Annotated in this window: 56 protein-coding genes (1 of these 56 cut by a window edge); 25 read left to right on the plus strand and 31 right to left on the minus strand. The window is 58.3% G+C overall.

Annotated features, from left to right (window positions below; translation table 11 throughout):
- The coding region (locus ACR0J7_RS12320; protein WP_480488341.1) for an EF-Tu C-terminal domain-related protein at positions 1-191 on the plus strand (191 nt) is incomplete at its 5' end.
- 250 nt (positions 192-441) lie between these two features.
- Here the strand turns inward: ACR0J7_RS12320 and rpe are convergent.
- Positions 442-1,131: a ribulose-phosphate 3-epimerase gene (gene rpe / locus ACR0J7_RS12325; protein ID WP_209598264.1), complete on the minus strand. Its 690-nt coding sequence runs from the start codon at positions 1,129-1,131 to the stop codon at positions 442-444.
- Between the two features lie 163 nt (positions 1,132-1,294).
- Between rpe and phnC the strand changes: the two genes are divergently transcribed.
- The 4 genes from phnC (at position 1,295) to phnE (ACR0J7_RS12345) (ending at position 5,397) form a co-directional block, all read left to right on the plus strand.
- Entirely contained in the window at positions 1,295-2,116 is an 822-nt protein-coding gene (phnC, locus tag ACR0J7_RS12330) for a phosphonate ABC transporter ATP-binding protein (RefSeq protein ID WP_267365713.1), read from the plus strand.
- 67 nt (positions 2,117-2,183) lie between these two features.
- Positions 2,184-3,086, plus strand: a complete 903-nt coding sequence (gene phnD / locus ACR0J7_RS12335) for a phosphonate ABC transporter substrate-binding protein (RefSeq protein ID WP_480538665.1) — start codon at positions 2,184-2,186, stop codon at positions 3,084-3,086.
- Between the two features lie 65 nt (positions 3,087-3,151).
- On the plus strand, positions 3,152-4,033 hold the full coding sequence (gene phnE / locus ACR0J7_RS12340) for a phosphonate ABC transporter, permease protein PhnE (protein WP_480559835.1): 882 nt from the start codon (positions 3,152-3,154) through the stop codon (positions 4,031-4,033).
- Positions 4,030-5,397 carry a phosphonate ABC transporter, permease protein PhnE gene (gene phnE / locus ACR0J7_RS12345; RefSeq protein WP_480914428.1) on the plus strand — a complete coding sequence of 456 codons (1,368 nt, stop codon included), beginning with the start codon at positions 4,030-4,032 and terminating at the stop codon, positions 5,395-5,397. Before phnE (ACR0J7_RS12340) ends, phnE (ACR0J7_RS12345) begins: the two co-directional genes overlap by 4 nt.
- Positions 5,398-5,596: 199 nt before the next feature.
- On the opposite strand, the gene phnF is transcribed toward phnE (ACR0J7_RS12345), so the two are convergent.
- Entirely contained in the window at positions 5,597-6,307 is a 711-nt protein-coding gene (gene phnF / locus ACR0J7_RS12350) for a phosphonate metabolism transcriptional regulator PhnF (RefSeq protein WP_480484067.1), read from the minus strand.
- Positions 6,308-6,410: 103 nt separating this feature from the next.
- Between phnF and phnG the strand changes: the two genes are divergently transcribed.
- Genes phnG through phnN form a run of 8 tightly spaced genes read left to right on the plus strand, consistent with a single transcriptional unit; the run spans position 6,411 to position 12,007 of the window.
- Positions 6,411-6,869, plus strand: coding sequence for a phosphonate C-P lyase system protein PhnG (gene phnG, locus ACR0J7_RS12355; RefSeq protein WP_267365721.1), 459 nt, complete (start codon positions 6,411-6,413; stop codon positions 6,867-6,869).
- Positions 6,869-7,444, plus strand: a complete 576-nt coding sequence (gene phnH, locus ACR0J7_RS12360) for a phosphonate C-P lyase system protein PhnH (protein ID WP_480914430.1) — start codon at positions 6,869-6,871, stop codon at positions 7,442-7,444. The genes phnG and phnH overlap by 1 nt, the downstream gene beginning before the upstream one ends.
- A gap of 3 nt (positions 7,445-7,447) precedes the next feature.
- The gene (locus tag ACR0J7_RS12365; protein WP_480538658.1) at positions 7,448-8,539 is read left to right on the plus strand and encodes a carbon-phosphorus lyase complex subunit; all 1,092 of its coding nucleotides are present in this window, start codon (positions 7,448-7,450) and stop codon (positions 8,537-8,539) included.
- Complete coding sequence (locus ACR0J7_RS12370) at positions 8,536-9,132, plus strand: HAD family hydrolase (RefSeq protein ID WP_480484063.1); 597 nt, start codon at positions 8,536-8,538, stop codon at positions 9,130-9,132. Before ACR0J7_RS12365 ends, ACR0J7_RS12370 begins: the two co-directional genes overlap by 4 nt.
- Positions 9,129-9,989 (plus strand): alpha-D-ribose 1-methylphosphonate 5-phosphate C-P-lyase PhnJ, encoded by an 861-nt coding sequence (locus ACR0J7_RS12375; protein ID WP_480914432.1) that lies wholly within the window; start codon positions 9,129-9,131, stop codon positions 9,987-9,989. Before ACR0J7_RS12370 ends, ACR0J7_RS12375 begins: the two co-directional genes overlap by 4 nt.
- Positions 9,986-10,756, plus strand: a complete 771-nt coding sequence (gene phnK / locus ACR0J7_RS12380; RefSeq protein ID WP_480914434.1) for a phosphonate C-P lyase system protein PhnK — start codon at positions 9,986-9,988, stop codon at positions 10,754-10,756. The genes ACR0J7_RS12375 and phnK overlap by 4 nt, the downstream gene beginning before the upstream one ends.
- A 22-nt stretch (positions 10,757-10,778) precedes the next feature.
- Positions 10,779-11,462 carry a phosphonate C-P lyase system protein PhnL gene (gene phnL / locus ACR0J7_RS12385; protein WP_480585888.1) on the plus strand — a complete coding sequence of 228 codons (684 nt, stop codon included), beginning with the start codon at positions 10,779-10,781 and terminating at the stop codon, positions 11,460-11,462.
- On the plus strand, positions 11,459-12,007 hold the full coding sequence (phnN, locus tag ACR0J7_RS12390; protein ID WP_480900193.1) for a phosphonate metabolism protein/1,5-bisphosphokinase (PRPP-forming) PhnN: 549 nt from the start codon (positions 11,459-11,461) through the stop codon (positions 12,005-12,007). Before phnL ends, phnN begins: the two co-directional genes overlap by 4 nt.
- Here phnN and ACR0J7_RS12395 read toward each other — a convergent pair.
- The gene (locus ACR0J7_RS12395; protein WP_209505313.1) at positions 11,989-12,672 is read right to left on the minus strand and encodes a DUF1045 domain-containing protein; all 684 of its coding nucleotides are present in this window, start codon (positions 12,670-12,672) and stop codon (positions 11,989-11,991) included. The genes phnN and ACR0J7_RS12395 overlap by 19 nt on opposite strands.
- A gap of 52 nt (positions 12,673-12,724) precedes the next feature.
- On the opposite strand from ACR0J7_RS12395, the gene ACR0J7_RS12400 reads away from it, so the two are divergent.
- Complete coding sequence (locus ACR0J7_RS12400) at positions 12,725-13,867, plus strand: alpha-D-ribose 1-methylphosphonate 5-triphosphate diphosphatase (RefSeq protein WP_480488320.1); 1,143 nt, start codon at positions 12,725-12,727, stop codon at positions 13,865-13,867.
- Here ACR0J7_RS12400 and ACR0J7_RS12405 read toward each other — a convergent pair whose 3' ends face one another.
- From ACR0J7_RS12405 to ACR0J7_RS12435, 7 genes are read right to left on the minus strand one after another with little or no spacing between them, the layout of a single operon-like run.
- Complete coding sequence (locus ACR0J7_RS12405) at positions 13,868-14,344, minus strand: class I SAM-dependent methyltransferase (RefSeq protein WP_480488318.1); 477 nt, start codon at positions 14,342-14,344, stop codon at positions 13,868-13,870.
- A gap of 10 nt (positions 14,345-14,354) precedes the next feature.
- The gene (locus ACR0J7_RS12410) at positions 14,355-15,110 is read right to left on the minus strand and encodes a polysaccharide deacetylase family protein (protein WP_480914436.1); all 756 of its coding nucleotides are present in this window, start codon (positions 15,108-15,110) and stop codon (positions 14,355-14,357) included.
- Positions 15,107-16,249: a glycosyltransferase family protein gene (locus ACR0J7_RS12415; RefSeq protein ID WP_480914438.1), complete on the minus strand. Its 1,143-nt coding sequence runs from the start codon at positions 16,247-16,249 to the stop codon at positions 15,107-15,109. The genes ACR0J7_RS12410 and ACR0J7_RS12415 overlap by 4 nt, the downstream gene beginning before the upstream one ends.
- Complete coding sequence (locus ACR0J7_RS12420) at positions 16,246-16,830, minus strand: histidine phosphatase family protein (protein WP_480914440.1); 585 nt, start codon at positions 16,828-16,830, stop codon at positions 16,246-16,248. Before ACR0J7_RS12420 ends, ACR0J7_RS12415 begins: the two co-directional genes overlap by 4 nt.
- Positions 16,827-17,903, minus strand: a complete 1,077-nt coding sequence (locus ACR0J7_RS12425) for a glycosyltransferase family 4 protein (protein WP_480832673.1) — start codon at positions 17,901-17,903, stop codon at positions 16,827-16,829. Before ACR0J7_RS12425 ends, ACR0J7_RS12420 begins: the two co-directional genes overlap by 4 nt.
- Entirely contained in the window at positions 17,903-19,150 is a 1,248-nt protein-coding gene (locus ACR0J7_RS12430; RefSeq protein WP_480914443.1) for a glycosyltransferase family 4 protein, read from the minus strand. Before ACR0J7_RS12430 ends, ACR0J7_RS12425 begins: the two co-directional genes overlap by 1 nt.
- Positions 19,147-20,361 carry a glycosyltransferase family protein gene (locus ACR0J7_RS12435; protein ID WP_480870821.1) on the minus strand — a complete coding sequence of 405 codons (1,215 nt, stop codon included), beginning with the start codon at positions 20,359-20,361 and terminating at the stop codon, positions 19,147-19,149. The genes ACR0J7_RS12430 and ACR0J7_RS12435 overlap by 4 nt, the downstream gene beginning before the upstream one ends.
- A gap of 391 nt (positions 20,362-20,752) precedes the next feature.
- Here ACR0J7_RS12435 and ACR0J7_RS12440 point away from each other — a divergent pair, with 391 nt between their 5' ends.
- Complete coding sequence (locus ACR0J7_RS12440) at positions 20,753-23,134, plus strand: mechanosensitive ion channel domain-containing protein (protein ID WP_480911185.1); 2,382 nt, start codon at positions 20,753-20,755, stop codon at positions 23,132-23,134.
- 58 nt (positions 23,135-23,192) lie between these two features.
- Here the strand turns inward: ACR0J7_RS12440 and ACR0J7_RS12445 are convergent, their stop codons facing one another.
- From ACR0J7_RS12445 to ACR0J7_RS12465, 5 genes are read right to left on the minus strand one after another with little or no spacing between them, the layout of a single operon-like run.
- Positions 23,193-24,548 (minus strand): CoA transferase, encoded by a 1,356-nt coding sequence (locus ACR0J7_RS12445; RefSeq protein ID WP_480914445.1) that lies wholly within the window; start codon positions 24,546-24,548, stop codon positions 23,193-23,195.
- The gene (locus tag ACR0J7_RS12450) at positions 24,545-25,699 is read right to left on the minus strand and encodes an ABC transporter permease (protein WP_480484049.1); all 1,155 of its coding nucleotides are present in this window, start codon (positions 25,697-25,699) and stop codon (positions 24,545-24,547) included. The genes ACR0J7_RS12445 and ACR0J7_RS12450 overlap by 4 nt, the downstream gene beginning before the upstream one ends.
- Positions 25,696-26,724, minus strand: coding sequence for an ABC transporter permease (locus ACR0J7_RS12455; RefSeq protein WP_267363792.1), 1,029 nt, complete (start codon positions 26,722-26,724; stop codon positions 25,696-25,698). Before ACR0J7_RS12455 ends, ACR0J7_RS12450 begins: the two co-directional genes overlap by 4 nt.
- A gap of 14 nt (positions 26,725-26,738) precedes the next feature.
- Positions 26,739-28,652 carry an ABC transporter substrate-binding protein gene (locus ACR0J7_RS12460; RefSeq protein WP_480914447.1) on the minus strand — a complete coding sequence of 638 codons (1,914 nt, stop codon included), beginning with the start codon at positions 28,650-28,652 and terminating at the stop codon, positions 26,739-26,741.
- Positions 28,645-30,417: an ABC transporter ATP-binding protein gene (locus ACR0J7_RS12465; RefSeq protein WP_480488302.1), complete on the minus strand. Its 1,773-nt coding sequence runs from the start codon at positions 30,415-30,417 to the stop codon at positions 28,645-28,647. Before ACR0J7_RS12465 ends, ACR0J7_RS12460 begins: the two co-directional genes overlap by 8 nt.
- Positions 30,418-30,650: 233 nt before the next feature.
- On the opposite strand from ACR0J7_RS12465, the gene ACR0J7_RS12470 reads away from it, so the two are divergent.
- The 6 genes from ACR0J7_RS12470 to ACR0J7_RS12495 all read left to right on the plus strand — a co-directional run bounded on the left by ACR0J7_RS12470 (position 30,651) and on the right by ACR0J7_RS12495 (position 37,827).
- Positions 30,651-31,148 carry a class I SAM-dependent methyltransferase gene (locus tag ACR0J7_RS12470; RefSeq protein ID WP_480538644.1) on the plus strand — a complete coding sequence of 166 codons (498 nt, stop codon included), beginning with the start codon at positions 30,651-30,653 and terminating at the stop codon, positions 31,146-31,148.
- Positions 31,149-31,167: 19 nt separating this feature from the next.
- A complete protein-coding gene (locus ACR0J7_RS12475) occupies positions 31,168-31,797 on the plus strand; it encodes a glutathione S-transferase family protein (protein ID WP_480538642.1) in 630 nt (209 codons plus the stop codon).
- Between the two features lie 110 nt (positions 31,798-31,907).
- Positions 31,908-34,310 carry a GcvT family protein gene (locus ACR0J7_RS12480; RefSeq protein WP_480914449.1) on the plus strand — a complete coding sequence of 801 codons (2,403 nt, stop codon included), beginning with the start codon at positions 31,908-31,910 and terminating at the stop codon, positions 34,308-34,310.
- A 2-nt stretch (positions 34,311-34,312) separates the two neighbouring features.
- Positions 34,313-35,851 (plus strand): trimethylamine methyltransferase family protein, encoded by a 1,539-nt coding sequence (locus ACR0J7_RS12485; RefSeq protein WP_480914451.1) that lies wholly within the window; start codon positions 34,313-34,315, stop codon positions 35,849-35,851.
- Positions 35,852-36,526 (plus strand): TetR/AcrR family transcriptional regulator, encoded by a 675-nt coding sequence (locus tag ACR0J7_RS12490; protein ID WP_480488296.1) that lies wholly within the window; start codon positions 35,852-35,854, stop codon positions 36,524-36,526.
- Complete coding sequence (locus tag ACR0J7_RS12495; protein WP_480914453.1) at positions 36,523-37,827, plus strand: NAD(P)/FAD-dependent oxidoreductase; 1,305 nt, start codon at positions 36,523-36,525, stop codon at positions 37,825-37,827. The genes ACR0J7_RS12490 and ACR0J7_RS12495 overlap by 4 nt, the downstream gene beginning before the upstream one ends.
- Positions 37,828-37,948: 121 nt before the next feature.
- Here ACR0J7_RS12495 and ACR0J7_RS12500 read toward each other — a convergent pair whose 3' ends face one another.
- Complete coding sequence (locus ACR0J7_RS12500) at positions 37,949-38,311, minus strand: DUF3307 domain-containing protein (RefSeq protein WP_480488349.1); 363 nt, start codon at positions 38,309-38,311, stop codon at positions 37,949-37,951.
- A 244-nt stretch (positions 38,312-38,555) separates the two neighbouring features.
- On the opposite strand from ACR0J7_RS12500, the gene ACR0J7_RS12505 reads away from it, so the two are divergent.
- Entirely contained in the window at positions 38,556-41,552 is a 2,997-nt protein-coding gene (locus tag ACR0J7_RS12505; protein WP_480914517.1) for a cyclic nucleotide-binding domain-containing protein, read from the plus strand.
- Positions 41,553-41,558: 6 nt separating this feature from the next.
- Here the strand turns inward: ACR0J7_RS12505 and ACR0J7_RS12510 are convergent, their stop codons facing one another.
- The 9 genes from ACR0J7_RS12510 to ACR0J7_RS12550 form a co-directional block, all read right to left on the minus strand.
- Positions 41,559-41,846, minus strand: a complete 288-nt coding sequence (locus tag ACR0J7_RS12510; protein ID WP_480488347.1) for an ArsR/SmtB family transcription factor — start codon at positions 41,844-41,846, stop codon at positions 41,559-41,561.
- A 111-nt stretch (positions 41,847-41,957) separates the two neighbouring features.
- Positions 41,958-43,190: a mandelate racemase/muconate lactonizing enzyme family protein gene (locus ACR0J7_RS12515; RefSeq protein WP_480832685.1), complete on the minus strand. Its 1,233-nt coding sequence runs from the start codon at positions 43,188-43,190 to the stop codon at positions 41,958-41,960.
- A 23-nt stretch (positions 43,191-43,213) separates the two neighbouring features.
- Positions 43,214-44,308: a Zn-dependent alcohol dehydrogenase gene (locus tag ACR0J7_RS12520; protein ID WP_480914455.1), complete on the minus strand. Its 1,095-nt coding sequence runs from the start codon at positions 44,306-44,308 to the stop codon at positions 43,214-43,216.
- Between the two features lie 82 nt (positions 44,309-44,390).
- Positions 44,391-45,590 carry a TCR/Tet family MFS transporter gene (locus ACR0J7_RS12525; protein WP_480914457.1) on the minus strand — a complete coding sequence of 400 codons (1,200 nt, stop codon included), beginning with the start codon at positions 45,588-45,590 and terminating at the stop codon, positions 44,391-44,393.
- A gap of 86 nt (positions 45,591-45,676) precedes the next feature.
- Complete coding sequence (locus tag ACR0J7_RS12530; RefSeq protein WP_480900167.1) at positions 45,677-46,393, minus strand: alpha/beta fold hydrolase; 717 nt, start codon at positions 46,391-46,393, stop codon at positions 45,677-45,679.
- A gap of 12 nt (positions 46,394-46,405) precedes the next feature.
- Positions 46,406-47,194, minus strand: a complete 789-nt coding sequence (gene pcaD, locus ACR0J7_RS12535; RefSeq protein ID WP_480900165.1) for a 3-oxoadipate enol-lactonase — start codon at positions 47,192-47,194, stop codon at positions 46,406-46,408.
- Between the two features lie 60 nt (positions 47,195-47,254).
- Positions 47,255-48,229, minus strand: a complete 975-nt coding sequence (locus ACR0J7_RS12540) for a threonine ammonia-lyase (protein ID WP_480900163.1) — start codon at positions 48,227-48,229, stop codon at positions 47,255-47,257.
- A complete protein-coding gene (locus tag ACR0J7_RS12545; protein WP_480900161.1) occupies positions 48,226-49,056 on the minus strand; it encodes an alpha/beta fold hydrolase in 831 nt (276 codons plus the stop codon). Before ACR0J7_RS12545 ends, ACR0J7_RS12540 begins: the two co-directional genes overlap by 4 nt.
- On the minus strand, positions 49,056-49,742 hold the full coding sequence (locus ACR0J7_RS12550; RefSeq protein ID WP_480900160.1) for a haloacid dehalogenase type II: 687 nt from the start codon (positions 49,740-49,742) through the stop codon (positions 49,056-49,058). Before ACR0J7_RS12550 ends, ACR0J7_RS12545 begins: the two co-directional genes overlap by 1 nt.
- Positions 49,743-49,868: 126 nt before the next feature.
- Here ACR0J7_RS12550 and ACR0J7_RS12555 point away from each other — a divergent pair, with 126 nt between their 5' ends.
- Complete coding sequence (locus ACR0J7_RS12555) at positions 49,869-50,297, plus strand: FKBP-type peptidyl-prolyl cis-trans isomerase (RefSeq protein ID WP_209505363.1); 429 nt, start codon at positions 49,869-49,871, stop codon at positions 50,295-50,297.
- Positions 50,298-50,330: 33 nt separating this feature from the next.
- Here the strand turns inward: ACR0J7_RS12555 and ACR0J7_RS12560 are convergent, their stop codons facing one another.
- Genes ACR0J7_RS12560 through fabA form a run of 4 tightly spaced genes read right to left on the minus strand, consistent with a single transcriptional unit; the run spans position 50,331 to position 53,136 of the window.
- Positions 50,331-50,615: a hypothetical protein gene (locus ACR0J7_RS12560; RefSeq protein WP_480914519.1), complete on the minus strand. Its 285-nt coding sequence runs from the start codon at positions 50,613-50,615 to the stop codon at positions 50,331-50,333.
- Positions 50,569-51,360 (minus strand): enoyl-ACP reductase FabI, encoded by a 792-nt coding sequence (locus ACR0J7_RS12565; protein WP_267366101.1) that lies wholly within the window; start codon positions 51,358-51,360, stop codon positions 50,569-50,571. The genes ACR0J7_RS12560 and ACR0J7_RS12565 overlap by 47 nt, the downstream gene beginning before the upstream one ends.
- A gap of 5 nt (positions 51,361-51,365) precedes the next feature.
- The gene (gene fabB / locus ACR0J7_RS12570; protein ID WP_480914460.1) at positions 51,366-52,595 is read right to left on the minus strand and encodes a beta-ketoacyl-ACP synthase I; all 1,230 of its coding nucleotides are present in this window, start codon (positions 52,593-52,595) and stop codon (positions 51,366-51,368) included.
- 31 nt (positions 52,596-52,626) lie between these two features.
- Positions 52,627-53,136: a bifunctional 3-hydroxydecanoyl-ACP dehydratase/trans-2-decenoyl-ACP isomerase gene (fabA, locus tag ACR0J7_RS12575; protein WP_209505371.1), complete on the minus strand. Its 510-nt coding sequence runs from the start codon at positions 53,134-53,136 to the stop codon at positions 52,627-52,629.
- 188 nt (positions 53,137-53,324) lie between these two features.
- Between fabA and irrA the strand changes: the two genes are divergently transcribed.
- The gene (gene irrA, locus ACR0J7_RS12580; protein ID WP_267366106.1) at positions 53,325-53,741 is read left to right on the plus strand and encodes an iron response transcriptional regulator IrrA; all 417 of its coding nucleotides are present in this window, start codon (positions 53,325-53,327) and stop codon (positions 53,739-53,741) included.
- Here the strand turns inward: irrA and ACR0J7_RS12585 are convergent.
- Positions 53,719-54,642, minus strand: a complete 924-nt coding sequence (locus tag ACR0J7_RS12585) for a LysR family transcriptional regulator (protein WP_480914462.1) — start codon at positions 54,640-54,642, stop codon at positions 53,719-53,721. The genes irrA and ACR0J7_RS12585 overlap by 23 nt on opposite strands.
- 83 nt (positions 54,643-54,725) lie before the next feature.
- Between ACR0J7_RS12585 and ACR0J7_RS12590 the strand changes: the two genes are divergently transcribed.
- On the plus strand, positions 54,726-55,523 hold the full coding sequence (locus tag ACR0J7_RS12590; RefSeq protein ID WP_480914464.1) for a phytanoyl-CoA dioxygenase family protein: 798 nt from the start codon (positions 54,726-54,728) through the stop codon (positions 55,521-55,523).
- 6 nt (positions 55,524-55,529) lie between these two features.
- On the opposite strand, the gene ACR0J7_RS12595 is transcribed toward ACR0J7_RS12590, so the two are convergent.
- Positions 55,530-56,209: the 3' portion of a hypothetical protein gene (locus ACR0J7_RS12595; protein ID WP_480914466.1), read on the minus strand. 184 nt of this gene lie beyond the right edge of the window; the window shows 680 of its 864 coding nt (coding positions 185-864); its start codon lies off the right edge, out of view — the gene reads right to left on this strand; it ends in the stop codon at positions 55,530-55,532.

A 56,209-nucleotide genomic window follows, 5' to 3' on the forward strand; every position in this document is an offset into this window, starting at 1 on the left:
ACTTCCGGACCACTGACGTGACCGGCACCGTGACCCTGGCGGAAGGCACCGAGATGGTCATGCCCGGCGACAACGTGTCGTTCGGCGTTGAGCTGATCGCCCCGATCGCGATGGAAAACGGCCTGCGTTTCGCCATCCGCGAAGGCGGCCGCACCGTCGGCGCCGGCGTCGTGTCGAAGATCGTAGAATAATCCGTAGGCCAGGCTTCAGCCCGGCACATCGGTGAACAAACGAAGGCCGCTCCATAAAGGGGCGGCCTTTTTTGTAAGTTATTGTATCGAAGGCCTTCGACCGACTCGTAGGCCGGGCTTCAGCCCGGCGCGTCTGTGACCCTAATGAAGGCCGCAACAAGAACATCAAGGCGGGGTGTGTCCCGCCCGATGAGTTCAACGAAATTCAGTTTTGCGGATAAAGCCAACTATGCAGTCGCGAGTTGGCAGATCAGCCCAACCCGCCTTCAGCTGCGGCCCGTACGGCCCGAATATTCTCACCGTAAACCTCGGGCCGATCAACTGATCCGCCTTTGAACACGGCAGACCCGGCCACCAGCACATCAGCCCCCGCTGCGGCAACAAGGGGCGCTGTCTGGGGATCAACACCGCCGTCGATCTCGATATGCACGGGGCGGTCACCAATCATCTGGCGCAATTTGCGGATCTTGCCAGTCATGTCGATGAACTTCTGGCCGCCAAAGCCGGGGTTCACGGTCATGACGCAGACCAGATCGGTGAGGTCCAGCAGATGTTCGACCGCCTCAGCCGGGGTGCCCGGGTTCAGGGCCACGCCTGCCTTCATGCCCGCGGCGCGGATCGCCTGCAGCGTGCGGTGGGTGTGGGCCCCTGCCTCGACATGCGCGGTCAGAATGTCGGCGCCTGCATCAGCGTAGGCCTGGATGTATGGATCGACCGGCGTGATCATCAGGTGCACGTCCATGACCGTCTTTACATGCGGGCGGAACGCTTTGACGGCTGGCGGGCCAAAGGTCAGGTTCGGGACGAAATGGCCATCCATTACGTCAACATGGACCCAATCCGCGCCCTGCGCTTCGATGGCCTGAATTTCTTGCCCGAAATTGGCAAAGTCGGCGGACAGAATGGACGGCGCGATCTTGATGGTGCGGTCAAAGCTCATATTGGCCTCGTATCAGCTGAAGAGTCGCGGATGCGTATACCCGTGAGGCGGGGCGATGGATACCCCCCGCACGTGTCGTGCCGTTACAAAACTTTCACTACGCTGACACATATCCGTTGAACGGCATCTGTAGCAGTCCGCCAACATGAATTGGGGGTGGCACGTGCTGCGTATCAAGAAACTGACCAAACGCTTTGGTGACAATGTTGCCGTGAATGCCGCGACGCTGGATGTGGACAAGCCATGCATGATCGGGATCATCGGACGGTCGGGCGCGGGCAAGTCCACCCTGCTGCGGATGATTAACCGCCTGACGGATGCCAGCGAAGGTGAAATCCTGTTTGAAGGCCGGGACATCACCCAACTGAAAGGCCGTGACAAACGCGCCTGGCAGGCCGATTGTGCGATGATTTTCCAACAGTTCAACCTGGTGCCGCGCATGGATGTGGTTTCGAACGTGCTGCATGGCACGCTCAACCGTCATTCGACGCTGGCCGCTATGTTCAACCTGTTCCCGATGGATGAAATTCACCGTGCCATCGACATCCTGGACCGGTTGGGGATTGCGGAACACGCTCCGAAACGGGCCGAGGCCTTGTCGGGCGGCCAGCAACAGCGCGTGGCGATTGCGCGGGCTCTGATGCAGGACCCGAGGATTATTCTGGCGGATGAACCAATTGCCTCGCTGGACCCGATGAACGCACAGGTGGTGATGCAGGCGCTGCGCCGCATCCACGAAGAAGATGGCCGTACCGTTATCGCCAACCTGCACACACTGGACACTGCACGTCGCTATTGCGACCGCGTGGTTGGGATGCGCGACGGGCGTATCGTGTTCGACGGGCTGCCCGAGCAACTGACCACGGGCGTTGCCCGCGAAATCTATGGTGCCGATGCCAGCTTTTCGGAAGAAGCGACATCAACGGAAATCGAAACGCTCGACGCCACGCGAAAGGCGCTGATGGAAGCAGAAGCAACCATCTGAGCCGTCCCAACCCCTTTCATCGCCCGGCCCGATGAGAGGCCGGGGTTATCAAACTGGAGAGAGAGAGATGAAAAAACTGATTGCTGCCTTGGTCGCAACCACAACACTGGCCGCACCGGTCATGGCTGAAGAAATCAGCGAGTTTCGTATCGGCATTCTGGGTGGAGAGAACGCTCAGGACCGGATGAGCAAAAACGAGTGTCTGCGCGAATACACCGAGGAACTGTTGGGCGTTCCGACCAAACTTTTTGCCCCTGCCGACTATAACGGAGTGATTCAGGGGCTGCTGGGCGGCACGATTGATGTCGCCTGGCTGGGTGCGTCGGGCTATGCCAAAACCTATCTGAGCGACCCCGAAGCGGTTGAGCCGGTACTGGTCAAGGTGAACACCGATGGCGGCTACGGCTATTACTCGGTTGGATTTGCACGCAAGGACAGCGGTATTACCTCGCTTGAGGACATGAAGGGCAAGGTTTTTGGCTTTGGTGACCCGAATTCGACCTCGGGTTATCTGATCCCGTCGATCGAGATTCCCCAGGCCACCGGAGCAACCATGGAATCGGGTGACTATTTTGCTGAGGTGAAATTCACCGGCGGTCACGAGCAGACCATCGTTGCGGTGAACAACGGTGACGTTGATGGCGGTGTGACCTGGGCTGATGGTCTCGGCGAGTGGGAAGACGGCTATCAGTCGGGCGCGCTGCGCCGCGCTGTGGATGCTGGTCTGGTCGACATGAACGATCTGGTCGAGATCTGGAAATCGGCACCGATCCCGGAAGGCCCGGTTGTACTGCGCAAGGCTCTGCCCGAGGATGTCAAAGTTCAGGTTACCGAATTGTGGAACACGCTGGATGAAAAAGACCGCGAATGCTTCTATGGTGTGGCTGCGGGTGAAGCCAAGAGCTTTGATCCTATCACGCATGAGGCCTACGAGGTCATCATCGAAGCGCGCAAGCTGAAGTCCAACTAAAACTGAATATCCAATGATCGGGGTCTGGTGATGTACCGGACCCCGTTTTTCTTCAGGAGCATTCCATGACAGACCTTACCGCAGGGTCCTTATCCGTCGATCAGATCCGCAACGACTATACAGCGATGACACGACGCAAGCGGGTCTATGGCGGCATCCTCCTGATCCTGTTCCTGTCGTTGATGGCGGCAGGGTTTCGCACAGCTGACAACCGGAATGCCGGCAGCTTTGTCGATGGTTGGCACCGTATTCTTGATTACCCCACAGAGGTTCTGTCCGAGGCGTGGGAAAAGATTGCTGAAATGCCAGCCAATTTGGTCTCGTTCTTCCCGGCTCTGGTCGAGACAATCAACATCGCGGCGGCGGCGACGCTTGTTGGCACAATTGTCGGGACGTTTCTCGCCCTGATGTCGACACGCGGCATGGCGCTGTGGCCGTCATTTATCCCGCTGTTTCGCCGAATATCAGACATCTGCCGCGCCATTCCCGAGATCGTGATTGCGTTGGTTCTGATCTTCATTCTGGGCGGTGGCCCGGTTCCCGCGATGATCGCTATTGCGATTCACACAGCTGGCGCATTGGGCAAACTGTTTTCCGAAGTGAACGAGAATGCCTCGCTGAAACCGGTGGAAGGGCTGCATTCTGTCGGTGCCAACTGGTCACAGCGGATGTATCTGGGGGTGATCCCGCAGGTCGGGCCGAACTATGTCAGCTATGCGCTGCTACGGTTCGAGATCAATATCCGTGCCTCGGCCATTCTTGGATTTGTCGGGGCGGGCGGTCTGGGTTACGAGCTGCGCAATGCCATGTCCTGGGGGCAAGGGCGTTATGACGAAGCCGCGGCCATCTTCATTCTTCTGTTCGTTACAATCGTGGTCGTCGACCAGCTGTCTGGCTACCTTCGCGACCGTCTGACCCACGGCTCGGAAAAAGGAGCTTTGGCATGAGCACTTTCGCAACCAATTTGACTGTTGATGACCTCAAAGCCGAAGCAGATCGCTTGTTCAACCGCAAAAGGTTGATGAATTTCGGGTTGCCTGCTCTGGTTTTCGTCTATCTGGTCTATGTCTTCTTTGCTTTTGACGTGTCGGGCCTTGTGGGGCGCGCAAACTGGGCAAATGGCAAGACGCTGGTGGCAGACAGCTATAGCTACAAAACGCATGTCGCGCGGGATAATCGCACCGGTGAAGTGTCTGTCGCCATCGAGGGTGAGCGCAAGGGCGCTTACCCTGAGGGTCAGGCGCCGGAGTGGGTGGCACTGGGCGAGACGACCGTGATCGACCTTGAAAAGGGCCATGTGGTGCGTTTCGGTGCGCAGACGGTGGAATATGACATTCCCGGCTATGGCACCATTCGCGCGACGCCCACGCGTTCGGCCGGTGTGCAGGCCGAGTTGCCGGAGGGCGAGATTCCGGAGTGGATCAATGTCTCTAAAAACCGGCTGTCTGTGACCACGGACGCAGGTCGTTTGACTGTCACCCGCAACCGGTCTGAGGTATTTCGCTATTTCACGGGGTGGGAACTGTTCTGGTTCACGCTGGACAGTCCTTATTTCGGCAAGTCCCTCCCGGAACTGGCCGGACGCGCGGTATCGGGCGAGGCGGGTGCGATCTTTAATGATTTCTGGACCAACAAGATGTGGCGCCATCAGGATGTGGCGTGGGCCATCTTCGAGACGATGCTGATGGCATTTCTGGGCACGTTTGGCGCGGCGATTGTGGCCCTGCCATTGGCCTTCCTTGCGACGCGCAATTTCAACCGGATGACATCCATCCGCTTTGCGATACGGCGTGTATTCGATTTTGTGCGCGGCGTAGACGCGTTGATCTGGACTGTGGTTCTGGCCCGCGCCTTTGGCCCCGGCCCGTTGACCGGTGGGCTTGCCATTCTGGTGACGGACACCGGGACATTCGGCAAGATATTCTCGGAAGCGTTGGAAAACGTGGATCAGAAGCAGATCGAAGGTGTGCAGTCCACGGGTGCGAACGCCCCGCAACGGTATCGGTTCGGCGTTATCCCTCAGGTCACGCCTGTTTTGCTGAGCCAGCTTTTGTACTTTCTCGAATCCAACACCCGCAGTGCGACGGTGATCGGTGCAATCACGGGGGGCGGTATTGGCTTGCTGCTGACGCAAGCAATCATCACGCAGAAAGACTGGGAAGAGGTCGCCTACTACATCATCCTGATCATTCTGATGGTGATGCTGATGGATTGGTTTTCGGGCTGGCTGCGCCGCCGTCTGATCCAGGGCGAGTCGGGTAAAAAGCACAGGCCGCGCACACCCGATCCCAAACCGTTCCTGTTGCCCTGAACCGGGATTGGAAGGACAAGAAAACAGCGCGGTTCAGTGCGGCGCAACCGTTTGAAAAAGTGTCACAGAGCTTTTGCACGACCGTTCATCCGATTGCCGGATAACGTCGGCCCAAAGGCAGTTTATCCGGATTTCGCGCCACGCCCAACGGGATGAGACCTCCGGCAGGAGGTCGAGATCGAGCGGCAGGGATAGTGGTTTACTCTTCGTTCAGCGTCAGCGTGACACGCTCACCAGCAAAGACGGTTCGGCCATATTCGACGGGTGCGCCGTCCGGGTCCGCGTTGACACCGACCGAAAACAGCACCGGAGCACCTTCGGTCAGTTGCAGATGAAGGGCTTGCGTTGCTGTCGCGCCGCGCGCGGTCAATCGGGTCGAGATGCGGGTGTAATCCGCGATGCCGCAACGTTGCAGGGCTTTTGTTACTGACTGGGTCTCGGTCAGCGCCTGTAACAGGTTTGGAAAGCGTTCTGCCGGGAAGACACTTTGAAAAACGGCTATGGGCTGCCCATCCGCCAGCGATAACCCGTCATAGACATGCACCGGGTTCCCTTTGCTCAGACCCAGTGCTTCGGCCTCGGCTTCATCTGCCGCCCGTGTGGTCAGGGCCAGGATTTTCTTTCCCGGTATCTTGCCGCTGGCCGAGACGTTCTTGTGATATCGAACCCTTTTGCCAATCGGATAGTCGGTTGGCCGCGCCGCCACAAAAACGCCCGCACCGCGCCGGGCATGAACCAGACCTTGTTCCGACATGTCAGCCAACGCGCGCCGCACTGTGTGGCGGTTGACACCGTATTTGGCGGCCAGCTGCGCTTCGGTCGGCAGGCGGTCACTGGTTTGATACCGCCCTTCGGCAATGTCCGAGGTCAGGCGCAGGGCAATGCTTTTCCAGATCGGCGTTTTGCTCATGTCACCAAATCTTCACACAGTTGGAGATTGCGTGTTGCGCACACGCAGGTTAATATTTGTCTAGTTGTATAGTTCAAATAGACAACCCGGCCAAGAGGCTTTGATGACAGATCAGACAGAAATCGCGACCGGGGCGCGCAGGGATTGGATGGGTTTGCTGGCCCGTGCACCTGACGACACCCTGATGACCTTGTGGGACGGGATTGAGACCCGCCCGAGCTTTGACTGGCTGCGCCGCCCCGAGGTCGGGAGCGTGATGGTGCGTGGTCGCACCGGCGGCACCGGAGCACCGTTCAATCTGGGCGAAATGACGGTCACGCGCTGTTCTGTGGTGTTGCAGGATGGAACGGTTGGTCACGGTTATGTTCAGGGTAGATCGAAACCCAAGGCCGAAGCCGCAGCATTGATTGATGCGATGATGCAGACCGGGGCAGCAGATGAGGTGCAGGCGCGGCTGCTCGACCCGCTTCAGCAGCAAATGCAGGCGGTCAAAAGCACACGCGCGGCCAAGGCAGCGGCCACCAAGGTTGAGTTTTTCACGCTGGTTCGGGGGGAAGATTGATGGCCGCGCAAACACAGTTTTCCGGGGGCTTTCAAAACGCACCTGTCGATGCCGCACATGCGTTCCGCGCTGCGATGACCGTCATGGCACGCCCGGGCGACATACACGTCCTGTCGGGAGGCGAACCTCCAGCACCCCTTTCCGTGGCGGCCGGTACATTGCTGCTGACGCTGTGCGACCCCGAAACCAGGGTTCACCTGGCCGGAGGCACCGATACCGACGCAATCCGCAATTGGCTGACATTTCACACGGGCGCCCCGCTCGTATCCGCTGCAAAGGCTGATTTTGCCGTTGGCACATGGGACGCATTGGGGCCGCTTAACGCCTATCGCATCGGAACGCCGGAATACCCGGATCGTTCTGCGACCCTGATAGTGGAATGCGACCGGCTGGAGCAGAGCGGTACCGTTCTGAGCGGCCCCGGCATCAAAAAGACCGCGCGCCTGTCTCTGCCGGGTATCCCGGCGCTTCAGGGGAATGCGATGCTCTATCCTCTGGGGTGCGATTTCTTTTTTACCTGCGGCAACAGGGTTGCGGCCCTGCCACGCAGCACGCAGATCACGTCGGAGGCGTAAGCGATGTATGTTGCTGTCAAAGGGGGTGAAAAAGCCATCGAGAACGCCCACGCCTGGCTGGCCGAAGAACGCCGGGGCGCGACCGATGTGGCAGAACTGAGCCTTGCACAGATCCGCGAACAGCTAAGCCTTGCAGTGAACCGGGTCATGGCGGAAGGCTCGCTATATGACCCCGACCTGGCTGCGCTGGCGATAAAGCAGGCGCGGGGCGATCTGATTGAGGCGATCTTTCTGATCCGCGCCTATCGCACCACGCTGCCGCGTTTTGGCCATTCCAATCCGGTCGAAACAGGTGAGATGGCCTGCGACCGTCGGATTTCGGCCACGTTCAAAGATGCACCCGGTGGGCAGGTTCTGGGGCCGACGTTCGACTATACCCATCGTTTGCTGGATTTCAAACTGGCCGCGGATGGTGATGTCCCGAAAGTTCCGGAAGGTTCAGCGCGGCAGGAACCGACGCCGCATATCACTGAATTCCTGAAAGACGAGGGCCTCATTCAGGACGAGCCGACAAGTGATGACAACCCCGGCGACCTGACGCGCGAACCGATGGAATTCCCCGCCAATCGCCCGTTGCGCCTGCAATCGCTGACACGCGGGGATGAGGGTTTCGTGCTGGGCATGGCTTATTCCACCCAGCGCGGTTACGCACGCAACCACGCGTTTGTGGGTGAATTGCGGATCGGCAAGGTTGCTGTTGAAATGGACATCCCCGAGTTGGGTTTTGCCATAGATATCGGCGAGGTCGAACTGACCGAGTGTGAGACGGTGAACCAGTTCAAGGGTTCAAAAACCGAGCCGCCTCAGTTCACGCGCGGTTATGGTCTGGTCTTTGGTCAATCCGAACGAAAAGCCATCGCGATGGCCTTGGTTGATCGCGCGCTGCGGTGGAAGGAACTGGGCGAAGACAATCTGGGCGCGCCTGCGCAGGATGAAGAATTTGTTCTGAGCCACGCGGACAACATTCAGGCGACCGGTTTTCTCGAACACATCAAGCTGCCGCATTACGTGGATTTTCAGTCCGAGCTTGAACTGGTCCGCAAACTGCGCCGCGAGGCTGACGCGCGGATCACGTCAAAGGAGGCTGCGGAATGAAGGCTGTCGTTTTTGATATCGGCAACGTTTTGATCCAGTGGGATCCGCATTTGGCATGGCTGGATGAGATGGGTAGCCGCGAGGCGGTGGCAGAGTTTCTCACTCGTATCGATTTCCCCGAACGTAATCTGCGGGCCGATGGCGGTGAGGATTTCGCTGATCTGGCTGCTGAACTGGAAGATGCTGACGACCAGCGACGTCTGAGTTCTTATGTTGAGCGCTATGCCATGACCGTCCCACACAAGATCGAGGGAACTTGGCGATTGCTCCATCGTTTGAAAGAACAGGGCACCCCGGTTCATGCGATCACCAACTGGTCAGCGGAAACATGGCCCGTTGGTGTTGGTGTGCATCCTGAGCTGGGCGAGGTCTTTGGCGTGACCGTAGTGTCAGGTCAGGAAAAGCTTTTGAAACCGCAGCCCGAGATTTTCCGTCGGATGTGCGACCGGGCCGATCTTTCCCCTCAGAACTGTATCTTTGTCGATGATAGCCCAAGAAACGTGGATGGAGCCCGCGCCGTTGGCATGGACGCCATACATTTTACCAGCCCTCAGGCCTTTGAAGTAGCCTTAACTGCGCGGGGACTGCTATGAGCGCGTACAACTTTGCATATTTGGACGAACAAACCAAACGGATGATCCGCAGGGCCATCCTGAAGGGCCTGGCTATTCCAGGGTATCAGGTGCCCTTTGCCAGCCGTGAAATGCCGATGCCTTATGGCTGGGGCACCGGAGGGGTGCAGGTCTCGGCCGCGACGCTGACGCCTGAGGATACGCTCAAGGTCATCGATCAGGGTGCGGATGACACGACCAACGCAGTGTCGATCCGCAAGTTCTTTGAAAAGACCGCAGGTGTGGAGACGACCGAGGAAACCGAGAAGGCGACGGTGATCCAGACCCGCCACCGCATCCCCGAGGCGAAGCTGCGCGAAGATCAGATTATCGTTTATCAGGTGCCGATTCCGGAACCTCTGCGCTTCCTCGAGCCGCGTGAGACCGAGACACGCAAGATGCACAGCCTTGAAGAATATGGGCTGATGCATGTGAAGCTATATGAGGATATCAGCCAGCACGGGGCGATCTCGACCGCTTACGCCTATCCGGTGAAAGTGTCTGGCCGCTATGTGATGGACCCGTCCCCGATCCCGAAATTCGACAACCCGAAGCTTGCAATGGATGCAATCCAGCTGTTCGGTGCCGGGCGCGAGCAGCGCATCTACGCAGTGCCGCCACATACCAGGGTCGTGAGCCTCGATTTCGAGGATTACCCGTTCGAGGCCACCAAGGCCGATCATCCCTGTGACCTGTGCGGGGCCGAGGACAGCTATCTGGATGAAGTCATTTTGGATGATGCGGGCAACCGAATGTTTGTCTGTTCGGACACTGATTATTGCCGGTCGCGCCGCGCGGCCGGCCATGTGGGCCGCTTGGCCGAGGAGAACGCAGCATGACCCCCCTGTTGCAGGTCAACGGCATCGAAAAGCTCTATGGTGCGCGGATCGGATGCGCGGATGTTACTTTTGATCTCTACCCCGGTGAGGTGATGGGCATCGTGGGCGAAAGTGGCTCGGGCAAGTCGACCCTGCTGAATTGTTTGGCGGGTCATCTGGTGCCCGATGCGGGGCAGGTGATCTTTGACACGCGCGCGAACGGACCGGTGGATACGGTGACCATGTCGGAGCCCGAACGCCGGATGTTGAGCCGTACCGACTGGGCCTTTGTGCATCAGCATGCACGTGACGGGCTGCGGATGTCAGTTAGTGCCGGAGGCAATATTGGTGAACGGCTGATGGCCGTGGGCGAGCGCCACTATGGTGACATCCGAGACAAGGCCATTGACTGGCTGGGCCGGGTCGAGATCGAGGCGGCGCGCGTTGATGACCGGCCCACCGCGTTTTCGGGCGGGATGCAGCAACGTTTGCAGATCGCCCGTAATCTGGTGACTGGCCCGCGACTGGTGTTCATGGACGAACCGACCGGGGGGCTGGATGTCTCGGTTCAGGCGCGATTACTGGACCTCTTGCGCGGCTTGGTGCGTGAAATGGGGCTGAGCGCGATCATCGTGACCCATGATCTTGCTGTGGTGCGTCTGTTGGCCGACCGGTTGATGGTGATGAAGGATGGTCATGTGGTTGAGGCCGGGCTGACCGATCAGGTGCTGGATGATCCCCAACACGCCTATACGCAACTGCTAGTGTCCAGCGTTCTGCAGGTTTGAGTATTTGGGAAAAGGTGAAGCAATGATTGAACTGATCAATGTGAGCAAAAGCTTTACCCTACACAATCAGGGCGGTGCTGTTATCCCGGTGATGGAAGGCGCGTCGTTGAGGGTTGAACCGGGTGAGTGCGTTGCTTTGACCGGGGCGTCTGGCGCGGGCAAGTCCACGCTGATGCGCGTAATTTATGGCAACTACCTGGCGGCCTCTGGTCAGGTGCTGGTTGGAGGTCTGGACGTGGCAAAAGCCGAGCCGCGCCAGATCTTGACCCTCCGCCGGGAAACGCTGGGCTATGTCAGTCAATTCCTGCGGGTCGTGCCGCGTGTGCCGACGCTGGACGTTGTGGCAGAGCCTTTGCTGGCCGTGGGTTGCGACAGAATTGAGGCGCTGGAGAAATCAGCCGGGTTGCTGAAGCGGCTGAACATTCCTGAGCGCTTGTGGACCCTGAGCCCTACAACCTTTTCGGGCGGCGAACAGCAGCGGGTGAACATTGCACGTGGCTTTGCGCATGACTACCCGGCGATGTTGTTGGACGAACCGACGGCGAGCCTGGATGCGCAGAACCGCGAAACCGTGTTGTCGCTGATTGAAGAGGCAAAAGGGAGTGGCGCGGCGATTGTCGGGATATTCCACGACTTCGATGCCCGTGAGCGTGTCTGTGACCGCGAAGTCAATGTCGCTGACTTCACGCCGGGACTGGCGGCATGACACTTGCCCCTGTCATAGCGATTGTTGGCCCCTCGGGCGTTGGCAAAGACAGCGTCATGGAAGCGTTGGAGGCACAGGTGCCTGGCGTCCGGCGGGTGCGAAGGGTGATCACCCGCCCCGCAGGCGAAGAAGGCGAGGATTTTGACCGGGTTTCGGTTGCAGAATTCCAGCAGATGGAACTGGCAGGCGCTTTTGCCCTCAGCTGGCCTGCGCACGGACTGTTCTACGGTATCCCGGCCGAGATTTTGCGACAGCGTCATGGGGCGAATGCGGTTCTGGTCAATCTTTCCCGTGAGATTCTTTTGCAGGCGCAGAAGGTGTTTGGAGATCTTATTGTGATCTCTCTGACGGCAGATGTCGGAGTTTTAGCGCGGCGCCTGTCCGCTCGGGGACGGGAAAGCGCAGACGAGCAGGCGCGGCGGATGTGTCGCGCCAACGCGGAGTTGCCGGATGGTCTGAACCGGGTCATCGAAGTCGACAATTCCGGCGCGCTGGAAGACACGGTCGCCGAAATCCTGCGCTGTCTTCAACCGGAAAGCGCGTAGCGATGGATCAGGTGAAACCGCCCTTCTTCCGCCTCGCCCATCAGGGCAAGATCAGTGATCTGGAAAGGTTGCGGCAGCAAGGGGCTCAGATGGGTGTGCAGTGCTTCTTGGGTTGCCCTGAGGGTTGGTTTGTCCAGTTTACCGCTGAGCGTGATGTGAAATCGAAACGCGTCCAGCACGTAGGGATAGCCCCATTGGGTCAGATTAGCGTCCTGCTCGGGGGTCAGTCCCGCGGCGCGGCGGCGCGTCAGTTCGGCCTGAGTGGCAGGTGCGCGAAACCGGTCGAGATCGCGAACACAGGCCGCGGCCAACGCATTCAGCGCCTGCGTTTCACCCAGCGGGCACAGGGCCAGAAAACGTCCAAGACGGGTAATTTCCAGACCGTCGAGTGTGATGGGCTGCCGAGTTGCAGCCAGCGCAATGCACGCCTGATGCAATGCGTCAAAGGTCAGGCCGTCGCGCAACCGGAACGGCGGTTTCAGGGTCGCGTGCAGCCCGTATTTGCGCGGCACCTCAGTGATGGTCGCTATGTCGATGCCACCCATGATCGGATGCGCGACCTGCGTTCCCTTTGCCATGTCCCAGCCCAGCCAGCTGGTTGCAAATTCCGTCCAGGCCACCCCGGCGGGTGGCGCAAAATAGATCGCGTATCGCGTGAATGTCACATTGGCCTCCTATTAAGTGGCCTTCCAATACCTCAGATTGCGTAAAGTTCAGATGACAGAAGACTTGATCCTTGCCAATGCCACGCTTGTGTTGCCGAATGAAACCGTGATCGGTTGTGTTCGAATAGCAGGTGACACTATCATCGAAATCGACACCGGGCGTGCAGTTCCCGCTGGTGCGATAGATTGCGAAGGCGACTATGTCAGCCCCGGTCTTGTCGAGTTGCACACGGATAATCTTGAACGCCATATTCAGCCGCGCCCCAACGTGCATTGGCCCCATGCTGCCGCCATTTTGGCCCATGACGCGGAACTGGCCAGCGTGGGGATCACAAGTGTGTTCGATGCGATGCGGGTTGGTTCGATCCCGTCCGGCGCCGGACGGTACGGAAAATATGCACGCGGCCTGTCGCGGGAGTTGTGGGATCTGCGCGAGCAGGATGCGCTTAAGATCAGCCATTTCCTGCATTTGCGTGCAGAGGTTTGTTCCGAGACACTGATCGAAGAACTGGACGAGTTTGGACCCGAGGACAGGGTTGGTCTTGTGTCCATCATGGATCACACCCCCGGCCAGCGTCAGTTTCGCGACATGGGCAAGTTGCAATCCTATCTGAAGGGAAAATATGCCATGGACGATGATACGTTCTTTCAGCATGTAGCCCAGCTGAAAGGCCTTCGGGATCGCAACGGTGATGTGCACGAGGTCGAAACCGTCAAAGCCGCGCGCCGATTTGGAGCCGTTCTTGCCAGTCATGACGATACGACCGAAGATCAGGTGAAGGTCTCGGCGGGTCACGGCATTCGGCTGGCTGAGTTCCCCACAACGGTTGAGGCCGCACGAGCGTGCCATGATCGCGGCATCAAGGTCATGATGGGTGCGCCAAACGTTGTTCGCGGAAGCTCTCATTCCGGGAATGTTGCAGCCCGAGAATTGGCCGAGCTTGGGCATCTGGACGTAATGTCCTCGGATTACGTGCCGTCGGCCTTGTTATTGTCTGCGGTCATGCTGGGTGAAATGTGGGGCGATATGGCGCGTGGGATGAAGACCGTCACATTGGCCCCGGCGCAGGCCGCCGGGCTGGAGGATCGTGGCGAGTTGCGCGCCAATGCCCGCGCCGATGTTATCCGTTTCCGGATGCGCGCGGGTGTGCCAGCCCTCAACTCGGTTTGGGCGCGCGGTCGCCGTGTGGCGTGATCAGGCTGTATAGAACAGGTAACGGTCCGGTGCGATCGTCTCGGGCCCTTTGATCTGGTTGAAGCCGACAAGGGGCTGGCCGGAAATCAACAACCCACCGGGCTGCATGACTTGCGCGATCAACGGGCTGAGGCGTGCGGCTTCGGCCACATCTTCGTGTTTGATGCCGCGTCCGAAATCATAATGAGCCAATGCGATCCTGTGCCCCTCGGCCATCAGCCTCCGCAGCATGGGTTCAGCTTCGCCTTGCAGGAAATCTTCGGCCGGTGGCGTGCTGTCAGGATGGCATTGCAGCACACGATCCATCACCCAGATCCGGCGGTTCGGCAGGATCTCTCGCAGGTGGTCATAGGTGCGACCATTGCCTAGCCCCATATCCAGCACGTCGCCAGTTTGGTCACTGATCTGTTCGGCTGCCCAGTTCAGCCCGTCGCGCTGAGCCGTCAATCGGCGCAGCATGGAATCCAGTCGGCTCATGACGATGTCCTCATTCGTTCTTTGGTGCGACCCAGGGTGTGGCAGGACCGTCCAGCAGATGTTTCAGCAGCGCCTCGGTAAAGGCCCAGATGTCCTGATCATGGACCAGGTGATGGGTCAATACTCCAAAAGGCTCGGCGTTGTCTGCGCGGCCTTCGCGCCTGTCCCGCAGGAGGTTGACTGTCTGCGCGATCAGGCGATCCGGAGAGATCAGACCGCGTGAACCCCGCCAGTCAATCGGGTCAAGATGTGTGTTGACCTGCTCAAGCCCCGCAGCCGCCATTTCCGTTCTGCGGGGCGTTGCCGTGGAAAGAATGCGGTATCCCAGTGACGGAAGGTGTTCGATGACTTCTGGTGCAATGCGGTTCCACGGAGGGACAAACATCGGCCGCAGGGCGTTGCCGAACAAGGCGTCAAGGCATGACAATCCTGCCGCAGCATCCGCAACAACCTCGTCCAGCGGACGGTTGAGACGAAACTCGGCTTTCTTCTCACTGGCAGGCGCATGGTTCTTGTGGGACCACCCGTGGACCACAGGGATGAGAGTTTCGCCGCGCGCAACATAGTCAGCCAGCGCAGGGGTTGCCGCATGGGGAATGACGGCCAGATGTACCGGCAGGCCCAACTGTGCGGCCAGACCGGACAGGCGATCCAACCGCGATGTCGGAGCGATCGCGTCATCGTCTCGCCACCACAGCGGAAGCGACAGGCCCGCTGCACGCCAATGGGTCAGCTCGACCTCAAGTGGGTGCCAGTCCGGGTTCATTTACGCCGCTCCAGCAGGTGCTTGGCGATCTCCACCGTTTGGGCCGCGCCATCAAATCCAAAATCCTGCTGTGCGCGGGGTCCATCTGAAATGACACGCTCTACGGCCTGCGCCAATGCTTGCCCGCTCAGGGTTCGGCTGAGAAGCACCTCGATGGCTGGCAAACTCGACAGGCTTTGCCCACGCAGCCCCTGTTCAACCTCTTTGCCATCATCGAACGGGACAAAAACAGCGGGTGTTTCGCTTTGCAGAATATCCATGGCGGTGTTGTAGCCGCACATGCTGACCGATGCAGCCGCATGGGGCAGCATCTGGCGAAAATCCGGGCGCACGGGTTCCAGAATTGCCGAGGTTCCATCAGCCATTTGGGACAGCTCGTCTATTCTCGCCTTGGCATCCGTCCCGCCGACCAGCAGGCGCCAGCACCTGTTGGGCATCTGGCGGGCGGCCTCGATGGCCGCGCGAAAGATCGGTTGGCCCACAGAACCGCCGCCGGCACTGACAAGGATTTCGCCCTGCCCAACGGCATCAGGATGCGGTTGAGGCAACTCAGGCGCAACAAAGCCGGTATAATGCAACCGTTCCGCCAATCGGTCCGACACCGGCCAACTGACCGAAAGCGGTGTGACACTTTCGGTCGAGTGAACAAGAATGCCGTCATAAAAGCGGGTGACGATATCTTCTGTCCGCTGGGCCTTGGCAGGTTTGGAAGGAGGGGCCAGAATATCCCGGATCGATCCCAGGATGACCGGAGGCCGAGGCAGGGCCCGTGCCGCATTCAGGGCCGCGTCGAATTCCGCCGCCAGAGACCGGCGACCAAAGGGGTAAAGCTCGGTTATCAGGATTTGCGGCTGAAAGCTGTTTACCGCCTGCACCATGGCTGTCACACGCGCGCGCTGATAATCCGCGTCAGCCTCGACGCCGCTTTCAGTCAGAAGCCGGGTGAAATTGGTTCCATCTGATCTGAGCGGTGGCAAACCGAACAGGGTTACCCCGCTGCTGTCCAGTTGAGGCGCAGGCATCCCGCCCGAGACGACCATAACTTGGTGGCCGTCATCCCGGAACGCCCGGCCCAACGTCAGGGCCCGGCTTAGATGCCCTGTTCCCAAAAGGTGCGTGACAACGATCATCACCTTCATGGCATCGGCCCATGTTTGATCAGGCGAGCGGGGTCCGGGTCTGCGGTCATTGTGTCCATTTCAACGATATACAGCCGATTGCGCTTGATCTTGAAGGGGGCGGGACCATCAAAATCCCAACCCCACGCCTGGGCGAGAATGACCCGCATGATGCCAATATGGCAGACCGCGACTGTATCCTGTCGCAGTCCGGACACCCAGGGGCGCAGCCTGGTCCAAACCTCGGCAGGGCTTTCACCGTGAGGCGGGCGAAAATCCCAGCTCCAGTCTTCGATATGGCGATACCCGCTGGTTTCATCGGCGATCAGGTCGACACCTCGAAGCCCCTCCCAGTCGCCCCAATTCATTTCAATCAGCGCGTCCGAGGTTTTCGTTGCGCGCCCAGACACGATCCGCGCCGTTTCACTGGCGCGCAGCAACGGGCTGGACCAGATATCAGCGGCGGCCCATGGGTCAGGCAAGCGATACCCGGCCAGTTCAGACCGCGCGTCGTCATCCAGTGGAATATCACTGCGCCCCTGAATGCGCCCTACGCGGTTCCAGTGGGTATGCCCGTGGCGAAGCAGTGCAAGACGGGTCATGATACATCCTTCAACAAGGGCCGTAGATGCGCCCACAATCGCTCGGTCGCCTGAGGCATAAGATGGCGCCGTGCCACATAGCTGCGCGCATTCGCCCCAAGCGCACGGCGCTGCGCGGTATCCTCCAGCAGGTTTTGCATGTGATCAGCAAGCCCTTTGGCCCCAGCATCAACCGATGGGTAAACCGCAGGTGCCAGCACATCCCGAACGCCGGGGCGGTCCTGTGCGATCACGGGCAGGCCTGTCGCCTGCGCCTCGAGATAGACCATCCCATAGGCTTCGTTCACGCCCGGCCAGACAAGCAGGGATGCGTGTTGGTAGATTTTCTGCAAGGCCGCCCGGTCGAGCTGGCCCAGAAAGTGCACCCGGCTTCCGAACGGCACCATCAACGCTTCAACATCCGGCCGCGCCGGACCGTCCCCCGCGATGTTCAGGTTCCAGTCACATGTCAGGTGCGAAAGGGCTTCGGCCAAAATCCGGTAGGACGCCAGCTTGTCCCCATGCCGCATCATTCCGACAGTCAGCATGGGGCCGTCCCCGGTCGTTGCCACAGGCAACACGGCTTCAGGCAGAAATGGCGGCAATTCAACCAGTGCCTGCTTGCCAAAACGGTCCCGTTCCAACGTAATCAGGTCATTGGCTGTGTGGTAGAAAATGATATCCGCTGCATCACACGCCTGATGCGCCGCTTGGGCGAAATCGGCCCACGGCCCGTTCAGCCTGCTTGATGCGCGCGTACTTTCCAATTGCACATACGGAATGCCGCGCGCCCGGCAGATCTTGGGGCCCAGCAGGTCGGGTGCTTTGTAGTAATTGTGATAAGTCACCCAAAGATCTGTATCAAAGGGCAACTCGGCGTTCAGCCGCTGTGCTTCATTCTCAGCCGCGCGAACAAGGGTTTGCTGTAGGTCCCGGTCCGCGTTCTTGTCATAGATGCGCAGGTCCGAGGCCAGTTCGACCTTATCCCCTTGCGCCGCCAAGGCGAGCATCAGGTTTCGCGCCATTTCGCGGTCGCCTGAGGGTTTCTGGCTGCCGGGGGATTTCATTGGCGCATAAAACGCAACCCGCGCCATTACGCGTCTTCCATGCTCAGGGTTTTCAGCCGTGCCGACAGCCGTGCAATACCAGGGTCCATTCGAAAATCTGCAATCAGACGGTCATAGGCTGCACGCGCCATAGTTGCTGCCGTTTCCGGATCAGCGGCCAGAGCTGAAATGGCCGAAGCCAATGCAGCCGGGTCGTCATCAGACAATACGCCATGCGTTCCGGATTGGATGAATTCCGGGATGGCCGAAACCGGTGTCGACAGGATCGGCAATAGCTGGGACGCGGCTTCCATCAACACGTTCGGCAATCCGTCACGATCCCCGTCCGCAGCAATACGGCTGGGCAGGACAAACAGGTCGGCCCTGCGCATGGCTTCGATCACCTCCGGCTGATCGCAGGCCCCCCTCCAGGTGATGCGGTTCGCGATACCAGCAGCGCGCGCCTGTGTGTGCAGAGTGTCCCCAAGACCCCCGCCGCCAATGTGGGTCCAATGCCAGTTCAGGTTTTCCGGCAGCAGTGTGAAGGCCGCAATAAGACGGTCAAAGCCCTTCTTTTCAACCAGTCGTCCAACGGAAATCATGTGAAACGGATCGCCAGCGGCGCGTATCCTGCGTTTTGGCGGTTCGGGGAAGCGCGACAGGTCCAGACCGTGATAGATAAGCTCCACGCGGTTGGGGTCATCAGCGAGGCTGCGCAGGTGTTCCGCGCCGATTGCCGTGCAGGTGGCCCCGAAAGCGGCCCCATACGTTGCGGCCTGCAGCTTTTCACTCTTTTCCCAATCCGGCGAGGTCCAGATGTCCTTGGCATGGGCAGAAAAGCTCCATGGCAGACCGCGCATGATGGCCGCATACCGGGCGACCGACGAGGGGGTGTGCATGAAATGGGCATAGAGCCCCTGCGTCTGGGCGGGTAACTCAGCGGCCAGAACACATGCTTGCCCGAAGCGGCGGATGCGGTTCGGCGTGGGATCGCGGCGCAGGTCGTGCCGCCAGATCTTGTAGGCTTCGGCATAGCCGGGCAGGTCCTGGGCGGCAGCGCGGGCCGCCCACACTCTCTGTGGCTCTTCATGCAGGTATTCCGGCAGATAGCGAACCTGCCCTGCGAAACGGTCGTGCAAAGGGTGACGTTTGGTGTCGGTCGGATGGCGCAGAGACCAGATGTCAAATCGGTGCCCGGCTTCCTGCAAGGCAACAAGTTCCTGCGCGATAAATGTTTCGGACAGTCGCGGCCAGCCTTTGACCACAACCGCCAGATTGGGAGAGGCCGAGTTCATCCAGTGGCTCGTTTCTGTTCCCGTGTCAGCAGGCTGTCAATGCGGTCGGTGACATAGTCCAAACCATCCAGCAATCCGCTTTGGATGGCCTGCGACGGCACTGATTGGTGCGGCAGGTTGCGGATGGCACGGATCATTGCGTCGGGTGTCAGGCTGTCGCGTTGTTCGTCCAGCATCTTGACCAGCCCCAGCTCTTCTGCGCGTGAGGCCCGTATCCACTGTTCCAGACGGGGTGTGGTGCGTGGAACGATGACGGCCCGTTTGTCAAAGGACAGGACCTCGCAAAACGTGTTGTAGCCGCCCATGCAGACCACGCCTTCGGCCCCGGCAAACAGCGTTTCGATCTGCGATTCAAATCCAACCGCGGTTACACGACCATTCAATGCGGCAACCCGTGCTTCGAATTCATTCCTCAATTCACCCGACAGGAATGGGCCATAGACCAGCACGGCACGCGGCGACAGGTCTGGGTCTTTCTCGTAGGCGGACAAGACGAGGTTGACCAACGCCTTGCCATCGCCCCCGCCGCCGGGTGTGATCAGGATATAGGGTTGCTGAGGCGGTTCCCCGATCGGGCCGAGGTCGCGGCGCAGATATCCCGTCCAGTGAATGCGGGATCGCGCTGACGCGCTTAGCGGCAAGCCTTGCGTCGGGTCATAGATCGACTGTGATCCATAAACCCAAATCTCATGATAGAACCGCTCGGTCGCTTCGATGGCTTCTTTGCGCGCCCACTCGGCGGCCAGTACTTCGGGTTCGTCCAGCACATCACGCAGACCCAGAACCAGTTTCGTTCCGCAATGGCGTTCAAGGTATTTCAGTGTCGGCACCAGCTCACCCCGGAACCCTGTCGGTTCCTTGTCGACGACCAACACGTCGGGGTCGAATTGCTGAACCGCAGTCTGGATCAATCCCGCGCGCAATTCGGTTACTTCGTCGATCCCCATTCCGATTGTACGCGCGGCATACGATCCGTCCGCGCGCTTGGTCACACCGGGCAGGCGCACATGGTCAACGCGGCGGGGAAAGGTAAAACGGCCTGCCACGGGCGAACCCGTCAGGATCAGCGCCGAGGCGCTTGGGTCCGCCTGCGTGATTGCCGCAGCCAAGGCGCGGGACCGGCGCAAATGCCCCAGACCGAACGTGTCGTGGCTGTAAAACAGGATACGCGGCGCGCGGTCCGGTTTAGAATTGGTTGTGCCAAGGCTCATAGTGTTGCCCGTCTTCTTGATCCCAGAGCGAAATCCGCGCGTTCGCAAGCGTTACTGTATATTTCAATCCCACGCTTGCCAAAGGCGGATTTGCGCACTTGCAAATGTTTCAAGCATTGCGATTTGGCAACAGCGTATTGACTGTTTCGCGACATATCGCACCACCGCCAGACAAGATCGCCTAATGAGAACGATGAAGACAATCGAGGCCGACCAGAAACCTTTGCTTGGTCATATTCAATTATTGAAAGATTGAAAACACCTGCGCTCATCAGAGTGCGCCAAGAACACGTCCAAACACGATATTGAGACGGTTCGATGCGAGTATTTGAACTGCTTGAAACGCTTCTGTAATCTGACCAATATCGGCAAAAACTGGATGCACGACCCAATGCGAAATAACTTTCTGGCCGCATTTTTTTTGGCGTTTTGGGCCATTTTCCTGAGCATTTCCACTGGTGCATTGGCGCAGTCATCTTTGATTCCCGGATATCCTTCAGGGTCGGGCACTTCGTCCGAGGCCGACAAGGAAAGTGATCTGGCCGCTGCAATCCGCGCGGCCAGCGATGCGGGCGCAAGTGTCATTGTCATCGACAGTGCCGGTCAGGTTGTGACAACGGCAGGCGGAAAGGATGCAGGTTCGGGGGGCGCAGACAGCGATTCGAGCAACCCAATGGGTGACGGTTCGCAACTGATGAAGGCGCAAGAGCGGTTCTCGAAGTTCCGTGAGTCGATGCAATCGAGGCTCGAGGCGCTGCCCTATTCTATTTTTGAAGTACAATACATCCTGCGCCAGACCAGCCCGGATGGCCGAATCCAGACCTATGTCGAGGTGTTGGGCTGGAATATCCTGTTCCTGTTACTTGGGCGGTGGCTGTCGATCGAGATTTACGGGAAACGGTTCGCGCGCCGCTGGGTGGTGGCGCGGATCAAGGACGAACCACAGGGTTATCGGGAAAAGATGCCGTTCCTGCTGTTCCGGTTCCTGATGGGGATCGGTGCTACGGTCTTTGCAATGATCATGGCTTTGATCGTCGGGTATCTGATCTTTGGCGAGGCCGAGGATATCTCGGTCCAGTTCACGATCACCGCCATCTTTACGGCTTTTTTCCTGTCGCGCACGGTGTCGGACCTGTGGCGCATGGTCCTGTCGCCTTATCTGAGCCAATATCGATTACCGCCCTTTTCGGACAAGAATGCGCGCAGGCTGTACATCTGGGCGTCCGTGCTGGCGACCTATGATATTTCGGTCGTCCTGTTTTCCACCTGGGTCGCTGATTTTGGACTGAACTACAACGTCTACGCCATGGTGTATGGCGGTCTGACGATGCTGGGCGCGCTGGGCAATATTCTGATGATCCTGTTCAACGCCCGTGCCATCTCGAACGCGATCCGGGGTGGGCGGGCATCCGAACAGGTGTCTTGGCTGCTGCGGTTTGTGTCATTTGGCTGGGCGCCGGCATTGATCATCTATGTCGTGTTCAGCTGGTTCCGTCTGGCTGTTGATCTGGCGCTGGAGCATCCGACGCCGCTGCCGTTGATTGCAAGCAGCTATCTAATCTTCATGTCCGTGGTCATAGCCTATGGTGCAATGAACTATCTGCTGGAGCGATATTTCGACCGCTCGCGCATGATTAGCGAAATAAACGGGGAAGCCGCGGCAGCGGATGAAGGCGCCGGGGCGGCGGATATACCCGAGGCTGAACAGCCGAAGCAGCATCTTCTGACTTATGAAGACCTGGCCCGCCGGGTAGCCGGAATTCTGGCTTTCGTGCTCGGGGCTTATGCGCTTGTCGTGATATGGTACCCGAACGCGGACTGGAGCGAGGATCTGCCGGTAGAACGTGCGCTGGATGTGATGGTCGTCCTGTTTATCGGGTACATCCTGTTTCATTTCTTTCGGATCTGGATCGACAGCAAGATCGCTGAAGAATCCGACGATGGCACCGAGGTTGAACTGGGCGACGAAGGCGGGGAAGGCGGGCAAAGCCGTCTGGCAACGCTGTTGCCACTTTTCCGGGGCGCAATTCTGGCTGTTGTCGTGGTCACGATCGTACTAATTGTCCTGATGGAACTGGGTATCAATGTCAGCCCGTTGTTTGCGGGTGCCGGTGTGGTTGGTTTGGCCGTGGGGTTCGGGTCACAAACGCTGGTGCGCGACATTTTTTCCGGCGCATTCTTCCTGCTGGATGATGCGTTCCGGAAAGGGGAATATATCGACATTGGGGATGTGAAAGGGACGGTCGAGAAAATCTCGGTCAGGTCCATGCAACTGCGTCACCATCTGGGTGCGCTGAACACCATTCCCTTTGGCGAGATCAAAGTGCTGACCAACTACTCGCGCGATTGGGTGATCATGAAGCTGCCGCTGCGCGTGACCTATGACACCGATGTCGAGAAGGTTCGTAAATTGATCAAGAAACTGGGTCAGGAGTTGTTGGCCGATCCCGTAATCGGAGACAATTTCATCCAACCGCTGAAGTCACAGGGCGTGATCGAGATGCAGGATTCAGCGATGATCATCCGGGTCAAGTTCATGACGAAACCCGGCGACCAGTGGCTGGTTCGCAAAAAGGTCTATCAGGACATTCGCGAGCTGTTCGCGCGAGAGGGGATCAAGTTTGCGCATCGCGAGGTCACTGTAAGATTGGCAGATGGCAAAGAGGCGGAAGACCTGACGCAAAAACAGCGTGAGGCCGTGACAGGGGCTGTTCAGGCCGCAATTGACGAGGACTATCTGGACGATATCGGGCCGGATGGCGACGACCGGTAGAGAGTCCCGCCGCCGCCTTGTGTTGAGTCTCGGATGAGGTGCCCCCGAAAGCGTGAGGTCAGTTGGAAACGAAGGGCCAGACCGGGTCAGATGTGCCCAGTTTCGACGCCGGCAAATCCCATTGCAGCACAGCGTCACCGAGACTGAGGGCTGGTCTCAGGCGGTGCCCCGGTCCCCAGCCCGAAGCTTCTGTCGCAGGGGAGTAATCCGTGGGCGTCGGAGTAATGGTCTCTGCCTCGACGTTGTCTTTGCCGAGAACCGCCAATAGCTCGGCGGTGCGGGCAAGGGACAGATGCGCATGCATGATGGAATTGCCCGACGCAGCCTCGGCCAATGCGGAAAGGACGGCGGCGGCCATCAGATAGCCGGTCGCGTGGTCCAAAGCCTGAACCGGCAACGGCGTCGGTTTGTCTGCGTCAGCCCATCCCATGCCCGCATGCGCAATTCCCGCGCTCATCTGGACAAGGCTGTCAAACCCGCGCCGGGTCGACCAGGGGCCTTGCCAGCCATAGGCATTCAGCGTCACCTCGACCCTGTTCGGTGCCAGTTCATCGCGCTTGGCGCGGGTCAGGCCAAGCGCGTCCAAAGCGCCGGGCCGGTACCCATGAACGAATACATCCGCTTGGGGCAGAAGTTCTTGCAGCCTTTCCATGTCGTTGGTCGATTTCAGATCGAGATAAGCACAGTGTTTGCCTAGTGAAATGTCAGGGATCACGCCGGGTTCGTCCCAACCGGGCGGATCGATCCGCAAAACCTCGGCCCCGAAACCGGCCAATGTGCGTGTCGATACCGGACCTGCCAGAACGCGCGTCAGGTCAAGAACCCGCAACCCGGCAAGAGGTCTTGCAGGGGTTGCCTGCGGCCTCTCGCGTAGCTTGACGTACCGGGGGCCTTGCCAACCAATCAACGGATCGCGCGATACAGCGCGGCCCTGCGGATGTTCAAGCCACTCGGTCCGGCTGCGCATGGCAGCGGCCACACCGCCTTCGGCCACAATATCGGTTTCCAAATCGGATATGGCCCGGGTTCTGACGGCTTTTGTCACAGCTTCACGCTCTGGCGGGGTGCCAAGAACCTTCATCGCTGCCGCGCGATGGCGCGGCAGGTTGGTGTGCAGCCTGATCCAGCCATCTGACGCCCTGTAATCCCCCGCGACCGAATCCCACAGGTTTGGCATTTCCCAGCCGTCGGGCTTGAAGGAATAGCCGAACCACAACGATGCCAGCCGATGGTCGACGGCGATCTCGGGGGCTTTCTGGGTCAGGTTCAGCGCCTGCATAAAGCGGGCCATCTCTTGCCCAACGGCTGCAAAGCTGGCTGTCGCCAGTTCGGAGACGGCAAAAGCACTTGGCAGAGCGCCTGTGCCGACCTTGCGATATCGGTCGACGGCGGGAAGGGTGGCAAGAAGGCTCATTGCTGATAAGGGTCAAGGCTGTCGCGCAACCCGTCACCCAGAAAGTTGAAAGCCAGTACGATCACGATGATCGGAAGCATCGGGATTGCCGTCCAGGGGTAGATCTCAATCGATGCGAGGTTTTGCGCGTCATTCAGCATCACACCCCAACTGACCGCTGGTGCACGAAGGCCCAGGCCAAGAAAGCTAAGCGCCGTTTCCCCAAGTATCATTGCCGGGATCGACAGGGTGGCTGATGCAATCAAATGAGACATGAAATTCGGCAACAAGTGCTTACGGATCACCCGGCCCGAGCTTGCACCCATCATTTCTGCCGCACGAACGTATTCTTCCTCGCGTAGTGACAGGAACTTTGCACGAACTGAACGCGCCAGTCCTGGCCAGTCGAGGATGCCGAGGATGATCGAAATGATGAAGAATACGGCAACCGGGCTCCAGTTCGATGGCACGGCGGCAGACAGTGCCAGCCACAGCGGCAATTCCGGCAGCGAACGCAGAATTTCGATGACCCGGTTGATGACCCAGTCGATGCGGCCACCGAAATAGCCGGCCATCGAACCGAACAGGATACCCAGAAAGAATGATACCGAAATACCGATCAGCCCCACGGTCAGCGACAGCTGCGCCCCATAGAGGATGCGGCTGAAGATATCGCGACCCAGCCTGTCGGACCCCCAGAGGAACAAGGTGGCACCATCCGGCGCGCAGAAAAGATGCCTGTCTGTCTTGATAAGACCCGCAAGTCGATATTCGGACCCTTCACAGAAGAACCGGATCGGGCGCGGGTCGTCAGTGTCAGGGACGAACTTCCACTGGAAGGTTTCCAGATCCGCCTCGGCGACGATTGGAAAAACATGGGGGCCGATAAAAGCGCCTTCGTAAAACCAGTTCACCGATTGCGGTGGCGCATACAGATGCTCTCCGTTCCGGTCATTCGGGCCATACGGCGCGATGAAACCGGCAAATGGGAGCATCAGGTAGCACATTAGCAGGAAGATGCCCGAGATCAGACCCAGCTTATGCGTGCGGAACTTGCGCCAGACCAATACCCAGTTGGGGGCATCCAGATCGGCGCGTTCCAGTTGCTGTATCGACGCCTGCGGATCAAACGGCGCGTCATCGACGTAGCGGTTGTCAGGAGTATCGGTCATGCTTCGCGCCCCTCATATCGTATGCGGGGATCCAGCATCACCAGCAGAATATCCGAGATCATCGTGCCGATAAGCGTCAGCAGCGCGACAAACATCAGGATAAACGCGGACAGGAATTGGTCCTGCGTTTTCAGTGCTGTCAGCAAAGTCGGCCCGATGGTTTGCAAGCCCAGAACGACTGACACCAGAACCGATCCCGACACCATAGATGGCAGAAGGTTACCGATATCCGCAACGAACGGGTTGAATGCCACGCGCAACGGATATTTCGTCAGCATCCGCGACGGCGCCATACCTTTGGCAATGGCCGTTTCCACATAGGGTTTCCCCAGTTCATCGAGCATATTTGCCCGCAGGCGCTGCATCATCGCCGATGCGCCCGAGGTTCCGATGACAAAAGTCGGAACGATCAGGTGGATGAGAATAGATTTCATCTTGTCCCAACTCAGCGGCTGACCTTCGAATTGCGGATCCATCAGGCCGCCGATAGGCAGGTTGAAATACCGATGCCCGTAGTAGAATAGGATCAGGGCCAACAAAAAGTTGGGTGTCGCTAGCCCCAGATAACCCACAAAGGCCGAGGTATAATCAATCCATGTCCGTGATCGCGCCGCAGCAATAACACCCAGGGGAAGAGCAACGGCATAAACAAACAGGATCGCGGCCAGGTTGACGACGACCGTCAGCCAAAGCGTGTCGCCCACGATTTCAGATACAGGCCGGTCGAACTCAAATGACCAGCCGTAATTACCTTGGATCAGACCCGAAAATCCGTGCGGTCCCGGCCAGAAGCCCACCCAGATCAGGTACTGTTCCCACATCGGGCGATCCAGAGCGTACTCGGCGCGCAGAAACTCGGCCTTGGCGACACCTGCTGACTGGCCCGAGGCCTGAAGCTCGGCAATCTGGTTGCTCAGGTAATCACCGGGCGGCAGGTTGATGATTATGAAAATCAGGACCGAGACCACCAACAATGTCAGCAGCATCGTGAAAAAGCGATACACCGCATAGCGCAGCATGACCATTTAGCTGCTCCTGCTTAGTCGGCGAAAAAGAACTCGTCCGGGCGGTGAACGCCGAAATGCGCACCGGGCTCCCATGCCCACATGGCCTGTTCCGGCACATTGCGCAGACGGTTCGACACGACAATCGGTTGGGGTGCTCCGTTCAGGATACCGATGGCAAAAAGCTGGTCGGCGTGGATTCTCAGCATCTCAGTCCAGACTTCTTTGCGTTCGTCATCGGTAGTTGCGACCTCCCAGTCATGGGCCAGTTGCATCAGGCGTTCTGCCTCGGGCATGTCGGGGGCTTCCCCGGCTTCACCACCTGTCTGATAAAACTGGCCCCATTTTGGCCAGGCCAGGAAGACCTGATCGGTTGGTGCCAGGTACGCCGGGGACGTGTGCGCCTGCGGGATACCGTCATCCCACCCATACCAGACCGATGCCATCGAGTTACCTGCAAACACCCGGTTGCGCAGGATATCGCGATCCAACGGGCGCATGACCAGCTTGACCCCGATCTCGCGCCAGGTGTCAGTAACGATCTGAAGGGCGTTTTCAACCTCTTGCCGCTCGCCAGCGGTTTCGATCACCAGCTCCATAGGGCGCCCGTCCGGTAGCAGGCGAATACCGTTCTTGTCGCGCTTGGTCAGGCCGACCTCATCCAACAACGCATTGGCCTGGCCGACATCGTAACCGGCCCATGCGGTGGCATTCTTCTCATCATAAAAGGGCGAGGCCGGCAGAACCGACATTGCGCCGGGATGCGCTAGCTTGAAATACAAAGCTTGGTTGATTGTCTCGCGGTCGATGGCAAGGGACAGGGCGCGCCGTACACGGACGTCACGCAGCACATCGCGCCAGACGTCATCCTCGAAATTGAGGTTCGGATAGATCGCGATTTGCGATGCAACGCCGGTTTTCCACAGCAATGTCTTGTAGCCGCCTTGCGCTTCGCCTTTTTTCAGGATCGAAGCGTCGCGGAAATCCAGACCCCGGCCTTGCAGGTCGCTTTCCCCTGCATTGGTTTTGGCAGCGACCAGACCGGGGGCAACGATCTCCATCTCGACCACATCGATATAGGGCAGTTGAACCCCTTTGCTGTCGATACGGTGGTAATAGGGGTTACGTACGAAATTGTGGCGGATTTTCTTGCCGGAACTTGCGTTCAGCCACGGTTGCAACGTGGGCAATTCGTGATTGTCGAACTTGTACAGGTTGTCGAGCTTGTTGTGCAGCGCGGCCCAGCTTTTGACGCGGGCATCGTCGACCAGAAAGGCAAGTTCCTCGGGGTCGGCATATTTCTCGTGATATCGTTTCAGGAAAGCTGCAGGACGATAGATAAACGGCGGTCTTGCCTGAGCCAGCGATTGTAGAAAACCCGGGTTAGGGTCTTCCCATTCGAAAATCACCGTGGTTTCATCCGGGAAGGTAACGGTGGGTGATTTGCCTTCGACAATCAGAAAATCCGGCGGGCCTGACGGGCTGAGCAATTTGTTGTTGGCAACGTCTTCCCACCAATAGCGGAAATCTTCCGACGTAAACGGAGAACCGTCTGACCATTTGTGCCCTTCGCGCAGTTTCAGGGTGAACTTGCGGCCGTCTTCGTTTTCAAACGATGCCAGCAAATCGGGGATAATCTCGTAGTTCTGGTCGAAACCGACCAGCCGCGCATAGCCATAGACAACCATCTGGCGGATATCTTTGGACCGCGTGATCATGGTGCGCAGGGTGCCGCCTTGTTTGCCGAACTCGCGACCCTTTGCTGCCAGATCTACAATCAGCGGGTCCGCTGGCAGGCGCTTCTGAACGGGTGGCAGATTGCCCGCTTCTACTTCCGCGTTCCAGAACGCGCTTTCCTGCGGCGTCGGAATTGTCTCTGCCGTGGCGGGCAGCATCCCGATGAGCGCCAGCGAAGCGGCCAGGATCAGGGGGCGAGTGGTCTTAAACATGGCAACGTACCTTATGGCCCGGTTCCAATTCCACCAATGAGGGTATCACGGTGTCCGAGAAACGAAAGGCTTCATCCCAACTGTCCGGCGCGCCGGCGCCCAAGGAAACCACTTGCAGGTCGATCGGGCGATTGATGTCGGGTTCGGGTTGAGCGGCAATCAGCGCTTTGGTGTAGGGGTGGCGCGGATTGTAGAAAAGAGTTTCGGGGGGTGCTTGCTCGACGATCAGGCCGCGACGCATCACGGCAACTTCGTCGGCGATCCGCGCGACCACAGCCAGATCGTGCGAGATGAACAGATAGGACAGGTTCAGGCTGTCCTGTAGATTTTCCAGCAGGGTCAGAATCTGCTCTTGTACCGATACGTCCAGCGCCGAGGTGGGTTCGTCACACACGATGAGCTGTGGATCGAGCATCATGGCGCGGGCTATCGACAGACGTTGCCGCTGGCCCCCCGAAAAGGCGTGTGGATAGCGTTTCAGCATGTCGGCTGTCAGGCCGACGCGCTGCAACATCTCGGCGGCCTTGTCGCGCTGCTCGGCCGTTGTTCCGATACGGTGAATTTCCAGCGGCTCGGTCATCGCGTCCTGAATGCGCATCCGCGGGCTGAGCGAGCTGTAGGGATCCTGAAACACCATCTGCGCATTGCGCTGAAACGCCGTGCGCTGGGCGCGGGTCATGTTGTGCACTGTGATGGGATCGGCATTCGGCACGGTGCGAAACAGGACTTCTCCGCCGGGATCGGGCAGTTCTGCACCCAATGCAATCCGCGCGGCTGTTGTTTTACCTGATCCGCTTTCACCGACAATGGCCAGCGTCTTGCCGCGTGCCAAATTCAGATCTACCCCTTTGCACGCATAGATTTCCTTGTCGGCCTGCCACCCTTTGCTGGACCGCATCGTGTAGGTTTTGGAGACACCCTTCATCTGAAGGATCAGATCGTCGTCCGGCATCGGTATACCCACAGCATCCTGATCTGGAATTTCCGGTGCAGCATCAAACAGTTGTTTGGTATATGGATGTGCGGGGGAGGTCAGGATTGGTGCGGCCGAGCCAGCCTCCATGATGCGGCCCTTGTGCATGACCACAACCTGTTCGGCCATGTTGGCGACCACGCCCAGATCATGGGTCACCAGAATAAGCGCCATGCCGGTCTCGCGCTGCAATTCCTTGATCAGCCCCAGAACCTGCGCCTGAGTGGTCACATCCAGCGCGGTGGTTGGCTCATCCGCGATCAGCAACTCGGGTTTGGATACCATGGCCATCGCAATCATGGCGCGTTGGCGCATTCCGCCCGACAGTTCGAACGGGTAGGAGTCATAGGCGCGCTGCGGATCTGGAAAGCCCACGCGCTCGAACTGCGTCAGGACCTTTTTGCGCGCCTCAGACTCAGATAGCCCGCGATGCAGCCACAGGACTTCACTGACCTGATTCCCAATCTTGTGCAGAGGTGACAGCGATCGCATAGGTTCCTGAAAGATCATCGAAACGCGATTGCCACGAATGCCGCGCATTTCTCGCTCGCTGACCGCTGTCAGGTTACATGTGCCCTTGGAATCATTTAAAGTTATAGTGCCGCTGCGTATCTGCGCCGTTCGCGGCAGAATCCGCAAGACGGCCCGGCACGTGATGGTTTTACCCGATCCCGATTCACCGACCAGCGCCAAGGTTTCTCCTGGTTTGACATCGAAATTCACATCCGTGACCACGGAACTTCCCGCACCAAAGCCGATGCTGAGGTCTCTGACAGACAACAACGCTCTCATGCAGGTTTTCCAACCGTTTGGCCGCTTGGTGACATCGGTCGTTTCAACTCCCCGTGATTTTTTCGTCAGTGTCGCGCGGTTCCGCCTGTCTAGTCAAACCCGTTCTTGGGCTGAAATGTCGCGAAAATGTGAAACTTTGGGCTTCGTCGCTACACAAAGTCTTGAGAATTTGTCATCTAAGGCGGCGTCGGGGGCACCTATGCTTTCGATTGGTATCAAGGAGATATTTGCCAGTGTCCGAGAATCAAAGCCGTCTGGACTTGTTTATCGATCGTATGGTGTCGCAGCGCGCCTGCCTGGATCACGCGATTGCGCAAACGGCAGGCATGGCTGGCCCGGTGTTTGAACTGGGTCTGGGCAATGGGCGCACCTATCATCATCTTGTGCAGCATATCGATGGACGCCCTGTCTTTGTGTTCGAACGCGCGGTGGCTTCGCACCCTGATTCAACCCCGCCCGAGGATCGGGTGATCTTGGGGGATGTGCGCGAGACGCTGCCAGCGGCGGTCGACAGGTTTGGACCGACAGCAAGCCTGATTCATGCAGACCTTGGGGGGCATAATCGCGAAAAGAACGACATCTTTGCGCGGCTTGTTTCCCCGTTTATCGAGCCCTTGCTGGCGCGGGGTGGATTAATGGTATCAAGCGACCGGATGTATTTCGAGGCGCTGGAGGAAATGCCGTTGCCCGAGGGTGCCGTCGAAGGGCGCTGTTTCATCTATCGGCGCTGACCAGAGAGAAGGGGCCTGCATGATATTCTACGATTGCTCTACGGCCCCAAACCCGCGCCGTGCCCGCATGTTTATCGCGGAAAAAGGGTTGGACATCGAAACGCACGAAATCTCGATTGCTGAGGGCGCGCAGTTGAGCACTGAGTTTCGTGCAGTGAACCCCCGGGCTACAATCCCGGTTCTGGTAACGGATGAAGGCGCAGTCCTGACCGAAAATCTTGGCATCGCCGCGTATCTTGAAGCGCGTTTCCCCGAGCCGTCCTTAATGGGCCGTACCGCTGATGAAAAAGGGTTTGTCTTGATGTGGAACGCAATTGCCGAGCAGCAGGGTGGTGCACCCATCGCTGAGGCTTTGCGCAACAGCCATCCGGCATTCAAAGACCGTGCCATTCCCGGCACGGTAAATCATGCGCAGATCCCCGAACTGGCGCAGCGTGGGCGCGAACGGGTTACGTCGTTTTTTGAACTGCTGGAGGCGCGGTTGATGCAAAGCGCGTATGTCGCGGGCGATGTATTCACTCTGGCGGATATATCCACTTTTGTTTTTGTCGATTTCGCGCGCGTCATTAAAATGCGGATACCGGACGGCAATACGAACACGCAGGTTTGGTTTGAAAGCGTGAAAGCCCGCCCAAGCGCCCAGCTTTAGGTTTGCAAAGCATTCGGCGGAGTTCTCGCATTCCGTACTGTACATAAATGTCTAGACAGAACTGAACAGTGCCACTAGCGTCTTCCCAGATTCTGTTCAGGGAGGTCGGGATGAAATCCCAATATCGCGTAGTGGTCATTGGTGGGGGCGTCGTTGGTGCTTCGGTTCTGTATCATCTGGCCAAATTCGGCTGGTCGGATGTGGTCATGCTGGAGAGGCGGCGGCTGGCATCGGGATCGTCCTGGCATGCAGCGGGCGGTATCCATGCCCTGAACGCGGATCCAAACATGGCCTCGTTGCAGGCCTACACAATTGACCTACTGAGTGAGATCGAAAAAGAATCGGGCCAGAATATCGGTTTGCACATGACCGGTGGTCTGACGCTGGCCGGTACGCCTGAACGCTGGGAGTGGTTGCAGGCCAATTACCGCATCTTCCAGTCAATCGGCATTGATGATTGCGAGCTGCTGACCCCGCAAGAGGCACAAAGACGCTGCCCAATCATGTCAACCGACGGTGTTTTGGGCGCGATGTGGGCGGATCGCGAAGGGTATATCGATACGACAGGCACTGTTCAGGCTTATGCGACTGCGGCCAGAAAACGTGGTGCCGAATATTACGAGGAAACCAAGGTCGAAGAGCTGATCCAGACAGATGATGGTTGGCAGGTTGTGACCGATAAGGGCACGATCACCTGTGAACATGTAGTCAACGCGGCCGGGCTCTGGGCCAAGCAGGTTGGGCGTATGGCCGGGGTAGAGTTGCCAGTCTCACCGTTGAAACACCACTATCTGATCACAGACACTGTGCCCGAAGTGGCGCGGGCGGATTTCGAGATGCCGATGACTGTGGACCTCGAAGGATTCACCTATATGCGGCAGGACCAGAAGGGTGTTCTGGTGGGGATCTACGAGGTCGATCACGAACACTGGGCGATGGACGGAGCGCCGTGGAACTATGGCGAGGAACTGTTTCAGGAACAGCTTGACCGGATCGAGAACGAACTGACGCTGGGCTTTGAGCGGTATCCGTCGATTCAGAACGTGGGCATCAAGACATGGGTCAATGGTGCGTTCACGTTCTCACCGGATGGTAACCCGCTGGTTGGTCCGGTTCCGGGCAAGCGCGGCTATTGGACCGCCTGCGCGGTGATGGCCGGGTTCCTGCAAGGTGGTGGCGTTGGGAAAACACTGGCCGAATGGATGATCCATGGTGAGCCCGAAGCGGATGCATGGCCGATGGATGTGGCGCGCTATGGTGATTTCGCACAGAACAAGCGGTATATTCGTGAAACCACTGGCCAGTTCTATTCGCGCCGCTTTGTGATGACCTACCCGAACGAGCAATTGCCTGCGGGTCGCCCGCTGAAGATGGCTCCGGCGCATGACGCGATGACCGAGGCCGGATGCAAATGGGGTGTCAGCTGGGATCTGGAGGTGCCGCTGTATTTCGCGCCCAAAGGGTTCGAGGAAACGCCAACGCTCAAACGTTCGAACGCGCACGACATCGTGGCCGCTGAATGCAGGACCATCCGTGAGGGCGTGGGCCTGATGGATATCACGGGTTTTTCCCGCTTTGAGGTTTCGGGCCCAAATGCCGAGGCTTGGCTGGATAACGTTATGGCATCGAAACTGCCCGCCCCGGGTCGTGCCAAACTGGCGCCGATGCTGGGTGAGGATGGGCGGCTCAAAGGCGATCTGACCGTGTTGAACTGGGGCGATGGCACCTGGTGGATCATGGGCAGCTATTACCTGCGCGCCTGGCATATGCGATGGTTCAACGATCATATGATGGATGGGGTCACCGTCCGCGACCTGGGAGAGGAGTATTGCGGGTTCGCCGTGGTCGGACCAAAATCGCAGGCGGTGGTCGAAAAATTGGCCGAACAGGATATCTCGGGTCTGAAATTCATGGGCTGCGGTGATTTCGACATCGGTCTCGTCCGTGCCCGCGTGGCTCGTATGTCGGTGACCGGCGAAAAAGGGTATGAAATCAACTGCCGCTATGGCGATCACATCAAGCTGCGCCGCATTTTGCTGGAAGCCGGTGCAGAAGAGGGTATCCGCGAGTGCGGTTTCAATGCGATGCTGTCAACCCGGCTTGAGAAAAGCTTTGGCATCTGGTCGGCAGAGTTCACGCAGGCTTACACACCCGGCATGACCGGCATGGATCGCTGGATCGACTGGGACAAGGATTTCATCGGCAAGAAGGCCGCTCTGGCCGAGCGGGATGGCAATGGCCCGGCGCACGTGCAGGTGACACTGGAAATCGATGCGTTGGACGCCGATGCCAGCGGGTATGAGCCGGTCTGGGCCAATGGTGAACGCGTGGGTTTTGTGACCTCAGGCGGTTACGGGCACTATACCGGCAAGTCGTTGGCAATGGCCTTGATTGACCGTGACAAGGTGGACCCGGGTACGGAACTGTCTGTCCATGTCGTAGGGGTGGAATGTCCGGCGCGGGTAATTGCACCGTCGCCCTACGACCCTCAGGGCAAAGCGATGCGGGGCTGATCGTGGCCTCTCCGGACCGACGACGCCGAAGGCGAGGGGGCGAGGCTGCCCCGCAGCCCAGCCGCGACGTGAACTATCGCCAGCTCAGGAACCCTTTCCCTTTGATGGAGGTGTTCCCGGCTGACCAGATTGCGGACATGCACGAGACAGCGTTGCGTACGCTCGAGGAGTTGGGTGTAAAGACCTTGCTTCCCGAGGCACGCAAGCTGTTCAAGCAGGGTGGTGCGCGCGTGGATGAAGACAGTGAAATGGTCTTTATCGGGCGCGAGATGGTTGAGGCTGCTGTTTCCTCGGCCCCCAAATCTATCGCTTGTCGCGCCGGTTCACGGCATCGGGATTTTACTCTGGAACTGGGATCGCTGGTTTTTCAACCGGGGGCAGGCGCACCGAACGCAACCGATCTGGAACGTGGCCGTCGCCCGGCGACAGGTCAGGATTATCTGGAGTTTCTGAAGCTCACCCATCATTTCGATGTGTTCCAGATGATCTCGCCTCAGGTTGAACCTCAGGACGTACCGACGCATCTGCGCCACTACTTCACGACACAGGCGCAGATGGAACTGACGGACAAGTACCCGTTCTTCTTCTCGCGCGGCACGCCGCAAGTCATGGATTGCTTTGAGATGCTGTCCGTGGCGCGAGGTTTGTCGGAGGATGAGTTCAGGGGCAATGCGCATTGCTACACGATCATTAACACAAACAGCCCGCGCACGTTGGACATTCCTATGGCGCAAGGGCTGATTGACTTTGCGCGCCACGGTCAGATGTCGATCATAACACCGTTCACTCTGATGGGGGCGATGGCGCCGATCACCGTGGCCGGGGCAATCACCCTGTCCCATGCCGAGGCGCTTGCTGCGCTGACTTTGACGCAGCTGGCCAGACCGGGCGCTCCGGTCTGTTATGGCACGTTCACCAGCAATGTGGACATGAAATCCGGCGCGCCGGCATTCGGGACGCCCTCACATTTTCAGGCGTCACTGGCCGCAGGCCAACTGGCGCGTCATCTTGGCCTGCCCTGGCGGTCGGCGGCAGGGTCGGCGTCAAACAGCAACGACGTGCAAGCGGCGAATGAGAACCAGTTTGGCCTTTGGGGCTGCCTGATGGCCGGGGCGACCGTGATCATTCATTCAGCGGGCTGGCTGGAAGGGGGATTGACCGTATCCTTCGAAAAGCTGGTCTGTGATGCCGAGGTGCTGAACATGGTGGCCGAGCTTTGCGCGGGCGCGCAGGCGGGGTCCGCCGAAATTGGCTTTGATACCGCTTTAAGTGAGGTCGCGCCCGGCGGTCATTTCTTTGCCTGCCCCCAGACGATGGAGCGCTACACCACCGAGTTCTATCAACCGCATGTCCATGACTACGCCAATTTCGGCACATGGACCGAGCGAGGATCGACGGATGCCAACCAACGTGCAACGGGGGTTTGGCAGGGTATCCTGAACGATTTCAAGGCCCCCGCCATAGACAATGATCGTTTTGGTGCCTTGCAGGACTTTATCGCACGCCGCACCGCAGAGGGCGGGGCGCCACCGGAGAGTTGAATGAACAACAAACCTATCCTTCACCGCGACGATCCCGAAGCCGAGCCCCTGATCGGCAATATCAAGGTGACCCGCGACGACTGGCTGAACGTGGCGATGGACGTGCTGATTTCGGACGGGGTGGACCAGATCAAGGTTCTTAACCTGGCCGAGCGGATGGCCGTGTCACGCTCATCCTTCTACTGGTACTTCAAGTCCAGACAGGAACTTTTGGATGCACTGCTGGCGCGGTGGCAGGCGACCAATACGGTTGCGCTTGTAAAACAGGCCGAAGCACCAGCCGACACGATAACGGGCGCGGTCTGCAACGTGCATCGTTGTGTGGTCAATACGGATTTGTTTGACACCGCGTTGGATTTTGCCGTGCGCGACTGGGCGCGTAAATCGGGCAAAGTACGCCGTGCGCTGGACCAGTCAGACACTCGGCGACTTGAAGCTTTGCACGCGATGTTCGCCAGATACGGCTATTCCGAGATTGAGTCCGAAACACGTGCGCGCGTGCTGTATTACATGCAGATCGGATATGACCTTGCACAATTGAACGAACCCTTCGAGACGCGGATCTCGATGGTGCCGAATTACCTATACGCCTTTACGGGCGTCGAACCGAAACCCGAAGAAGTTGAAGAATTCAGCGCATATTCCCGGCGCTACTGGAAAGGAGACCCGACATGAGTCAACCAGACGCAATCATCATCGGTACCGGCGTGATCGGCGCGGCCATCGCGTTCGAAATGTCCAAGGCGGGTTGGAAAACCCTGTCTCTGGATCGCAACGCACAGGTTGGACACGGTTCAACCGCCGGGTCCTGCGCGATCATCCGGATGCATTATTCCACCTTCGATGGAACGGCGTTTGCCTGGGAAGGCTATCATTACTGGCGCGACTGGGCTGACTATCTTGGACTGCCGGAGGGGGCCAATCTGGCTCAGTTCAGGGAAACCGGCTGCCTGGTTATGAAGACCGAGGCGAACGGGATGCTGGAAAAGCACATGCGCAATTCATCAGAACTGGATTGCCCGTTCGAAGAATGGTCGGGGGAAAAAGTGGTTGAACGCCTGCCGGTTTATTCGCTGGACAGCTTTGCCCCGGCACGCCGTTTGGATGATCCGGAATTCGGCCAGCCCAACGGGCGAAAGATGTCGGGTGGAGTGTACTGGCCTCAGGCGGGGTACGTCACCGACCCGGCCTTCTCGGCGCAAAACCTGATGGATGCTGCCAAACAGCACGGAGCCGAGGTTCGCACCAGTGCCGAAGTAACCGAGATCCTGACCGAGGATGGACGTGTTTCCGGTGTAAAACTTGCCTCAGGCGAAGAAATCCGCGCAAGGGTTGTCGTGAACGTGGCCGGGCCGGGCTCGGCTATCATCAATGGGATGGCAGGCGTTCTGGATGACATGACCATCAAAACCCGCCCCCTGCGGCAAGAGGTCGTGCATGTCCCTGCCCCGGAAGGGTTCGACTTTGAAAACGACGGAACCATCGTCTCGGACAGCGACATTGCCTGCTACTGCCGCCCGGAACACGGCAACCACATCCTTGTGGGATCAGAGGATCCGGAGTGTGATCCGCATCAATGGTGCGAGGATGACGTCAACTACAACCGCGAGTTCACGGACCAATGGACCACACAGGCCATGCGATATGCGCAGCGCGTGCCTTCCCTTGGCATCCCATCGAAAACGCGTGGTGTGGTTGACCTTTACGATGCCTCAACCGACTGGATTCCGATCTATGACAAATCCAACCTGCCGGGGTTTTACATGGCCTGCGGATCCAGCGGGAACCAGTATAAGAATGCACCGATTGCGGGTAAGATGATGGCAGCCCTGATCGCATATTGCGAAGGCGGAGCGGATCACGACGCGGAACCGCTGCAATTCGAACTGCCTTATATTAAACGGACCATCGACGTGGGCTTTTACTCACGCAAGCGCCCGATCAATGAGGAAAGCAGTTTTTCGGTTCTGGGCTAGTCGGGTTTTGGCATCGATCAAAGTCGAGTGGGGCAGGTTAACAGCTTGCCTCGCTATGACCGGCCGAGGGATAGGCGCATAGCTTCTGGGCTGCGCATCGGACGGCATATCCTGGTACGAGCTACGTTGCCGCGAAAGTCACCCAGGCCCAGACCATCGCCACATAAGTCAGGTTGTGCAGGCACTGGTCTAACCCAGCTGCACGCCAGAACGCGGCCTGCGTCGGCTCAAGCTGTTTCTTGTCTGAATAGCTAGCTTTCAAGAAATCGATATTGAAATGAATGACCCATTCAAGCAGTCCGACAATCAGGATGAACAATACCGGAGCGCCAAACGCGGCAAACACGATGACAGAGCCCGCAACATGTACTGCTGCGTGCTGCGCGCGTCCCAAGTGAAAATACTCGCCTCGGCCAGAGAGCATTTTCGGTGTTTGGAGGTAGTAGTCAGCGAACATGTGCTTGACCTGAAAAAGGCAAAGCATAAGTAACACTGCGCCAATACTGGCAGTCAAAAGAACCCTCCCGATATCGTTCTAAACTGACTTTAGGCAATAACACGGCCATGCGTAAATGAACTAGTTCACATAAGATAAAGAAAATTCTCAGGTGGGAAAAAATTTGCATAACGTGTCAGTATGGCAGTAAATTCAAACCGTTGAATTTGGGCGCGCGGCATCCGGGCCGTGTTATCGGCCAGCAGTAGGGGCAGGTTCCATAGAACGCACGATTTTCCGCTTTATTTGGAAATACTCCAAACGCGATCAGCTGATCCTGTTGGCTGTGACGGCGACGTTGTTTCCGTTGCTCTATCTTACGCTGGAACTGCCCAAGCGTATCATCAACGACGCAATCGGTTCGACAACGGCCGAAGTGGATGTCTGGGGCTATACGCTTTCACAGACGAATTTCCTGATCATCTTGTGCTTTGCTTTCCTTGCTGCCGTGTTGGCGCACGGGCTGATGAAAATGCGCATCAACACCATGAAGGGTGTGCTGAGCGAACGCATGCTGCGACGGTTTCGGTATCAGCTGGTCAGCCGCGCGCTTCTTTTTCCGCAACCCTATTTCGAACGGGTCAGCCAGGGCGAAATGGTCTCGATGATCACGGCTGAAAGCGAACCAATGGGCGGGCTGATGGGCGATGCGATCAGCCAGCCAGTTCTGCAAGCCGGTCAGATGATCACCATCCTTTCTTTCCTGTTCTTGCAAAGCTTTTGGTTCGGGCTGGCCGCAGTCGCCCTGATCCCGGTGCAGGCCTGGTTAATCCCTAAATTGCAGCGTCAGATCAACCTGTTGAACAAGAAACGTATTCAGGAAGTTCGGGCGTTGGCTGCCCAGATCGGCGAAAACGCGGCAGGGGCGTCAACCCTACGCAGCAATGGCGGTTGGCGCTATCGCAGGGCTATGGTTTCCGATCAATTGGGGCGGCTTTTCACGATCCGCTTTGAGATTTACCAGAAGAAGTTCTTTATGAAGTTCATAAACAACTTCATCTCGCAGCTGACACCATTCATGTTCTACCTGATTGGTGGCCTTCTGGTGTTGCAGGGTTCGGTTTCGCTGGGGGCATTGGTTGCCGCGCTAGCGGCGTACAAGGATCTGAGCTCACCCTGGAAAGAGCTGTTGACCTATTACAACCAAACCCAGGACATGTCGTTGCGCTGGGAAATCGTCGTTGACCGTTTCGATCCGGCCGGATTGAAGGATGAAGTGCTGTTCGAGGGCGAACCAGCAGAGCGCCCCCACCTGAGCGGCGATATCGTGTTGAATCACGTTTCAGTTCGCGACATGGACGGAAATCAGGTGCTGGATGATCTGAATCTTACTTTTCCCGCTGGCAAGACGATTGGCATTGCCGCACCCAGCGAAGAGGACCGGCGCGCCATGGGTGAGCTGCTGACCCGCGAGATTTTGCCCGCTGCCGGCACGGTTCAGGTTGGGGATCTGAACCTGGCAGATCTGCATCAGGGCGTTGTGGCCGCGCGTATCGGGTACGCAACGTCCCGCCCGGTTATGTTTCAGGGAACGTTGGGTGACAACGTGATGATGCCGATGCGATTCAAACCCTTGGCTGAATCCTCAGACGACCCTGATTTTGCCGAGACTTTGCGGGCTGGAAACAGCATGGATCCGTTCAGGGTGGAATGGCTTGACCCGGCGCTGGCCGGGTTTGAAGACGCGACGGCGTTGCGAGACTGGTGGTTGCAGCTGATTGATGGAATGGGGTCTGGTGCAGCTTTGTTTCGGCGCGGTGCCGAACAAAGCTTTGTTGCGACCGAACACTGCGAACTGGCAAGGAAACTGGTCGAGCTGCGCCCGTTTGTGCGGAAGGCGGTCCATGACGCGGGTCTTGAGCAGCAGGCGCTGATATTCGACCGGAATGCTTACAACCCGGCGCTGCCTGTTGCAGAAAACCTGCTTTTTGCGACGCCTCGCGTGCCGGTGACGCAGGCTTTGCTTGCCCGGCAGAAGGTTTTCCTCATGCAGTTGCGAGAGTTGGGACTGGATGAGACGTTGATCGCCCTGACGCGTGACGTGATCGAGATGCTGCGCCAGATCTTCGGGTTCGACGGAACCGACCATCCGTTGTTCCGCAAGCTGGGTCTTGATGCAAAGACCTATGAGGCAGCTGTGGAGCTGGTTGAACAGACCCGCAAAGAGGGAACGTCAGGGCTGGATGACGAACAGCTGGCCAGTATGTTGGCCGTGCCTTTCGTCGTCTCGGCTGAACAGATTGGCCCGGCGTTCACGGATGAGCTGAAGGACCGCATTCTGGAACTGAGGCAGAGTCATTCGGACAAGCTGTTGGAAAGTCTCAAGGACGCTTTTGTTCCGCTGGACCCGGAAGATTTCGCGCCTGGATTGACGGTCATGGAAAACGCGCTGTTCGGCAAGGTCAGCCAGATTGGTGGCGCGCGATCGGATGAGGCCCGCAAGGTCATTGTGGACGTGTTGGAGGAGAACGGCGCGCGTCCTTTGGTGGTCGAGCTGATTTATGACATTCCGGTTGCTTTGGGTGGGCAGAGCCTTCCGGCGGTTTTTGCCGAACCGCTGGCGTTTACCCGCGCGACAATCAAGAAGCCGGATATCCTGATCCTGGAGCAGGCATTGGCCAGTTACGACATGAAAACGCAGGTGTCGGTCTACAAGAAGCTGCGCGAGTTGTTGCCGGATGCCACGGTGTTCTACCTCAATGACCAGTTCGAAAACCCGGACGTATTCGACATGTTCGTGGAAATCCGGCAAGGTCGTGTCGTCTCGGACGGAGGACCGGTAGACGTGGGAAAAGACAGCGCATCTTCAGCAGATCTGGCGCGGAAACTTCGCGCGCTGGAGCAGACCCCCTTGTTTTCGGGACTGGACCGGAGGCAATTGCGCCTTCTGGCTTTTGGCGCGCAGTGGTTTGATGCCAAGCCCGGGCAGGTGGTGTTCCTGAAAGATGATCAGCCGACCGATGGCGCTTATGTGGTGCTGGAGGGTGAGGCCGGCCTGTACCTGCCGCAGGAAGATGGCCCCGACCAGTTGATCACCACCGTGGGGCCGGGCGCATTGGTGGGTGAGCTTGGTCTGATCCGCAAAGAACCACGCGCGCTGAGCATGGTGGCCGAAACAAACCTATCCTGTCTTCGGATCGGTGAAGAAGAGTTCCTGGCCGTTGTGGAAAACGATGCGGCAACCGCGTTCAAGCTGATGCAGGTGATCGCCGGTTACGTGTCCAATTAGGCGTGATCAGCTGGCAGGTTCGCAAAACAGATCGTACAGCAGGCCGATCATCTGCGCTGCATTCCCATCGCGCAGCGAATAATAGATCGTTTTGCCATCCCTTCGGGTGGTGACAAACCCTTCTTCCCGCAAGCGTGCCAACATCTGGCTGACGGCGGCTTGCCGCAATTGCAGCAAATCTTCAAGCTGGCCTACGGATTTCTCACCATTCCCAAGGTGGCACAGGATCATCAGGCGCCCTTCATGCGCCAGTGTCTTGAGAAATGCCGCCGCGCGGGCTGCATTTTCTTTCATTTCTGATGGTGTGTCCGAGGTGTGTGCCTGAGGTTCGGTTTCTAGGAGTGTCACGTTTTGACCGTTGTGCCATTAATCTTGGGTTAATATGCCTCAAACACGTCTGTGTTGTCACCCCTCGGTTGCAGGGGCACCGCCCTGAAAAGCATTGCCGTTAACATAATCGCAGGGCTCTTCCTGCATTTGCAGATGCAAGCCGCGACCTTCATACGGATGCGCGCGCGCCAGTTCTTCGTCGATGTCGATCCCAAGGCCCGGATCGGTCGGAGCGATCACGAAGCCGTTCTCTACCTGAATGGAGCCTTTGATAAGCTGATTATGGAACGGTGTTTCGATGGTTTCCAGCAACAGCAGGTTCGGGATCGACGCGGCCAGGTGGACATTGGCGGCCCATTCCACCGGTCCTGCATAAAGATGTGGCGCCATCTGAGCATTAAATATCTCTGCTATGGCGGCGACTTTCTTCATCTCCCAGATTCCGCCGGCACGCCCCAGCGCCGGTTGCAGGATTTCCGCAGCCCCGGCGCGCAGAACGGCTCCGAACTCGGCCTTGGTTGTCATGCGCTCTCCGGTGGCGATGGGGATACGGACGTTGCGGGCGACACGGGCCATGTCTTCGATCATATCAGGTGGCGTGGGTTCTTCGAACCATAGGGGCTGGTATGGTTCCAGCGCCTGCCCCAGCCGGATGGCCCCGGCCGTGTTGAACTGCCCGTGTGTGCCAAACAGCAGGTCAGCCTTGTCCCCTACTGCTTCGCGAATTGCCTTGCAAAAGGCGACGGACATGGAAATGTCACTCATCGCGGGCATGTGGCCGCCACGGATTGTATAAGGGCCCGCCGGGTCGAATTTCACGGCGGTATAGCCGCGCCGCACCATTTCGGCAGCTGTTTCACCCGCTTGTTCGGGAGAGGTCCAGAAGTTGGTCAGATTGTGATGCGGCAAAGGGTAGAGGTAAGTGTAGGAGCGAATTCGTTCGTTCACCTTGCCGCCCAACAGCGCATAAACCGGGCGGTCGCGATCCTTGCCCAGAATATCCCAGCAGGCGATCTCTAACCCCGAGAATGCGCCCATTACCGTCAGGTCCGGGCGCTGCGTGAAACCGCTGGAATAGACGCGACGGAACATAAGTTCGATGTTTTCGGGGTTCTCGCCCAGCATGTGCCGTTCGAACACATCCCGAATGACGTGGCGCATCGCCTCGGGTCCGACGGACGAGGCATAGCATTCGCCCCAACCGGTGATGCCGGTGTCAGTCGTCAGCTTAACCAATATCCAGTATCGCCCCCCCCAACCCGGAGCGGGTGGGGCGGTGACGATGATGTCGAGATCCTGCAGTTTCATCTCAGTTTCTCCGAGCCGGGGGATCAGGTTCTGTCGAACAGGATCACGTTGCGCTTGGCAGATCCGGTTTTGGTATCGGCAATGGCCTCGTTGATCTGATCCAGCGACCAGCGGCCCGAGATCAACTCGTCCAGTTTCAACCGACCTTGCTCGTAGAGGTCGATCATCCAGGGGATGTCCCGCTGAATAACCACATCACCCATTTTCGAGCCGACAACACCCTGACCCAGGGCTGCCAGAACAACCGGTTCATAGCTGGCCATGCCGCCCGAATGCGGCATTCCGATCATGATGGCCTTGCCGCCGCGGCCAAGATAGCGCGGGGCCTGATCATAGGCGGCGATTGCGCCGACAGTGATCAGAACCGCATCGGCGCCGCGCCCGCCAAGGGCGTCGAACGCCGCGTTCCAGGGTTCTTGCAAGCTGGCCAGAACGCCATGGGTCGCGCCGAATTCCTTTGCGATTTCCAGCTTTTCTTCGGTCATGTCGACAGCCACGATCCGCCTTGCGCCTGCGATCCGCGCGCCCTGAATAGCGTTCAGGCCAACGCCGCCGGCGCCGATGACCACAACATCCTGACCCGGACGCAGACCGGCCGCGTTTACCGCAGCACCAACCCCGGTGATTACCCCGCAAGACAGAAGGCTAGCCACGTCTTTGGGCAGGTTTTCGGGGATCCTGACGATTTGCCGATGGCTCACCACGACCTTTTCGGCAAAAGCGCCGCAGGCCATGGCCTGTTCCAGAGGACTACCGTCAGCCGTTTTTAGCGGGCCTTTGACGGTGTCGTACGGTGTTTCGCAATTTGTCGGGTGCCCTCCGGCACAGGTGGGGCAGGACCCGCACGCGCGGATCAGCGTTACAACCACAGGCTCGCCAATCCTGAAGTCACCGGCGGCCTCTCCAACTGCGGAGATCACGCCTGCGGCTTCGTGGCCATAGACGGCGGGCAGAAAGCCGCCCCAGGCACCTTCGGCATAGGATATGTCTGAATGGCAGATGGCCACTGCATCCAGCGTCACTTCGACTTCGCCCGTGCCGGGGGGGGCCAGCTGAACCTCTTCGATAACCAGGGGTTCGCTGAATGCTCGGCAGACTGCAGCTTTGATTGTTTGCATGTTTTCCCTCATTCCCGTTGGCCCCACGGTGGCGTGGGAAAGCGTTGATCGCAAGGCGGAAACCGTCATGTGTGTGTCGTTGTTAAGCCACAACAGGCGGGGACCGGCGAAACAGCACAAACCCGGCCAGCATCAGCGCCAGCGCCAGCAGGAACGGAGCACCCGGCAAGTACAGCGGTGTGTCAGGGCGAATGAATTGCGCAAATACGCTGGTCATGACCAAGGGCGAAATGACCATCGAAAGCGCGTGGAGCGCGGTCAGCACGCCCTGCAACTCTCCCTGTTGCGAATCCGGTGTCGCTTTGGACATCATTGCCTGAAGTGCCGGTGTGGTGATTGCCCCGATTGCGGTGATTGGGATGAACAAAAGCGCAATGAACCCGTTGGTCAGAAAGGCCAGAATTGCGAAGCTGAGGATTTCAAAACCCATCCCGTAGTTGATGGCGCCCCGCTCGCCGCACAATCGGATTGCGGGGCGGATCAGACCGCCTTGCACAACGGCCATGCCGATTCCATAGACGCCCAGTGACAGGCCGATCATCTGAGGGGACCAGCCGAACCGCTCGGTGGTGAAAAAGGACCAGATAGCGGGGTAGACGTATATTGAGACCGAATACAGAAAGTAGACCCACAGCATAGGCCGGATACCGGGCAGTGCAGCAATGGCGCGCAGCGAATTCACCGGGTTGGCGCGGCGCAAGTTGAAGGCGCGCCGGGTCTTGTCGGTTACGGTTTCAGGCATCACGAAACAGCCTACGGCAAAGATCAGTGCCACCAGTCCTGCCGCAGCCCAGAACGGGGCACGGGTTCCATATTCGCTGAGCAATCCGCCGATCACCGGGCCGAGGACAAAACCCACGCCAAAGGCCGCGCCCAACAGGCCAAAGTTCGCGGCCTTGTCCTTGGGATTGGAGATATCCGCCATGAACGCGGCAGCGGTGGAATGTGTGGCTGCGGTTATACCGCCGACAACACGACCGGCCAGCAACAGCCAGATACTGCCGGCCACGGCCATAACCATATAATCAAGCGCCATGACGAACAGCGACACCAACAGTACAGCTCTGCGACCATAGGCGTCGGACAGGTTTCCAAGGATTGGACCAAAGACGAACTGCATCGCAGCAAAAGCCGTACTCAGCACCCCACCCCAAATAGCGGCATTGGCAAGCGAGCTGCCCTGCACGTCTACAATCAGTTGCGGCATGATTGGCATCACCAGACCAATGCCCATTGCGTCGATCATGACGATGCTGAGGATGAAGAGTGATGGCAGGCGCATGGGACTCGGGCAGGTGATCTGTTCGTGGCACCCTAGGCACAGTCACCGAATGTGGGAAGACAGAGTTTTACGTACAATCTGCTGTATCACCCGAATTTGCTTGCCAATTCGCTTAGCAATCCGGCCAGTTCCTGTGGATGCGAGAAAAACGGAGAATGCGAACTGTCGATGGTTCGTCGCAGTTCCTTCGGGATGAACGCGCACATGTCCGCCTGATACTCCGTGGGGATTGTTTGGTCATCCGTGGTGCGGATATAGGCCTTGGGTACTTCGTTGAAGTTCGTGCCGACCGGCAGTGGTGTTTCCTGGGGGAGAATGGCCTGTGGGCACAGGCGCGCATAGGCGTAAGGCAGAATATCGTCCGGACAATCGTGATAGAACAGCCTGGGGATGGCGTCTACCGACACGGTGTAAGACAGACCGTCTGCGGATTTTTCCACTGCGTGAGCAATGGTTTGCCGTGGCCCGCGCCTGCGCATATCTGCCAGCGAAAGCCCATCGTGAGGCACGTAGGCGCACAGAAAGATCAGGGCGCGCATGGCGTCCGGCCGAGCCTCGGCTGCGGCGCTGATCGGATAGCCGCCCCACGAGTGACCCACGACAATCGTATCGGGCGTGCAGGCGTTCAGAACGGCATCGCGGCAACTGTCCAGTGTAACCTCGGACACCGGCGTTGGATCCGCACCATGGCTGGGCATGTCGATGGCCCGGGCAGAGTGTCCCAAAGCCTCAAGCGCAGGGATCAGATCGCGCCAGCACCAGGCTCCGTGGCAAGAGCCGTGGACCAACAGGAAAGACGCCATTGCTGTTCTCCTTCAGATATGCCCGATATCGGTCAGAAACCGGGTTAGGATTGCTGCGTATTCTGCGGGTTTCTCGACACAGGGCAAATGACCAGCTCTGCGGATCAGTTCGAACCGCGATCCGGGGATCAGGTCAACAGTTTCGCGCACCAGATCGGGCGGGGTCGAGCCGTCCGCGCTTCCGGCGATGCCAAGTGTAGGCAGGCGCAGGCCGCTTGTGGGTGTATAGAAGTCGGTCCCGGCGATGGCAGCGCAACAGCCCAGATACCCGTCAAGCGGTTGGCTGATCATCATGTCGCGCCATGACAGGTGGTCTTGCGCCGCGCGGAAATCACGAGAAAACCAGCGTTCCATCGTGGCGTCTGCCAGCGCTTCGATCCCACCGCGACGCACTGCGTCGATCCGATCCTGCCAGACTGCGGGTGTGGCGATTTTGGCAGCGGTGTTCGACAGAACCAGCGCACGTATCTGATCCATACGTTTGACGGCCAGTCCCTGTGCAATCATCCCGCCAATGGACAGGCCGACAAAAACGCAGTCGCGAACCTTCAGGTGATCCAGCAGCGCCTCGGCATCGCGGATCAGGGCGCCCATAGAATAAGGCGCCGGGGGAGCCGAGGATTGCCCATGTCCGCGTTTGTCATACCGGATGATGCGCAACCCCTTGGGCAAGTGCGGTAACACGACGTCCCACAGGTGCAGGTTTGTTCCTAATGAGTTGGCAAAAACCAGTGGCGCGCCATCCGCCGCACCATCAACACGGTAATTCAGTTTCACGTCGCCCAGATCAGCGATCATCATGACTCAGGTCCTTGCAGCCCCGGCGTTCCAGGTGCAATTTGCACAGGTTTGGGGTGCCTGTCAGGTCAGGAATTCCAACGCCCTGGCAAAAATATCCGGATCGACGTTACCGCCCGAGGTGACCACGATCACGTCGTCGCCCTCAATCTCGTCGCCCCGGAACAGGGCCGAGGCCAATGCAACAGCGCCGCCGGGTTCCAGCACGATCTTAAGGCGCAGGAAAGCAAGTGCCATGGCCCGCAGCGCCTCGTCTTCGGTGACCGAAATACCGGGCCCGCAAAGACGGTTGAGGATGGGAAAGGTGATGTCGCCGGGTTGCGGTGTCAGGATGGCATCGCAAATATTGCCTGATGCCGCGTTGTTGTTCTGAATCCGTCCCGTTGCCAGTGATCGTTTTACGTCATCGAACCCTTCCGGTTCGCACGGGCGTACCCTTAGGTCGGGGGCGTGTTTTTCAAGTGCCAGCGCAATGCCAGAGGTGAGGCCGCCACCACCACAACAGACCAGAACATCCGCCTGAGAAACCCCAAGTTCCGCTGCCTGTCTGGCGATTTCCAAGCCGGTGGTACCTTGCCCGGCAATCACCTGAGGCTCGTCATATGGCCGGATCAGGGTTAGCCCGCGTTCGGCTGCGATGGTTTCCCCGATCTCTTCGCGACTCTCGTTTGCACGGTCGTAAAGAACAACTTCACCCCCAAGCGCGCGGGTGTTTTCGATTTTCAGGTGCGGCGCGTCCGACGGCATGACAATGACCGAAGCAATTCCATGTTTCGACGCCGCCATCGCAACGCCCTGCGCGTGGTTGCCCGAGGAATAGGCAATCACGCCGCGCTGGCGTATGTCTTCCTCTAGGGCGGATATGGCAGACCAAGCCCCCCGAAACTTGAAACTGCCCGTATGTTGCAGGCATTCCGGCTTGACCCAAATCCGGCGCCCGGCGATCGCGTCAAGAAATGGCGACGACAGAATTGGTGTCTCGCGGACATGTCCCTTAAGCCGTTTGGCCGCGGCTTCGATCATTTCAATTGTGCTCATGCAGCGTTCTTCAATACCTTTTTGATGACATCCAGAGATTGAGGCTCATTCAGGAACGGAACATGCCCGCGATCCGGCACTTCGGCCGAGATCAGACTGGGATGCCGCTGATGCATCTCAGCCAGGGTTTCGGCGCTCAGAACGTCCGAGTTCGCGCCCCTGATCGCGCCGCAGGGTATGTTGCGCAGCGCTTCAAAAAACAACCAGTAATCGGGTATGGCACCGCTCGGGGCCTGTTCCAGAAGCGCTTTGCGCAGGGCCGGGTCATAGCGCAGCGCCAGCCTGTCCCCTTGTTGTTTGTATTGAATTTCGGCCTGTTTGCGCCAGATCTCCAGGGGAACTCCGGGGAATTGCGGCTCCATCACATGTTTCAGGGCAGCAGCAGCTTCGTCATAGGTTTTCGCGGTGGGTTGTGCGCCCACGTAGGCCATGATCTTGGCGATGCCTGACGTCTCGATGACCGGCCCCACATCGTTCAGAATCACACCGGCCAAACGTTCGGGGTGGCTTGCCGCCAATGCCATGGCAATCAGTCCGCCCCGCGAGGTGCCCAGAATGGCCGCTTTTTCGATGCCCAGTACATCCAGCAGTTCAATCGCGTCATGGGATTCACGAAAGACGTTGTAGTTCATGAAATTGGGGTCGTAGTCCGAGCGGCCGCGCCCCCTGTAATCCATAGCAATCATACGCAGCTCAGTGGCATGTGGTGCAAAATACGAGAAATCCCGGCTGTTTCTGGTCAATCCGGCCAGACACAAAAGCGGCGTGCCCGATCCATGGTCTTCGAAATAGATGCGCTTGCCGTCCGAAGTCGTGAAGTCCGGCATCAAAGACCAGCCAGTTTGGGAATGGTGGTCAAGTCAGACAGTACATGCGCTGGCGTCCACGGCAGCCGGTCCATTGGTTCCCCGATCCGATTGACCCAGGCGGTGACAAAACCATAACCGCTGGCCCCTGCGGCATCCCAGCCGTTCGAACTGACGAACAAGACCTGGTCACGGGCGCAGTCAAACCTGTTCTGAACCAGATCATAGACACGGGAATGGGGCTTGAAGACCCCAACGCTTTCGACCGAGAGCACGTCATCCAGCACATCGCCGATACCGGCGGACTGAACAGCGCCGTCCAGCATGGGCGGTGATCCGTTGGACAGGATGGCAGTCTGCATCCCGCCATCCTTGAGGGCTTTCAGCATGACAGGAACTTCGGGATAGGCCTGTAACTCCCAATAAAGATCCAGCAGGCGTTGGCGCAATTCTGGATTGCCCTGGAGGCCGGCAGCTTCCAGCGCCCAGTCCAGCCCGTCCTGTGTGACATCCCAAAAATCCGCATGGGCATCCGCCACAGCACGCAGCCATGTGTATTGCAATTGCTTCAGGCGCCAGTGCCCTGCGACCTCGGGCCATTTGTCTTTCAGGGCTTCGAACCCCGGCTCGCCTGCTGCCTGCCGGGCGGCGGCCGCTACGTCAAACAGCGTTCCGTAGGCGTCGAACACGCAGGTCGTGATTGCCATATGACCCTCCTTTGATTGCGCGCAGGTTGGCACAACGCGAAAGGGGGGGAAAGGGCCAAGGGTTTACAACTTTGTGTCAACCTCTAGGGTTGGCCGCTTAACCCCTAAAAACGGCCGGAGGCCACTATGACCGAAATCAAGCAAGGTGACACTGTTCGCATCCATTACACAGGGACATTGTTGGATGGCAAAGTCTTTGACAGTTCGGATGGGCGCGATCCGTTGGAGTTCGTGGTAGGATCGGGCCAGATCATTCCCGGTCTGGACAGTGCCATGCCCGGTTTGTCCGCAGGTGACAAGAAACGGGTCGAGATTGCCTGCACCGACGCCTACGGCCCGATCAACCCTGCGATGCGTCAGGAAATCCCCCGCGAGGGTATTCCCGAGGATATTCCGCTGGATCCGGGCACTCAACTGCAGATGCAGACACCAGACGGTCAGGCCGTACCTGTGACAGTTGTGGACGCCAACGAAGCGACTGTGACCCTGGATGGAAACCATCCGTTGGCCGGTCAGGATCTGGTGTTTGAGATTGAAGTCGTCTCGATCAATTGAGACATAGTTCGGGTTGGAACGCCTGCCCGGACTTCAGCCGATCAAAGCTTCAACAGCTGCACGTACCTGTGGCTGGGTGAAAAAGACAAACACCAGCAGTAATGATGTCAGCGCAAGCAGCAGCACTCTGGCCCGCTGGCTGAGGAAACCGGACTTTTTCCGGCTTTGCACTGATCGTGCGTTGTTTGCAATGATTTGATCTAGCTTGCTCATATCGAAGTCCTGCCGCCCAAAGATGGTGAAATCTTGGCGGCGGCAGGGAAAGATATGGTCACATGAAATCGGGTTGCGGCATGCCCAGAACGTGGAAACCCCCATCAACGCGGATGATTTCTCCGGACGTGCAGGCTCCCGCATCAGATGTCAGGTAAACTGCGGTCCCGCCAACAGCTTCCAGAGTGGCATTCGAACGCATCGGCGCATTCTGATCGCAGAACTTATATGTCCTGCGCGCCCCGCCAATGGCGGCACCGGCAAGGGTTTTCATCGGTCCCGGTGAGATTGCGTTCACGCGGATACCATCCGGGCCAAGGTCATTGGCCAGATAACGGGTCGCCGATTCCAGCGCCGCCTTGGCAACACCCATGACGTTGTAGTTCGGTACCACCCGGTTTGATCCCTGATAGGTCAGCGTCAGCAGCGAGCCCCCATTGTCCTTCATCATCGGATAGGCGCGGCGTGCCACCTCGATAAAGGAATAGGCCGACACGTCCATCGAGTGTTTGAAGTTCGCCCGCGTGGTATTCAGAAACCGGCCTGTCAGCTCGGATTTATCCGAATACGCAATGGCATGAACAACAAAGTCGATGGTGGGCCAACGCTGGGCCAGTTCACCAAAGGCACGATCCAGTGACTCGTCGTCGGTCACATCGGCATCCACCATAAAATCGCTGCCAAGGCTTTGAGCGAGAGGTTCCAGCCGTTTGCCGAAAGCCTCGCCCTGATAGGTGAAGGCCAGTTCTGCGCCTGCCTCGTGCATGGCCTTGGCAATGCCCCACGCGATTGAGCGGTCATTGGCCACGCCCATGATCAGGCCGCGCTTACCTTTGAGAAGATCCGACATCACTTTCACCCGTTATACTTAGACAGAATCATGGACCCGTTGGTGCCGCCAAAGCCGAAGCTGTTGGTCATGACACTGTCCAGTCCTGCGTTTTCAACCACTTCAGTTGCAATTTCACCGGGCAAGATGCCTTGGGCGAGTGTGTCGACATTGATCGACGGCGTGATGAAATCATTGTCCAGCATGAGCAGGCAGAAGATCGCCTCAAGCGCTCCTGCCGCGCCTTGCGCGTGGCCAGTCATCGATTTGGTCGAAGAAATCGGTGGCACATTGCCTTCACCGAAGATGCGGCGCACAGCCTCTACTTCGCCTACGTCACCGACAGGGGTCGAGGTTCCATGTGCATTGATATAGCCGACTTTGCGACCTTCGGGCAATGTGGCCAGCGCCAGCCGCATCGCGCGCTCACCGCCTTCACCCGAAGGGGCCACCATGTCGTGGCCATCCGAGGTAGCAGCATAGCCGGTGACTTCGGCATAAATCTTTGCGCCGCGGGCCAGCGCGTGCTCCAGTTCTTCCAGAACGAGGATGCCGCCGCCACCGGAAATCACAAACCCGTCACGGTTTTCGTCAAACGCGCGCGAGGCTTTGTCGGGCGTGTCATTGTATTTCGACGACATCGCGCCCATCGCATCGAACAGGCACGAAAGCGTCCAGTCCAGTTCTTCGCCGCCGCCAGCAAACATGACGTCCTGTTTACCCAGCATGATCTGTTCGGCCGCGTTGCCGATGCAATGCAGCGAAGTCGAGCAGGCCGAGGTGATCGAATAGTTGATACCCTTGATCTTGAACGCGGTCGCCAGGTTTGCCGAGATTGTCGAGCACATGCATTTCGGCACAGCGAACGGCCCGATCCGCTTGGTTGCACCGGTACTCAGAACCGTCTGATGCGCGGTCAGCATCGCGCTTGTCGACGGGCCGCCAGACCCAGCCACCAGACCTGTGCGCGGGTTGGCCACCTGATCCTCGGTCAGGCCGGAATCTGCAATGGCCTGAGACATGGCGATATGAGCGTAAGCCGCGCCCGGACCCATGAAGCGCAGCGTGCGTTTGTCCACGTGTTCAGCCACGTCAATCTTGAGCGTACCCGCGATCTGACTGCGAAACCCGTGTTCCACCATCTGTTCGCTGGCTTCGATCCCGGATTTACCAGCTTTAAGCGAGGCCAGAACCTCTTGGGCATTATTCCCGATCGAAGACACTACCCCCAGACCGGTGACGACTACTCGACGCATGTGCGCACTCCTTATTTCGGGTCGGTCAGGCTCAGGCCTCGGACAGAACGACCTTCATATCTTTGACATCATAGATCATCTCGCCATCGGCTTCGACGATTCCATCTGCCACACCCATGGTCAGGCGACGTGTCTGAATCGCTTTTTTGAAATCGATTTTATACGTTAGCATCTTGCGGTCGGGACGAACCATACCGGTCAGTTTCACTTCGCCCACGCCGACAGCCATGCCGCGCCCTTGCCAGCCACGCCAACCCAGGTTGAAACCGGTCAGCTGCCATAGACCGTCAAGGCCCAGGCAGCCCGGCATAATTGGGTTGCCGGGAAAATGGCAGTCAAAGAACCAAAGGTCAGGGGTGATATCGAACTCGGCCAGCACATGGCCCTTACCGTGCAGGCCACCGTCTTCCGAGATGTCGGTAATCCGGTCCATCATCAGCATTGGCGGGGCGGGCAATTGTGCATTGCCGGGGCCAAATAATTCGCCGCGGGCGCATTTCAGCAGATCGTCTTTGTCAAAACTGCTTGGGAACTGGGCCATTCTTGCCGCCTCTCCTGCCGTGGGTCCGTTCGTTATATCTGGCCTCGTCTAGCACCCGTTTGCAAGGTCCTGCAAGAGCAGCGGCCACATCATGTTGTGTATGCCGCGTTCTTTGCGAATGAATTTCATTTGAAATTGCCAACCATGCGCTCCTATATATAATGGAAGTAACTATGGGTATCGGATCAATGACACCGCAGAGCGGCGATATAGCAACGGGTTGGCTGGTGAACGCCGGCCTGCGTCCGACGCGTCAACGTGTGGCGTTGGCCGAGCTTCTGGTGGGCGATGGCCGCCATCGTCACGTCACCGCCGAGAGCCTGTTTGAATCGGCCAAGGCGAATGGCGACGCTGTTTCACTGGCGACGGTTTACAATACCCTGCGCGCGTTTTGCGACGCTGGCGTTCTGCAGGAAATCACCGTGGACGGGTCAAAAAGCTATTTCGACACGAACACGCATGACCACCCTCATTTTTATTGGGAGGATGAGGCGCGCCTGAGTGATGCGCCGTCGGACCAATTGGTGATCCAACGCCTGCCCGAAGCACCCGAAGGGGTCGAGATTGCCTCGGTCGACGTTGTCATTCGCCTGCGCAAAAAGTAGCGCCAATACCGCCTTTCAAACTCGCCAACAACAAACGTTCAACCTGATCAATGGTCGCGTCAGCTGGCCCTGTTCCGTGGCGCGCAAGAACAACGGACTCAGTTGCGTCCTGATCGCTGATCGGAACACTGACAAGACGTTTATTGTCATAACTGACCGGGTTGAGCGGGCTGGTATAGCTGATCCCGATCCCTTCGCCATGGGCGGCAAGACTGCGCTGAATCTCAATCGATGCCGCCCTATGCGCGACAGTCGGGTGCAGACCGTTGCGCCGAAAGAGACTGAGGATGTGTTGTGCCGACCAGCCTTCTGTCGACAGGATCAACGGATGAGCGGCCAAGTCAGCCAGCGTGACTGTGCCCGCTGTCGCCAACGGATGATCCGGGGGCATAAGGGCCTTTGGCCGACTGTCGAACAGTTTTGTTCGTGTGAACCCGGCATCCATTGTCAGCTCGTAAGTGATTGCAACATCGATCTGGCCATCAATCAATCTGTTCAACAGCCCTTCGAATGAGGCGGCAAAATAAGTGATAGCGATGTTTGGAAAAGCATCGCGCAAATGGTGCAGGGCGGGTGCCAGCAGGAAGGGCGCGAGGTCTGTAAAACACCCTAGTCTTAGACGTGTCGTGCCTGGCGACGGAGTTTCTGATGCCTCGATTTGGGCTGCGTCTTTCAGCAGGGTCTCGGCCTGATCGATGAATTTTCGCCCCTGAGGTGTCAGCGCCATGGCCGAACCTCGGCGGCGGATAAACAGCGGGTATCCCAAATGTGCTTCGACACGCGTCAGGGCCGTGGACAGTGCTGGTTGTGAAACATTCAGGTATTGTGCGGCGGCGGACAGGCTGCCGTGGCGCCCGACTGCGCAAACATATTCATACTGACGCAGTGAAATATATAACATGAAGTTAATTATAACTTCGAAAGATATGATTTGAATAGAACACATCTCCAACGCAAAAGATTGGAAAACGAATGGAGACCCGGATGCCTCACCCGCTTGTTACTCAAGAAATGATCACAACTTATCAGGATGATGGCGTCGTTCTGATCAAAGGGCTGTTTGCAGACTATGTGGATCAACTGCGGAAGGGTGTGGCCGCGAATATGGCAGAGCCTGGCCCGTATGCATCAGAAAACAAGAAAGAGGGTCAAACGGGTCTGTTCTTTGACGATTACTGCAACTGGACCCGCATCCCACAGTTCCGTGAGGTGATCGAAAACTCGCCCGCGGCCGAGGTCGCAGCGGACCTGATGCAGTCGAAAAGCGTGCAGGTGTTTCACGACCACGTATTGGTAAAAGAACCCGGGACATCCATGGCCACGCCCTGGCATCAGGATGGCCCATATTACTTCGTTGAAGGTCAGCAAACCATCAGCTTCTGGTCTCCGCTGGATCCGGTCAGGCAGGCGACGTTGCGCTGTGTCGCAGGTTCTCACCGGTGGGAGAAAGAGGTGCTGCCAACTCGCTGGGTTTCCGAGGAAGGTTTTTTCCCGGATGAAGGGCAGTACATCCCCGTGCCGGACCCGGATGCCGAGGGCATGAAAGTCGTTGAATTCGAAATGGACCCCGGTGACGCCGTTGCCTTCAATTATCGCACCCTTCACGGTGCGCGGGGTAACCACTCGGATAGCCGTCGCCGCGCCTTTTCTCTGCGGTTGGTCGGCGATGACGCACGGTATGTAGAGCGTCCAGGCAGAACCTCTCCACCTTTTCCCGGCCATGGCATGACGCCGGGGCAGCGTCTTCGCGAAGACTGGTTTCCGGTCCTGTTTCAGCGCTGAGACGATTCAGAACCACTGGCCTGATTCGATCAGGCCCAGATCCAGCAGCTGCCGCGAGTGCCATTCAAAAGGCACAGAGTTGCGCCAGCTAAAATTCGGAATGTCAAAAGTCGACCCGGCATTTGTTTTGAGCGCCTTCGCGGCGCGGAAGGAACAAATAGCCGCGGTCATGTTGTGGTGCCATGGGCAGGAATAGGTATTGAATTCCGGCTCATTGAACGTGTGGTCCGATTTCAGGATCAGGCCCTTTTGCGCCTTAAACAGAGCGATGCGGTCGATGCGACGGCGTTCATAGGGAATGTGATCCTCGAACCGCCAGCGCAAGCCACCCGACAGGTCCACCTGTCGGTCCAGCGGTTGGCCGTCAGGGTCGCGGCGTGATTGGGCATAGTAACCCGTTTTGTCGAACAAAGCCTGTTCGGGGGCGACACCGTTGGGAAAAGCGGTCAGGTCCTCGGCATAAAGGTCGATGACGTAGCTCAGCATAGCGTTGCGGCGTTCTTCGCTGTGAAAGGCCAGCATTTCGCCAATGCTGCGCGTTTCGCAAAACGGAAAGAACAGGTATTCGGCGTTGTAGCAGTAATACATCCAGATGCCGGGTGCGGCCTGAATTATTCTGTTCAGGGTATCGAAAACCACCGTTCGGGGAACGCACTTCAAGGTGACCCGATGCACCCGGTCGGTCA

The organism is Ruegeria sp. O4 (genome assembly GCF_056535125.1).

Bases quoted from the DNA above. Each gene is read 5' to 3' on its own strand.
- phnK (WP_480914434.1), top strand. From the start codon at position 9,986: ATGACCCCCCTGTTGCAGGTCAACGGCATCGAAAAGCTCTATGGTGCG.
- irrA (WP_267366106.1), top strand. From the start codon at position 53,325: ATGACACCGCAGAGCGGCGATATAGCAACGGGTTGGCTGGTGAACGCC.
- ACR0J7_RS12365 (WP_480538658.1), top strand. From the start codon at position 7,448: ATGTATGTTGCTGTCAAAGGGGGTGAAAAAGCCATCGAGAACGCCCAC.
- ACR0J7_RS12530 (WP_480900167.1), bottom strand. From the start codon at position 46,393: ATGGCGTCTTTCCTGTTGGTCCACGGCTCTTGCCACGGAGCCTGGTGC.
- ACR0J7_RS12405 (WP_480488318.1), bottom strand. From the start codon at position 14,344: ATGAGCCGACTGGATTCCATGCTGCGCCGATTGACGGCTCAGCGCGAC.
- ACR0J7_RS12465 (WP_480488302.1), bottom strand. From the start codon at position 30,417: ATGAGAGCGTTGTTGTCTGTCAGAGACCTCAGCATCGGCTTTGGTGCG.
- ACR0J7_RS12400 (WP_480488320.1), top strand. From the start codon at position 12,725: ATGACAGAAGACTTGATCCTTGCCAATGCCACGCTTGTGTTGCCGAAT.
- ACR0J7_RS12445 (WP_480914445.1), bottom strand. From the start codon at position 24,548: ATGAGCCTTCTTGCCACCCTTCCCGCCGTCGACCGATATCGCAAGGTC.
- ACR0J7_RS12520 (WP_480914455.1), bottom strand. From the start codon at position 44,308: ATGCAAACAATCAAAGCTGCAGTCTGCCGAGCATTCAGCGAACCCCTG.
- ACR0J7_RS12450 (WP_480484049.1), bottom strand. From the start codon at position 25,699: ATGACCGATACTCCTGACAACCGCTACGTCGATGACGCGCCGTTTGAT.
- phnN (WP_480900193.1), top strand. From the start codon at position 11,459: ATGACACTTGCCCCTGTCATAGCGATTGTTGGCCCCTCGGGCGTTGGC.
- phnF (WP_480484067.1), bottom strand. From the start codon at position 6,307: ATGAGCAAAACGCCGATCTGGAAAAGCATTGCCCTGCGCCTGACCTCG.
- ACR0J7_RS12430 (WP_480914443.1), bottom strand. From the start codon at position 19,150: ATGAACTCGGCCTCTCCCAATCTGGCGGTTGTGGTCAAAGGCTGGCCG.
- rpe (WP_209598264.1), bottom strand. From the start codon at position 1,131: ATGAGCTTTGACCGCACCATCAAGATCGCGCCGTCCATTCTGTCCGCC.
- ACR0J7_RS12440 (WP_480911185.1), top strand. From the start codon at position 20,753: ATGCGAAATAACTTTCTGGCCGCATTTTTTTTGGCGTTTTGGGCCATT.
- ACR0J7_RS12435 (WP_480870821.1), bottom strand. From the start codon at position 20,361: ATGAGCCTTGGCACAACCAATTCTAAACCGGACCGCGCGCCGCGTATC.
- phnH (WP_480914430.1), top strand. From the start codon at position 6,869: ATGGCCGCGCAAACACAGTTTTCCGGGGGCTTTCAAAACGCACCTGTC.
- ACR0J7_RS12415 (WP_480914438.1), bottom strand. From the start codon at position 16,249: ATGAAGGTGATGATCGTTGTCACGCACCTTTTGGGAACAGGGCATCTA.
- ACR0J7_RS12545 (WP_480900161.1), bottom strand. From the start codon at position 49,056: ATGCCGGACTTCACGACTTCGGACGGCAAGCGCATCTATTTCGAAGAC.
- ACR0J7_RS12455 (WP_267363792.1), bottom strand. From the start codon at position 26,724: ATGGTCATGCTGCGCTATGCGGTGTATCGCTTTTTCACGATGCTGCTG.
- ACR0J7_RS12550 (WP_480900160.1), bottom strand. From the start codon at position 49,742: ATGGCAATCACGACCTGCGTGTTCGACGCCTACGGAACGCTGTTTGAC.
- ACR0J7_RS12425 (WP_480832673.1), bottom strand. From the start codon at position 17,903: ATGGCGCGGGTTGCGTTTTATGCGCCAATGAAATCCCCCGGCAGCCAG.
- ACR0J7_RS12475 (WP_480538642.1), top strand. From the start codon at position 31,168: ATGATATTCTACGATTGCTCTACGGCCCCAAACCCGCGCCGTGCCCGC.
- ACR0J7_RS12500 (WP_480488349.1), bottom strand. From the start codon at position 38,311: ATGCTTTGCCTTTTTCAGGTCAAGCACATGTTCGCTGACTACTACCTC.
- ACR0J7_RS12555 (WP_209505363.1), top strand. From the start codon at position 49,869: ATGACCGAAATCAAGCAAGGTGACACTGTTCGCATCCATTACACAGGG.
- ACR0J7_RS12560 (WP_480914519.1), bottom strand. From the start codon at position 50,615: ATGGGGGTTTCCACGTTCTGGGCATGCCGCAACCCGATTTCATGTGAC.
- ACR0J7_RS12420 (WP_480914440.1), bottom strand. From the start codon at position 16,830: ATGACCCGTCTTGCACTGCTTCGCCACGGGCATACCCACTGGAACCGC.
- ACR0J7_RS12510 (WP_480488347.1), bottom strand. From the start codon at position 41,846: ATGAAAGAAAATGCAGCCCGCGCGGCGGCATTTCTCAAGACACTGGCG.
- ACR0J7_RS12480 (WP_480914449.1), top strand. From the start codon at position 31,908: ATGAAATCCCAATATCGCGTAGTGGTCATTGGTGGGGGCGTCGTTGGT.
- phnL (WP_480585888.1), top strand. From the start codon at position 10,779: ATGATTGAACTGATCAATGTGAGCAAAAGCTTTACCCTACACAATCAG.
- phnD (WP_480538665.1), top strand. From the start codon at position 2,184: ATGAAAAAACTGATTGCTGCCTTGGTCGCAACCACAACACTGGCCGCA.
- ACR0J7_RS12525 (WP_480914457.1), bottom strand. From the start codon at position 45,590: ATGCGCCTGCCATCACTCTTCATCCTCAGCATCGTCATGATCGACGCA.
- ACR0J7_RS12590 (WP_480914464.1), top strand. From the start codon at position 54,726: ATGCCTCACCCGCTTGTTACTCAAGAAATGATCACAACTTATCAGGAT.
- ACR0J7_RS12495 (WP_480914453.1), top strand. From the start codon at position 36,523: ATGAGTCAACCAGACGCAATCATCATCGGTACCGGCGTGATCGGCGCG.
- phnE (WP_480914428.1), top strand. From the start codon at position 4,030: ATGAGCACTTTCGCAACCAATTTGACTGTTGATGACCTCAAAGCCGAA.
- ACR0J7_RS12540 (WP_480900163.1), bottom strand. From the start codon at position 48,229: ATGAGCACAATTGAAATGATCGAAGCCGCGGCCAAACGGCTTAAGGGA.
- ACR0J7_RS12490 (WP_480488296.1), top strand. From the start codon at position 35,852: ATGAACAACAAACCTATCCTTCACCGCGACGATCCCGAAGCCGAGCCC.
- fabB (WP_480914460.1), bottom strand. From the start codon at position 52,595: ATGCGTCGAGTAGTCGTCACCGGTCTGGGGGTAGTGTCTTCGATCGGG.
- pcaD (WP_480900165.1), bottom strand. From the start codon at position 47,194: ATGATGATCGCTGATCTGGGCGACGTGAAACTGAATTACCGTGTTGAT.
- ACR0J7_RS12515 (WP_480832685.1), bottom strand. From the start codon at position 43,190: ATGAAACTGCAGGATCTCGACATCATCGTCACCGCCCCACCCGCTCCG.
- fabA (WP_209505371.1), bottom strand. From the start codon at position 53,136: ATGGCCCAGTTCCCAAGCAGTTTTGACAAAGACGATCTGCTGAAATGC.
- ACR0J7_RS12410 (WP_480914436.1), bottom strand. From the start codon at position 15,110: ATGAACCCGGACTGGCACCCACTTGAGGTCGAGCTGACCCATTGGCGT.
- phnG (WP_267365721.1), top strand. From the start codon at position 6,411: ATGACAGATCAGACAGAAATCGCGACCGGGGCGCGCAGGGATTGGATG.
- ACR0J7_RS12585 (WP_480914462.1), bottom strand. From the start codon at position 54,642: ATGTTATATATTTCACTGCGTCAGTATGAATATGTTTGCGCAGTCGGG.
- ACR0J7_RS12375 (WP_480914432.1), top strand. From the start codon at position 9,129: ATGAGCGCGTACAACTTTGCATATTTGGACGAACAAACCAAACGGATG.
- ACR0J7_RS12565 (WP_267366101.1), bottom strand. From the start codon at position 51,360: ATGTCGGATCTTCTCAAAGGTAAGCGCGGCCTGATCATGGGCGTGGCC.
- phnE (WP_480559835.1), top strand. From the start codon at position 3,152: ATGACAGACCTTACCGCAGGGTCCTTATCCGTCGATCAGATCCGCAAC.
- ACR0J7_RS12370 (WP_480484063.1), top strand. From the start codon at position 8,536: ATGAAGGCTGTCGTTTTTGATATCGGCAACGTTTTGATCCAGTGGGAT.
- ACR0J7_RS12460 (WP_480914447.1), bottom strand. From the start codon at position 28,652: ATGTTTAAGACCACTCGCCCCCTGATCCTGGCCGCTTCGCTGGCGCTC.